The sequence below is a fragment of the Promicromonospora iranensis genome, from assembly GCF_028994805.1.
Classification (GTDB): Bacteria; Actinomycetota; Actinomycetes; order Actinomycetales; family Cellulomonadaceae; genus Promicromonospora; species Promicromonospora iranensis.
In genome coordinates, this window is the sequence record NZ_JAJQQP010000021.1 from 1 (window position 1) to 55,773 (window position 55,773).

A 55,773-nucleotide genomic window follows, 5' to 3' on the forward strand; every position below is an offset into this window, starting at 1 on the left:
TGGAACACGAACCCGACCCGGTCCCGACGCAACCGCGTCAACGCCTTGTCGTTCAGACCAGTGATCTCCGTGCCACCAAGGAACGCCTGCCCCCCCGGACGCCGAGTCCAGACCAGCCAACAGATGCATCAACGTCGACTTACCCGACCCCGACGGCCCCATGATGGCCGTGAACCGACCCTGCTCGAAGTCGACGTCCACGCCATCCAGAGCGCGCACGATCGCCTCGCCCTTGCCATAGGTCTTGGTCAGTGAGCGAGCACGTACGGCGGGTGAGTCCGCGGGGGTATACACGGTGGTGTCCATGGAGGAGACGCTACGGAGAGAAGCCACCGCACGGCGTCAGGCCCCGGGCTGGTTCTGCCGCGGCGTGGTCATACCCTGGTCGTACGGGCTGTCCCCGGTCACCCAGCCGCCCCGGCTCACCCCCGCCCGGACACCAGCGTGACGAGCGACCGGGCCGGCAGGTCCAGCTCCGTGCTCCCACGCACCGAGGTGGCGATCGTGTCGACCCGCTCCAGGTCGTGCTCGTTGTCGGTCAGATAGGTCTTCACGCGGCGGGGCAGGTCGATGTCCGTGCGCACCGGAGCCTCGTTGAGGTTGAGCAGCTGCACCACGCGCGAGCCGTCCGGGTTGCGGTAGGCGGAGACCTTGAGGCCGTCCGTCTCGTGCTCGGCGTCGAACCGGACCGCGCCCGGGTCGATGAACCGGCTGAACGCCGAGAAGACGTAGTACCTCGAGGAGACCCGGTACGTGTCCCCGGCCACGTCGGCCTGGATCAGCGACGCGGAAGCGCCCTGGCTCACGCCGAGCCACCACAGGTAGGCGGTCACCCCCGCCTCCGCCAGCGAGTCGTGCATGTGCTCGGCCATGACGATGCCGTCGGTCGAGACGCCCTGGCCGCCGTCCCAGTTCTCGTTCCACCCGGCCGCCGTGTTCGACGCCGCCCACTCGGACATCCAGACCGGCTTGTCGGTGCCGGCAGGCGTCGCCGACCGGCTGGCGTAGGAGTGCGAGCTGAACACGTCGAGGTGGCGCCACGCCTTCTTGTCGGCCTTGAGCGCATCGAGGTACGGCTTGCCCTGCTCCCAGCCGAACGAGTCGCAGCACACCACGCCGTAGCCGGACTTCTTCGCGACGGGTCCGAGGATGCCGGTGAACTCCGCGGCCTGCTCCGGGGTGAACAGCATCGACTCGTAGCTCGTGTTCCAGTCCGGCTCGTTCGTGAAGGCGATGCTCTCGATGTCGATGCCCTCCTCGGCATAGAAGTCGGCCCACGCCACGAGGTAGTTCGCGTACGCCTCGGTCCAGTCGCCGCTCGCACAGCTCGCATCCGACAGACCGCACAGTGCGCCGCCGCGGACGGCCGAGCCGTTGGTCTTCATGTAGGCCGGGGCGGTCCAGGCGTTGCCGTAGAACCGGTCGACGCCGCGAGCCCTGGCCTCCTGTGCGAACCAGACGGAGCCGTTGTCCCAGCCGTCCCACTGGTACTGCGGCTCGGCGTCGGGACCGCCCGGGTCCTCGGGCTGGATCGACAGCATGACGTCGTAGGTGTCGTGGCTCTGTCCCCCGATCCCGATCCGCAGGATGTCCGGCGCGGCTCCGTCCCGGCCCAGCAGGAGGTCCAGGGCCTCCGAGCGCTGCGGCTCCGAGATCTGGTGCAGCAGCGCGGCCCGCTGGAACGCGCTCGAGAAACCGAAGCCCTCGACGGTCTGGTGTCGGTCCCTCGGCTGGAGGTCGATCGCGGTGCCCGGGTCTCGCCGCTCGGCCGCGACCTGCCCGGCGGCGGCCGGTGCCAGCGCCGCTCCCACGAGGCAGGTGGCGGCCGCGGTGGCCACAGCAACGGAAAGTGCTCGTCTCATGGTGCTCTCCTTTGAGCCCTGGGGGTCGCCTTCCTCACGTGCGACGGTCACGCTATCCCGGAACCGGGCACTGTGAAAACGTTCTCGTCGTGGTTGCGTCCGCAGTCGGCCGGTGCCGACGGCGCAGCGGGCCTGCCCCGTCAGCCGTGTTCCACGAGCGTCTCGACCACGTCGAGGACAAGATCGAGGCCCGGCTCGAACTCGGCGCCGAACGAGTAGCCCGGCTGCAGGACGTGCCCTGCCGCGAACGCCGCCAGGTGGGGATACCGGCCGCCGTCCGGAACCGCCACCATGGCCTCCTCCGGGCCGCCGGCGCCGCTGCTGCCATCCCCGCTGGACGGCACTGCCGCCTCCTGGAGCACGAACCCGTAGACGTACGAGTCCACGAGCGTGTAGGCGCGCGCGGTCATCGGCAGCGACAGCCCGGCACCGAGCAGCACACCCAGCACCACGTCGTGGTGACGGAGCGTCGAGGGTCCCGGCGTCGACCGGGAGTCCAGGACGGCGAGCGCCCAGGGGTGTCGGGCGAGGACGGCGCGTGCGGAGACGGCCCGCGCGCGGAGCGCGGCCCGCCACGGCGACGCCGGGTCGGGCAGGTCGATCTCGGCGAAGACGCGGTCCACCATGCCGTCGAGCACGTCCTCCTTGCCGCGCACGTAGTGATAGAGCGACATCGGCTTGAGGCCGAGCGCCTTCGCGAGCGACCGGATGGTGACGCCCGGCAGCCCGTCCGCGTCGGCGAGTGCGACGGCGGCGTCGAGCACTCGGTCGCGGCTGAGCGGACCGGTGCGGTGCGGGATCTCCTCGGCGGCGTCGTCCGGCACAGCTCATCCCCCTGGTTCCTTGACGGTGCCCTCTCGGCACCTCTACCGTACAAAGTACCCTTACTTAGTACGGTTGGAGCAACCGCATGTCTCACCGTCAGGCCGGCAGATTCGCCGGCGCCCTCTTCCTGGGCGTCTTCCTCCTCTACGGAATGGGCAGTGCGCTCGAGCTCCAGCCGGCCGGGATCACCCTCATGCTCCTCAACTCGGCCGGCGTCGCGGCGATCGGGGTGATCCTGTTCCGGCTGCTGCGCCCGGCGGCGCCCCGGACGGCGCTGCTCTACGTACTCACGCGGCTCACCGAGGCCGTGCTGCTCGCCGTCGGTGTCGTGTTCCTGGCCGGAGGGAACACCTCGGCGAACAACGCCGTGTACGTGGTGGCGATGGTCGTGCTGGGCGTCGGCAGCCTGCCGTTCTGCCTGGCCCTCACCAGGCAGAACGGGACACCCCGCTGGTTCGGCGTGTGGGGTATGGCCGGATACGCCCTGCTCGCGCTCGGCGTGGTGCTGGAGCCCGCCGTCCCCGGCGCGGGTGTCGCGCTGGCGGTCCCCGGCGGCCTCTTCGAGGTCGCCCTGGGCGTGCTGCTGCTCGTCCGCGGCTGGCCGGCGGACACGTCCACGAGCACGCCGCCGGCTGCGGCCGTCCGGTGACGGGCGGGAGGCATCAGATGGCTCAGGCGCCTGAGGCTGCTCAGGTGACGAGATCCTCCGGGCGAGCAGGCGCGGAGTACGAAGCCAGCATCTGGAGCTTGTCGGCCGCGGCGGTGCCCGCGTCCGCGTGATAGACGACGAGCGTCAGGCCAGGCGCGCCGCCGACGGCGAGCTTCTCGCGGTTCAGGGTGAGCGCGCCGACCTCCGGGTGGTCCAGCGTGACGGCAGTGCCCTCCCGCGCCATGACGTCGTGCCGGGCCCAGGCCTCGCGGAAGGTCGGACTGGCGAGGGACAGCTCCCCCACCAGCTCGACCAGCCGGGGGTCGTCCGTCTCGGCGCCCACCAGCTGACGAAAGCCCGCGACCATCTCCGCCGCGACCGCCGCCGGGTCGTAGCCCGCATAGAGCGCCTGCTCGGCAGGATCGAGGAAGACGTCGCGCAGCCGGTTGCGACCGGCCACCAGCCGCGGTGACACCGCCGTGGCCAGGGGGTTGGCCGCGAGCACGTCGAGGTACCGGCCCTCGACGAAGGCTGGCAGCCCGATCGCGCCGAGCAGCTTGAGGGTCCCGGCCGGCACGGTCTCCCGGCGGGCCGGCCGCCGTCGTCGGCGCGGGCGGTCACCGGCCAGACCCAGCAGGTAGGCGGTGCCGGCGTCGTCCAGCTGGAGCACCCGGGCGAGGGACTCCAGGACCTGGACCGACGGGTTGCGGTCGCGCCCCTGCTCGAGCCGCAGGTAGTAGTCGGCGCTGATGCCCGCCAGGAGCGCCACCTCCTCGCGGCGCAGGCCCGGCACGCGGCGCACGCCGCTGCGGGGCAAGCCAACGCGCTCCGGCCCGACACGTTCACGCCGGGCACGGAGGTACTCCCCCAACAGGTTCGGCTCGTCGGTCATCCCCTCCACGGTAGGACGGCCGCGCCGCCGGTGCCTGGTCCTGTCAACCCCAGGATGCGTGGGGTCCTGTCTCCATCCGGGCCCGCGGCGCAGCCTGGGACCAGGAGCCCGGGTCCGCCGGGCCGACAGAAAGGCAGCAGAGATGACCAAGCTCGCACTCGTCACCGGTGCCACGTCGGGGATCGGCCACGCGTTCGCCGACCGGTTCGCGGCGCAGGGACACGACGTGCTCGCGGTCGGCCGCGACGCCGCGCGGCTCGAGGCCCTGGTCGCCGATCACCCCGAGGCCAGGATCCGGACGGTGGTCGCCGACCTGTCGACGGCACAGGGCATCGAGTCGGTGGCGGACGTCGCCGCGGCCGAACCCGTCGACATCCTGGTCAACAACGCGGGCGTGGCGCACTACATGCCGCTCGCGGAGCTGCCCGCCGACAAGGCCGCTGAGCTCGTCCACGTCAAGGTGCTGGCCCCGACGCTGCTCGCCCGCGCCGTGCTCGGCGGCATGCTGGAGCGCGGCAGCGGCGTGATCGTCAATGTCGCCGGGATGATCGCGTTCAGCGGTCCCGCGCCGTCGTCGGTCATGCCGCGCCGAGCCGTCTACGCCGGCGCGCTCGCCGAACTGCTCGCCTTCTCCCAGACCCTGAGCGCCGAGCTGGAGGGCACGGGAGTGCGCGTCCAGGCGCTGCTGCCCGGCGTGGTCGCCACCGAGTTCCATACCCGTCAGGGCCTGGACCTCAGCGGAGTGCCGCGGATGTCGGCGCAGGACGTCGTCACAGCGAGCCTGCGCGGCCTGGAGCTCGGTGAGGTCGCCACCGCGCCGGGCGTCGAGGATGCCGGTCTGCTCGACGCCGTGTTCGCCGCGAACCTCGCCGCGTTCGGCGGCCAGAGCCCGCAGCTCGCGTCCCGCTACTGAGCCCGGCTCGCCGGACCTCCCGGAACCGGGTCAGCCACCGGCCGAGGACTCGCGCCGGTACACGAACCCGGCGAGCGGAGCCTGCACCCGCCAGCCCAACGACTCGTACAGGGCCCTGCCCTCGACGCTCGCGCCGAGCACTGCCGTCGCCGCGCCGCGCTCGGCGGCGATGTTCGCGAGGCGGCGCATCACCAGGCTGCCCAGACCGCGGCGCCGGTGCGCCGGCTCGGTCTCCACCTGGTCGACGACGGCGCACTCGCCGGTCACCACGACCTGACCGCGGGCGGCGAGCACGCCGTCGTCGGCAAGCACCCGGAGGAACGTCACAGCGCCCTCGGTCTCGGTGCGCACCGCATAACCGTCCGGGGTGCGGGTGGCCGAGGAGCGCAGATCCGTCGCCATGAGGAAGGTCAGGGGCCCTTCCGTCCAGCCCGGAGGCAACCAGGAGGCGACGACCTCCGGCTCGACGAACGCCTTGAGCCAGGTGCTCGGCACGGTGACCGACCCGGCGACCCGGCGGACGGTCGCCTCGTCGGCGTCGAGCAGCACGTACCGCGCCACGTGGTGCGGCAGGCCGACGTCGACCCGGAAGCCCTCCAGCAGCTCGACCGGCGGTTCGGTCCCGCGCGAGACCGCCCAGCCGGCCACCCAGGCACGGGCGAGCCGAGACACCATCACGATCCTCCTCCCGCCGCGGCGGGCATGTTGCATGGCCGCTCGATGCTACTGCGCAGAGAGCGTCCGGTCGTGCAGCGAGGGCCGGTCGCGAAACCTACCGGCGCTGCGGTGCGTTGACACGCAGGACGCACCGCACGCACCGCTGGACCGAACCACGCTGGACCGAACCAGGGAGAGACCATGATGGATGTGCTCGTGCACGGCGCCGCCGCAGGCGGAGACGCTACGTGGAGCAGCGTAGGGACCGCGGCCCTCTGGGTGGTCGCCGGCCTGGCGGTGCTGGCGCTCGGCGTGCTCCTGGCACTCGTGCTCGCCATGCGCACCAAGCACCCCCGGGCACTCGCCGTCATCCGGGGTTTCAACCGGCGGTTCAACAACCCTCGGATGCTGCGGGCCGCGGGCAGGGCCGGGTCCAAGCTGGCCGTGGTCAGGCACGTGGGACGGCGCTCCGGGACGTCGTACGCGACGCCCATCGGCGTCTTCCCCCTGGAGGACGACTTCCTCGCCATCCTCTCGTACGGGTCCGACACGGACTGGCTGCGCAACATCCGCGCGGCCGGCTCGGCGGAGCTGGTGTCCGACGGGCAGACGTACCGGGTGGCAGCCGGACAGGTCATCGGTCGGGACGAGGCGCTGCCCTACGTGCCCTCGGGACAGCTGCCGTTCGTGCGCCTCTTCGGAGTCACCGACTTTCTCGTGCTGCAGCGCGTCCCCGTGACCCACCCCGCGGCCTGACGTCGCGGTGAGCTGGCTCAGGCGGCGGGCGGGCGGTCGCCCTCGCCGGTGAGCGTGGCCGCGGCGGGCCGGCTCCGCCGTCCGACGACGAAGCCCACCGCGCCGCCGACAAGGAGCGCTCCGGCGCCCGAGAGCAGCGCCGCCGCGCGCGACGGACGGGGTGTCGAGGACCGTGGTGCTGTCGTGTCGGCCATCGGCCCGGGCCGGGTCGCCGGGTGCAACCGTCGGCCTGGGGGGGCAACCGTCTGCCGGGCGGCAACCGTCAGACCGAGCGCACGGCACCCGCACCGGACAGCGACCAGCTCGCCAGGAGGCTCAGCGCACGCTGCGACGGAGAGCCCGCCTCGGTCGAGTAGACGTACAGGGTCGTGTCCGGGTCACCCGGGAGCAGCAGGGTCTCGTACTCGACCGTGAGGTCTCCGACCACCGGATGGCGCAGCCGCTTGGACCCGTGCGTGCGCTGGTTGACCCGGTGCTCGTCCCACCACCTGCCGAACTCGGCGCTGGACGCGCGCAGCTCCGTGATCAGCTCCGCCGTCGCGCGGTCCGCCGGATCGTTCCCGGCCTCCAGCCGCAAGTTCTCGACGGCGACCCGGGCCTGCTCCTCCCAGTCGACGAACAGCGATCGCGCGCCCTCGTCGAGGAGCAGCCAGCGCGCGTAGTTGCGCTGCGGGGCGGGGAACCGCTCGAAGTCGGTGAAGAGCGCCTTGCCCATCCGGTTCTGCGCGAGCACGTCCGCACGGCGCCCGAGCACCAGCACGGGCACCTCGCCGAGGGCGTCGAGCAGCTGGTACAGCCCCGGGCGGACCCGCTGGACCGGACGCGTCCGTGCCAGCGGAGCTCGGGTGCCGAGGCCGATCAGGTCCGCAAGGTGGGCGCGCCCCGCGTCGTCCAGGCCCAGCGCCCGTCCGACGGCGTCGACCACCGACGGGGACGGCACGATGCGGCGGCCCTGCTCGAGCCGTGCGTAGTAGTCCGTGGAGACGCCGGCCAGGAACGCGACCTCTTCCCGGCGCAGGCCCGGCACCCGGCGCACCCGGCCGTCCGCCGGCAGACCGGCCCGGGACGCGTCGCACTGGCTGCGTGCCCGGCGCAGGAAGTCCGCCAGCTCGGTGTTCTTCTCCGGCATACCTCCATTCTGGCCAGCCGACCGGGCCGGCGCACCCATCAGGGTGGACCGCTCAGTCCTCGGCACGGCAGGTCCAGGACGCACGAGGCCTTCTACGGAGCCCCCGGGCCGACGTCGCGGCGGGAGTCTTGACGTGTCGGCACGCCGTGCCACACCACTCAGCCGACTCGGCCCCCTCAGAAGGAGACCCACCATGGCCTACCCCACCGACCGTCCCGCCACCTGGTTCGTCACCGGCGCCTCGCGCGGCCTCGGACTCGAGCTCGTCCAGCAGCTGCTCCGGCGCGGCGACAACGTCGCGGCGACGACCCGCTCCGCCGAGCGTCTGGCCGGCGCCCTCGAGAACACCGACACGTCCCGGCTGCTCCCCCTGGCGGTCGACCTCACCGACGAGACCCAGGTCGCGCGGGCCGTCGCCGACACCACCGAACACTTCGGCCGCCTGGATGTCGTCGTGAACAACGCCGGCTACGGCTACCTCGCCGCCGTCGAGGAGGTCTCCGACACGGACGCCCGCACGATGTTCGACGTCCAGGTCTTCGGGGCGTGGAACGTGCTGCGCGCCGTGCTGCCGGGCTTCCGCGAGCGCCGCTCCGGCCACGTCATCAACGTGTCCTCCATCGTGGGACTGGTGCCCTTCCCGGGCTGGGGCCTGTACGCGGCCGGCAAGTCCGCCCTGGAGGCGATCTCGGAGTCCCTGGCCGCCGAGGTGGCGGACCACGGCATCAGGGTGAACACCGTCGAGCCCGGCTACCTGCGCACCGACTTCCTGCGCCCGGTCTCGCTCGGCCTGCCCTCGTCGACCAGCGACGCCTACCCGGCCGTCCGCGAGATGGTCGAGCAGCACCTGGGCATGCCCGGGACCCAGCTCGGCGACCCCGCAAAGGCTGCCGCGGCGATCATCACGGTCGCGACCACCGGCGACGCGCCGTTGCACCAGCTGCTCGGCTCGGACTCCGTGTCCCTGGCGGATGCCCGTCTCCAGTCCCTCGCCGACGAGTTCGCGGCCGGCCGTCAGCTCGCCACGACCACGGACATCGTCCCGGGCTGAACGGCACGGACCGCGGCGCCGGAGCGTTCATCGCCGGGCAACACGCGGTTCAGGGCGCCGACACCGGTGGTTGTCAGGGTGGGCCGCGCTTCCGCCCGGATCGGGAGCACACCCCCGAACCCGAGGAGCCCCGCCGTGCCCGAGCCCACCACCGAGCCCACCCCCGCCGCTGCCGCCACCACCACCCCGACCACCCCCGGCCCGCTGCGCGCCTCCCGGCGCGGCTTCCTCCTCGGAGCCGGGGCCGTCGGGGCCGGACTCGTGGCCGCAGGGTCGGGGGCCACCACCGCGAGCGCCGCACCGGACCGCACACCCGCTCGCTCTCGCGCCCGCCAGGGCGGCTATGTCTGGCTCGCCGGGGACCACCACCTGCACAGCCGGTACAGCAACGACGCGATGTACCGGATCGACGACCAGGCGGTCCGTGCGATCGACGGCGGGCTGGACTGGATCGTCATCACGGACCACGGCAACGCGGCGTTCGCGGCCCACAGCATCGCGCCGCAGCGCGAGGACATCCTCGCGGCCAGGGAGCGGCACGGCGAGGACCTGCTCCTCTTCAACGGCCTGGAGTGGAACATCCCGGGCGCCGAGCACACCACGTTCATGATGGCGCCGGGAGCAGGCGAGCCCCGTGCCCTCCAGGAGCTGGTGGACAGGTACGACGCGCTGGTGGTCGACGCGCGTGACGGCACTCCCGAGAACGAGGCGCTGGCGCTCGCCGCACTCAAGCACATCGCCGCCACCGTGCGATCCGGCCGGCTCGCGGACGCGCTGGTGCTGCCCAACCACCCGGCCCGCAAGGGCATCGACTCCCCCGCCGAGCTGCGCGCCTGGCAGGACGCGGCGCCGGACGTCGTCATCGGCTTCGAGGGTGCGCCCGGCCACCAGGCGGCGGGCCTGCCCGCGCCAGGCATGGCGCGCGGCCGCGGCCTCTACGACGGCGGCCCGGGACAGTACTCCTTCCCGGGGTACCCCGCGGAGAGCTACCGCACGTGGGGCGGCTTCGACTGGATGACCGCCACGGTCGGGGGCGTGTGGGACTCCTTGCTGTCCGAGGGCCGCCGGTGGTGGATCACCACCACGTCGGACGGCCACCAGGGTTGCGGCGACTGGGTCAAGAACCCCGTCGACCCGCTCGACCAGACGGGCTACGACAAGATTCCGTACAACGAGGACGGCGACACGTTCCAGACCACCGGCGTCTACCCGCCGCCGGTCGGTGCCGGCCGACCCGTCGCCGAGTACAGCTCCTTCCCGCCCGGTGCGTACAACAAGACCTGGGTCGGGGCCGAGAACTTCAGCCACCGTGCGGTGATGGACGCGATGCGGGCGGGCCGGATGTGGGTCTGCTTCGGCGATCTCGTCGCCGGGCTGGACGTCCAGCTCGGGGTCAAGGGCCGGGGTGGCCACCGCCGTCGCGCGACCCTCGGCGGGGAGCTGGTGGTCGCGACAGGGACGGAGGTCGAGCTGACCGTCACCGTCGACCTGGCGGACGGCGTCAACCACGCCGGGCTCCTGCCCGAGCTGGCCCGCGTCGACCTGATCCGTGGCAGGGTGACCGGCCCGAGCGCCGACCCCGACGCGCTCTACGCGCCGGGCACCAGGGTGGCGCACTCGTGGGACACTTCCGGGCGCTCCGGGTCGGTGACGCTCACCCACTCCTTCGTGGCCGAGCACGACGGCTACGTCCGGCTCCGCGGCACCGACGGCAAGCGCAGCCAGCCCGGTTACCTGGGCGCGGACGTCGACCCGGCGGGGCCGGCGCAGGACGTCCTCGGCGGGGTCAACCCCTGGGACGACCTCTGGTTCTACACGAACCCGATCTTCCTCAGGGTCCGCGGGTAGTCCGCGAAGGGTGCGCCAGTAGCAGCGCCGAGTCGCCGCCGAGCGCCGCCCGACTGAAGTTCGGGTAGGGGAGTCCTTGTTTTCGGACGTCCGAACTTCTAGTCTCACGACATGCCCAGCACGCGTCGCTCCCCCGTCGTCGTCCGCCTCGCTCTGCCCGCCGTCCTGTCCCTCGCCCTGGCCGCGAGCACGCTGTCCGGCTGCACGGCCTCGGCTCAGGGGCAGGGGGCGGACGACCGGCCGGTCGTCCTGACGACGTTCACGGTGCTGGCGGACGTCGCGCAGAACGTGGCCGGTGACCATCTCCGGGTCGAGTCGATCACCAAGGCCGGCGCGGAGATCCACGGGTACGAGCCGACGCCGCGCGACATCGCCAAGGCATCGGAGGCGGACCTCATCCTGGACAACGGGCTGAACCTCGAGTCGTGGTTCGGGCAGTTCGTGGAGTCGGTGGACGTGCCGCACGTGGTGGTGTCGGACGGCGTCGAGCCGCTGGACATCACCGAGGACATCACCGAGGACGCCTCCACGGGCAAGCCGAACCCGCACGCGTGGATGAGCCCGGTCAACGTGCAGGTCTACGTCGACAACATGGTCGAGGCGTTCGGTGACCTCGACCCGGCGCACGCCGACGAGTTCGAGGCCAACGGCGCGGCGTACCAGGCGGAGCTGCAGGAGGTGCAGGACGAGCTGGTCGACGGGCTGTCGGCGCTACCCGAGCACCAGCGGGCGCTCGTGACCTGCGAGGGCGCGTTCTCCTACCTCGCACGCGACGCCGGCCTGACCGAGCGGTACATCTGGCCCGTGAACGCCGAGCAGCAGGCCACGCCGCAGCAGATCACGTCCGCGATCGAGTTCGTCCGGGCCAACGACGTCCCCGCCGTCTTCTGCGAGTCCACGGTCTCGGACAAGCCGATGCGGCAGGTCGTCGACGCGACCGGTGCGGCGTTCGGCGGCACGCTCTACGTCGACTCCCTCTCCGAGCCCGACGGGCCGGTGCCGACCTACCTCGACCTGATCCGGTACGACACCGAGACCATCGTCGGCGCGCTCACCGGGAGCGCCTCGTGACGGCGCCCCCGGCGATCGAGGTGGCCGACGTCGCCGTCCGCTACGGCGAGGTCCTGGCCCTGGACGGCGTGTCCCTGAGCATCGCGCCGGGACGGGTGACCGGGCTGGTCGGGATGAACGGATCGGGCAAGTCGACGCTGTTCAAGGCCATCATGGGCATGGTCCGCCCCGACCGCGGGCACGTCCTGATCGACGGCGCCGCCCCCGTCGCGGCGCGCCGGCGGGGCCTTGTCGGCTACGTGCCGCAGAGCGAGGACGTCGACTGGGCCTTTCCCGTCTCCGTCCGGGACGTGGTCATGATGGGCCGCTACGGCCGGCAGGGCCTCACCCGGCGCGCCCGGCCCGCCGACCACGTCGCCGTCGCCGACGCCCTCGACCGCGTGGAGCTCACCGGCTACGCCGAGCGGCAGATCGGGCAGCTCTCCGGCGGACAGCGCAAGCGCGCGTTCGTCGCCCGCGGCATCGCCCAGGACGCCCGGATCCTGCTGCTGGACGAACCCTTCGCCGGCGTCGACAAGCGCTCGGAGGCCACCATCGTGCGGCTGCTCAGAGAGCTGGCGGACGACGGCCGCACCGTCCTGGTGTCCACCCACGACCTGCACGCCCTCCCGCGGCTCGCGGACGAGGCGGTGCTCCTGCTGCACCGGGTCCTGTTCCACGGCGACGTGTCGGAGGCGCTACGGCCGGACCACCTCGCCCGGGCCTTCGGCCTCGACGTGCTGGACCTGGACCTGGACCGGGACCAGGACCAGGACCTGAACCGGGAGGGACCCGCATGACCGTCCTCGACCTGCTCCTGGAGCCGCTGCAGTTCGACTTCATGGTCCGCGCGCTCGCGACGACCGTCATCGCCGCGATCGTGTGCGCGCTCCTGTCGTGCTGGCTCGTCCTGGTCGGCTGGTCGCTGATGGGCGACGCCGTCTCGCACGCCGTCCTGCCCGGCGTCGTGATCGCCTACGTGCTCGGCGCGCCGTTCGCGCTCGGGGCCCTCGTGTTCGGGTTCCTCGCCGTGGCCCTCATCGGCGCGATCCGCGGCACGAGCCGGATCAAGGAGGATGCCGCGATCGGGATCGTGTTCACCACGCTCTTCGCTCTCGGGCTCGTCCTCATCTCCGTCACGCCGAGCCACACGGACCTGAACCACATCATCTTCGGCAACATCCTCGGCGTCTCCGACCCGGACCTGGTCCAGATCGCGGTCCTGGCCGCCATCGCCTTCGTGATCCTGGTCCTCAAGCGCCGCGACCTGACCCTGTACGCGTTCGACCCCCTGCACGCCCACGCCATCGGGCTCTCGCCGCGGTTCCTCGGGGCGCTGCTGCTCGGTCTCCTCGCCCTGACCGCCGTCGTCGCCCTCCAGGTGGTCGGCGTGATCCTGGTCGTGGCGATGCTGATCATCCCCGGCGCCACCGCGCACCTGCTCACCGACCGGTTCGGTCGCATGCTCGTGATCGCCCCGGTGCTGTCGGCGACCTGCTCCGTGGTGGGCATCTACCTCAGTTACTGGCTCGACGCCGCCTCGGGCGGGCTCGTCGTCCTCGTGCAGGGCGCCGCGTTCCTGCTCGCCTACCTGTTCAGCCCGCGCCACGGTCTGCTCGGCAAGCTCCCCGCGGCCCGACGGCGGACAGCCGTCGCGAACTGAGCACGGGCCGCGGATATCCCCCGTCGCCGTGTCGCCGAGCTGGCGAATTCGGTCCGTTGCACAGCGTGGCTCGTGACTTCGGTCCGTTGCTCTGACTTCGGTCGGTTGATTGACCGATCTCACAGCAACGGACCGAAGTCGCGCAGCGGACGCGCGGCCTGGCGGACCCCCGCTCACCGGCCGGTGAAGACCGGCGCCTCCCGGTTCAGGAACGAGGCGACGGCGGCGGCGTGATCGCTGGTCGCGCCGCACGTGACCTGGCCGAGCGCCTCTGCCTCCAGCGCCTCGTCGAGGCTCAGGCCGGGCGCCCGCCCGATCAGGCGCTTGCTCTGCGCGAACGCGGCGGTCGGTCCCGCGGCGAGCTGCCGGGCGAGGTCGATCGCCCGGGGCAGCACGTCCTCGGCGTCGGATGTCTCCCCGGAGATGCCCCAGGCGATGGCCTCCTCCGGGGTGAAGGTCCGCCCGAACAGGATCAGCTCCTTCGCCCGGGCGTCCCCGACGGCGCGCGGCAGCGTGACGGACAGGCCGGTGTCGAAGGTCAGGCCGATGCCGGTGAACGCGGTCGCCAGCTTGATGCCGGCCGCGAAGACCCGGTGGTCGCAGGCCAGCGCGAGCCCGAGCCCCGCACCGGCACAGGGCCCGCCCACGGCGGCGATCACCGGCTTGGGCATGGTCAGCAGGTTCCGCACGATCGGCGTGTAGTGCTCGCGGACCGTCGCGAACGCCGACTCCGCGCCGTCCCCCAGGGCCGCTGAGTGCTCGCCCAGGTCCTGGCCCAGGCAGAACGCCCTGGCCGACCCGGTGAGCACCACCGCGCGCACCTGCTCGTCGGCGGCGACGTCCGCGACGGCGTCGCGCAGCGCCGCCTTGGACGCGGCCGTCAGTGCGTTGCGGTGCTCGGGGTCGTCCAGCGTGATCGTCGCGAGCGCATCCCTGCGCTCGACGACGACGGGGGTGTCGGTCATCTCAGCTCCTCCAGAGTCCACGGTCGGCCTCGTCGCCGATCGTCGCTACCGTCAGTACACGTCACCACACACGTCACCACACAGGTCACCACAGGTAGAAGCCCTGCCCGGTCTTGCGTCCCAGCTCGCCCGCCGCGACCTTGTCCCGGAGCACCTGCGGCGGCGCGAACCGTGGCCCCAGCTCGCGCTCGAGGTGCTCGGCGATGTCCAGCCGCACGTCGAGCCCGACGATATCGGTGGTGCGCAACGGACCCACCGGGTGCCGGTAGCCCAGGGTCATCGCCGCGTCGATGTCAGCGGCGTCGGCCACGCCCTCCTCCAGCATGCGCATGGCCTCCAGCGCGATGGCCACACCGAGCCGGCTGCTCGCGAAGCCCGGCGAGTCCCGGACGGTGATCGCCGTCCTGCCCAGCCCGGCGACCCAGCGCTGGGCTTCCCCGACCAGGCCGGGCGCGGTCCGCCGTCCGACCACCACCTCGATCAGGTCGCTGACCGGGACGGGATTGAAGAAGTGCAGCCCGACCAGGCGCGACGGGTCGGGCAGCGCGTCGGCCAGGACGTCGATCGACAGGGAGCTCGTGTTGCTGCCGACGGCCGCACCGGGGGCCACGGCGGCGATCCGCCGCAGCACGTCGCGCTTGAGGTCCGCCAGCTCGGGGACCGCCTCGACCACCAGCGCGCAGCCCGCCAGCGCGGCGGCGTCGGTCACCACCTCGAACGTGCCGGTCGCCCGCACGCCTCTGTCCGCTGCCCTGTCCACTGCCCTGGCCGCCTCCTTGGCCGCCTCCTTGGCCGCCGCCTTGGCGAGGCTCGCGGCGATCCGCTCGCGCGCCTCCCCCGCCGACGCCGCGTCGCTCTCGACGACGGTGACGGCGGCGCCCGCGATCACGAAGGCGTGCGCGATGCCGGCGCCCATGCGCCCGCCGCCGTACACCCCCACGTTCTCCGGGACGGTGCGCCCGGTGGTGTGCTCTGTCATGGCCGCCCCTTGCGGCGGTCGAGGAACGCCGTCATCCGGTCGGTCTTGTCCTGGGTCTCGAACAGCACCGCCTGCGCGATGTTGTCGACGAGCGGGTGCGCGTCGCGTGGCGCGTCCAGGACGGACTTGGTGAGCCGCACGGCCAGCGGCGCCTGGGCGGTGATGCGGTCGGCGAGGCGGTGCCCGGCCGGCTCGAGGTCGTCGGCGGCGACCACCTCGTGGAGCAGGCGGACCGCGAGCGCCTCGTCGGCGTCGAGCACGCGCCCCGCCAGCAGGATCTCCTTGGCCAGCGGCTCGCCGACGAGCTCCTTCAGCCGCCAGGCGGCGCCGGCCGCGGCGAGGATGCCCAGGCCCGGCTCCGGGTTGCCGATCCTGGTCGCGGGGGTGCCGATCCGGAAGTCGCACGCGTAGGCGAGCTCCGCGCCGCCTCCGAGGGCGTACCCGTCGACGAGTGCGACGACGGGCATCGGCAGCCGGTGGACCCGGTCGAAGATGCCCGAGTTGATGCCGGCGAGCGCGTCGTCCCGGCGCCGTTCGCGGAGCTGGGCGATGTCCGCCCCCGCCGCGAAGGTGCCGCCGGTGCCGATGAGCAGCGCCACGCGTGGTGCTGCCTCCAACGCGGCGCACGCGTCGTGCAGGGCCTCGACCGTCGCGCTGTCGATGGCGTTGCGGACCTCTGGCCGGTTCAGCCGCAGGACCACCCGGTCGTCGTGCTCCTCGACCAGCAGCGGCGCGCTCATGCGTCGAAGTCCACGGTCACCGCGTCGCCGACCGGGAACGTCTGGCAGGTGAGGACGAAGCCGGCGGCGACCTCCTCCGGCTCGAGGGCGTAATTGCGCACCATGTCGACCGCGCCGTCGCGCACCCGGGCCCGGCAGGTGCCGCACACCCCGCCCTTGCACGCGAAGGGCAGGTCGGCGCGGACCTCCTGCGCGGCGTCGAGGAGCCGTTTGTCCTGCGGCATCGCGCTGGTGGTCGAGCGGCCGTCGAGGATCACCGTCACCTCGCTCGTCGCGCCGTCCACCACCCGGTCCGGATGCCGCAGCTCCGGCGGGGGCTCGTCGACCCAGAAGAGCTCGACGTGCACCCGCTCGGCCGGGACCCCGAGCTCCGCCAGCACCGCCCGGGCCTCGGTCAGCATGCCGAAGGGCCCGCAGAGCCAGACGTGGTCCATGTCGGCGACGGGGACGACGAGGGTCAGCAGGTCACGCAGCCGGTCGCCGTCGAGCCGGCCCGAGAACAGCTCCACGTCACGTGGCTCCCGGGACAGGACGTGGACCAGGTCGAGCTGGTCGTGGTGGGCATCCTTGAGGTCCGCGAGCTCCTCGGCGAACATCACGGAGCTGGTCGTGCGGTTGCCGTAGAGCAGGGTGGCCCGCGCGTCCGGGTTGCCGAGCACCGTGGACATGATCGAGAGCATCGGCGTGATGCCCGAGCCCGCCGCGATGCACAGGTGTCGCCCGCCCTGCGCCGGGTCGGCCCGGAAGCTGCCGCTCGGGGGCAGCACCTCCACGCGGTCCCCGGGCCTGACCTCGCGCACCAGCCAGGACGAGAACAGGCCGTCGGGGATCTCGCGGACGCCGATCCGTGGCGCGCTGCCCGCCGGCGCGCAGATGGAGTAGGTGCGTCGCTGCTCGACGCCGTCGACGACGCGGCGCAGCGTCAGCGACTGGCCGGCGGCGAAGTCGAACACGTCCCGCAGCTCGGCGGGCAGGTCGAAGGTGACGGCGGCCGCGTCGTCGGTGAGCTGCTCGACGTCGGTCACGGTGAGCGTGTGGAACGTGGCGGTCACGTCAGATCTCCTTCACGTGCTCGAACGGCTCCAGGCAGGCCCGGCAGCGGTACAGCGCCTTGCAGGCGGTGGAGCCGAACTCCGAGCCGACCGTCACGTCGTCGGACCCGCACAGCGGGCAGCGCACGGCGCGCCGCGCGGGCGTGAGCCGCAGCAGCACCGGGCCGGAGCGTTGCGGGGCCGGACCCGGCGGGGAGATCCCCGCGGCGGCGAGCGCCGCCCGTCCCGCGGGAGTGATCCAGTCGGTGGTCCAGGCGGGCTCGAGGACGACGCGCACCCGCGCGTCGGCGAACCCTGCGGCGCGCAGCTCGCGCACGAGGTCGTCGCGCATGGCCGCCATCGCGGGGCACCCGGAGTAGGTGGGCGTGATCGCGGCGACGACGGCCCCGTCGTCGTCGACGGTGACGTCGCGCAGCACGCCGAGGTCGGCGAGCGTGAGCATCGGGAGCTCGGGGTCGACGACGGCGGAGGCGGCCTCCCGCGCTCGGGCGAGCATCCGGTCCCGGTCGAGCAGGGCGCTCACCACTGCCCCCCGGGGTGGGCGCGCGCCACGACCTGCATCTCCGCGAGCAGCGCAGTGAGCGCCTCGGTGTGCTCGCCGTCGCGCCCCGTGCGGCCATCGCGCCCGTGGTCCGCCGCGTGCGGGGGCTGGGCAGGCCGCTCGACACCGCTCGCCGCCAGCACCTGGTCGAGGACCGCCTCGACGTCGGCGGCGACATCCGCCGGGTCGACGCCGACGCCCGACCGCGCGGCCGCCCGCTCGACGTCGTGCGTCTCGAAGAGCTCGGTCCAGAACGGCCACAGGGCGTCGAGCCCGGCCACCAGCCGCCGCCGGGACTCGTCGGTGCCGCGGGCCAGCGTCAGGAACCAGCGGCCGGCGAAGTCGCGGTGGTAGGTGAGCTCCTTGACGGCCTTGGCGGCCACCGCGGCGAGGACGGCGTCCCGGCTCTGGTTCAGCCGGTCGAGGAGCGCCAGGCGCCACGACGAGAAGAGCAGGATCCGGACGACGGTCTGCGCGAAGTCGCCGCCCGGCACCTCCGCGAGCCGCACGTTGCGGAACTGCGGGGCGTCGCGGAAGAACGCCAGCCGGTCCTCGTCCGGGACCGGTGAGCTGTCGGGCAGCGTGGGCACCTGCGAGCCGTCCGCGGCCGCCGCGCGGGCGAGCAGCAGGCGCGCCTGCCCGAGCAGGTCGAGCGCGATGTTGGACAGCGCAATGTCCTCCTCGAGGTCGGGCGCGTTGCTGCACCACTCGGCGAGCCGCTGGGACAGCACGAGGGCGTCGTCGCCGAGCATCAGGCAGTAGGTCGCGAGCGTCGCCGGGTCCACGCCGTCGGGCACCGTGGTGTCCACGCCGGCGAGCGGGTCCTCGAAGTCGGTGCCGAAGGCCCAGTGGGCGTCGTTGACGAGCAGTCCGGCGTAGGCGTTGTCGTGGTCGTCGGGCTCGTGCGTCCGGACGTCAGGCATGTGGTGCGCTCCCTCGATGTACTGGCCGTCTACATGTGCGGGACATCTACATGTGCGGGACGTCGGCGGGGATGTCGTAGAACGTGGGGTGCCGGTAGACCTTGTCCCCGCTGGGTGCGAAGAGGGGGTCCTTCTCGTCCGGGCTGGATGCGGTGATGGCGGACGAGCGGACCACCCAGATGCTCACGCCCTCGTTGCGGCGGGTGTAGACGTCACGGGCGTGACGCAGCGCCAGCTGGTCGTCCGGCGCGTGCAGCGACCCGACGTGGACGTGGTTGAGGCCGCGCTTGCCGCGGACGAACACCTCGTAGAGCGGCCACTCGCCGCGGATCTCACTGGTCATGCCGTCCTCGGCCCGTCGCTCGTGTCGCTGCTCGTGTCACTGCTCGTGTCACTGCCGTCGCCGGCCGCGAACGCGAGCGCCGCCTCGCGGACCCACGCGCCGTCGTCCCAGGCCTTCTTGCGGTGCGCGACCCGCTGCGCGTTGCACGGGCCGTTCCCCTTCACGACGTCCCAGAACTCGTCCCAGTCCGGCTGACCGAAGTCGTGCGCGCCGCGCTCCTCGTTCCAGACCAGCTCGGGGTCGGGAAGGGTCACGCCGAGCGCCTTCGCCTGCGGAACCGTCATGTCGACGAAGCGCTGGCGCAGCTCGTCGTTCGTATGCGTCTTGACGCCCCACGCCATGGACCGGGCGGTGTTGGGCGACTCGTCGTCCGGCGGGCCGAACATCATCAGCGACGGCCACCAGAACCGGTCGACGGACTCCTGGACCATGGCCCGCTGCTCGTCGGTCCCGCGCATCATCGTCATCAGCAGCTCGTAGCCCTGCCGCTGGTGGAAGGACTCCTCCTTGCAGATGCGGATCATCGCCCGGCCGTACGGGCCGAACGACGTACGGCACAGGGGCACCTGGTTGCAGATGGCGGCGCCGTCGACCAGCCAGCCGATGGTGCCCACGTCCGCGTACGAGAGCGTCGGGTAGTTGAAGATCGAGGAGTACTTCTGCCGCCCGCTGATCAGCATCTCGGTGAGCTCCTGGCGCGAGACGCCCAGCGTCTCCGCCGCCGAGTACAGGTAGAGGCCGTGCCCCGCCTCGTCCTGGACCTTCGCCAGCAGGATCGCCTTGCGCCGCAGCGACGGCGCGCGGCCGATCCAGGCGCCCTCCGGCTGCATGCCGATGATCTCGGAGTGGGCGTGCTGGGCGACCTGCCGCACCAGCGTCCTGCGGTAGGCGTCGGGCATCCAGTCGCGCGGTTCGACGCGGTCCTTGCGGTTGATCACGGCTTCGAAGCGCGCCTCGAGCTGGGCCTCGCTCTCCTGCTCGGGCTCGGCGACTACCGGCATGGGCACCTCCAGGGCGCGGCTGTGACTATTTACTGACCGATCGTTCTGTACTAGATTGACACAGCCGGAGCGGGTTGCACAACGGCCCGGGGCTGACCGATGCCGATCACGACGATCAACGCCGATCGATGCGAGGGGATGCGCGCAGTGAGCACACAGACAGTGAGCACACAGCTGGAGAGCTACGTCGCGGGCCGCTGGTTCCGCGGGACGGACGGCGGCGAGCCGGTCCTGGACGCCGTGACCGGGCAGGAGGTCACCCGTGTCTCGAGCCACGGCCTCGACTTCGCGGCGCTGGTCACCCACGCGCGCGAGGTGGGCGGACCGGCGGTCCGGCGGCTGACCTTCCACGAGCGGGCGGGCCTGCTCAAGGAGCTGGCCCTGCACCTGGGCCGGCACAAGGACGACTTCTACGCGCTCTCCCTGCGCACGGGCGCCACCCGGCGCGACTCGATGGTCGACATCGACGGCGGCATCGGCACGATGTTCAGCTACGCGAGCAAGGGCAAGCGTGAGCTCCCGAACGACACCGTGGTGCTCGACGGCGCGCTCGAACCGCTCGGCAAGGGCGGCACCTTCGTGGGCCAGCACCTGTACACCTCGCGCCCCGGCGTCGCCGTGCAGATCAACGCCTTCAACTTCCCCGTCTGGGGCATGCTCGAGAAGCTGGCGCCCGCCTTCCTCGCCGGTCTGCCCAGCATCGTCAAGCCGGGCAGCCAGACGGCGTACGTCACCGAGGCGGTGGTCCGGCAGATCATCGCCTCCGGGATCCTGCCCGAGGGCAGCCTGCAGCTGGTCTGCGGCAGCGCCGGCACGCTGCTGGACGAGCTCGGCGAGCAGGACGCCGTGGCCTTCACCGGCTCCGCGCACACCGCCGCGATCCTGCGCGAGCATCCGGCCGTGCTGCACCGCGGCGTCCGTCTGGGAGTCGAGGCCGATTCCCTGAACTGCTCGATCCTCGGGCCCGACGTGACGGCGCAGGACGACGAGCTCGACCTGTTCGTCAAGGGCGTCGTCACCGAGATGACCGTCAAGGCCGGCCAGAAGTGCACGGCGATCCGGCGCGTCATCGTGCCCGAGCCGCTCGCGGACGCCGTGGTCGAGGCGATCAGCGCCCGCCTGGCCCGGATCACCGTCGGCGACCCCGCCGACGAGAGCGTCCGGATGGGCGCGCTCGCAAGCCTCGGCCAGCGCGAGGAGGTGCGCAAGGCCATCGAGGCGCTGCGCACCTCCGCCGACATCGTGTACGGCGACCCTGCCCACGTCGACGTCGTGGGTGCCGACGCCGAGCGCGGGGCGTTCCTCTCCCCGGTCCTCCTGCGGGCCCGCCCCGGCGCCGCCGAGCCCCACGAGGTGGAACCGTTCGGGCCGGTCGCCACCGTGCTCACCTACGGGTCGCTCGAGGAGGCGGTCGACCTCGCCGCCCGGGGAAGAGGCAGCCTGGTGGCGTCACTCGTCACCCACGACCCACAGGTCGCCCGCGACGTGGCCCGCGGGCTCGCCCCCTGGCACGGCCGGCTGCTGATCCTCGATCGCGACGACGCCGCCGAGTCGACGGGGCACGGCAGCCCCCTGCCGATGCTCGTGCACGGCGGCCCGGGCCGTGCCGGTGGCGGCGAGGAGCTGGGCGGCGTCCGCGCCGTGCTGCACCACATGCAGCGCACGGCGATCCAGGGATCCCCCGACATGCTCACCTCGGTCACCGGCCGCTGGACCCCTGGCGCGCGGCGCGCGGTCGACGGCGTGCACCCGTTCCGCAAGTCCCTGGCTGAGCTGCACATCGGCGACACCATCGAGACGGCGACGCGAACGGTCACGCTCGACGACATCAACCACTTCGCGGAGTTCACCGGGGACACGTTCTACGCGCACACGGACCCGGAGGCCGCCGCGGCGAACCCGTTCTTCGGCGGCCTCGTCGCGCACGGCTACCTGGTGGTGTCCCTGGCCGCCGGCCTGTTCGTGGACCCGGCACCAGGTCCGGTGCTGGCCAACTTCGGCGTCGACAACCTCCGGTTCCGCACCCCGGTGAAGGTGGACGACACCATCCGGGTGAGCCTGACCGTCAAGCAGATCACCCCGCGCACCACCGCCGACTACGGCGAGGTCCGCTGGGACGCGACGGTCAGCAACCAGGACGACGAGCCGGTGGCGACGTACGACGTGCTCACCCTCGTCGCCAAGACCGCTGGGGACACTGCCGGGGAGAACTGAGTGCGCAGGAGGCCCCATGGCGGTCGGATGGCGGTCCGGCGGCGGTCCGGCCGCGCCCGTCTGGGACGATCGCGCCCGTCTGGGACGATGAGGCCATGACCACAGACGCGACGTCGACGGGCGCGCCACCTGCCCGCCGCCCCCGCGGAAGGCCGGGCCACGACCGCGAGGCGGTGCTGCGGACGGCGATCGACCTCTTCAACCGGCGCGGGTACGACGCCACGTCGATCAGCGACCTGGCCGCGGAGCTGGGTGTCACCAAGTCGGCGGTCTACCACCACTTCGTCAGCAAGGAGGCGCTGCTGGCCGCTGCCCTGGACGAGGCGCTGGAGGGCCTGAGCTCGGCGGTCGAGGCGGCGTCCGTGGCGACGGACGGCGAGCCCAGCTCCGTGCGTCTGCGGACCACCGTCGAGGCGGCGGTGCGCATCCTCGCCGACAACCTCCCCGCCGTCACGCTCCTGCTGCGCGTCCGAGGGAACAGCGTTCTGGAACGGTCCGCGATGGAACGGCGCAGACACATCGACGAGCGCCTCGCCGTGCTCGTCCGGCAGGCCGCCGCGGAGGGTGACCTGCGCGGCGACGTCGACCCGGACGTCATCAGCCGGCTCATCTTCGGCATGGTCAACTCCCTCACGGACTGGTACCGACCTGGCGGGCCGATGGATGCGGACGCACTGGCCGCCACGATCTCCAGCGTGCTCTTCGAGGGTCTGCGGCCCGTGCCGGACGGCGTCGTACGGTGATCGCATGACCACTGACCGAACCAGTGACCGGACCAGTGACCGGACGGCCGGTGATCGCATGCAGGAGCCGTGGACGATCACCCTGGGCGCCCTCGACGAGAAGCTGGGCATCCAGGTCCTGGAGCAGTCGGCGCAGCGGGTCATGGCCACCATGCCGGTGGCGGGAAACACCCAGTCGCTGGGTCGCCTGCACGGTGGCGCGACCGCTGCGTTCGCCGAGGCGCTCGGCTCCTGGTGCGCACTGATCCACGCGAGCACGCTGGGCAAGGTGTGCGCGGGCGTGGACCTGAACATCACGCATCACCGGGGAGCGACCGACGGGATCCTGACCGGCACGGCGACCCCCGTCCACCTCGGCCGCACCATCACGTCGCACGAGATCGTCGTGACGGACGCACAGGACCGGCGCATCTGTACGGCGCGCATCACCAACCAGCTGATCGAGCCGCGCTGACGCGGTTCGCGTCCCGTCGGCGAAAGACCTGAGCCCGCACCGACCGCGAGTGTCGCGCCCCGACCTGGGCGTGCCCCTCCTGGGCCTCAGCCCGGCCTGAGCGAGCAGTCGGATATCGAGCGCCAGCCGGCCGGCCTGACTGGCGTCGATCAGGGCTGCCGGTCAAGCGACTTCGGGGACGACGACCTCGTGGTCGGTGACCCTGCGGTCGGTGACCCGTAGCCGGGCCTGCTGTCGGCCGGGTTAGGCGGCTTCGGCTTCTGATTGAGGCGGGGCTTCGAGGGCGTCGGGCAGGGTGATGCGGTGTCCGCGGGCGTCGGTGAAGGCCCACCCGGTCTCGATCAGGGCGCCGGGCGCGGTGGCGCTCGACGTGGTGGTGGTTTTGCCGGTCCAGTGCATGGTGATGCCTCGGGTGTCGACGAGCTGGTGGTGGTACCAGCACAACAACGCACTGTTGGACACGGAGGTGTCTCCACCGTGAGCCCAGTGAGTGACCGCGTGGTGCACCTCGCACCTCGATGGCGGCTGATCACACCCCGGGAAGACGCAGTGCTGGTCTCTGGCGATCACCGCTCGCCGCATCTGCCCGGTGACGGTGCGTTGTGCGCGGCCGACGTCCAGGACCGTGCCGTCGGGTCCGAACACGATCCGAGTGACCGCACTGTCACACGCCAAACGGCGCAGCAGTGCTCGTGGGGCGCGGTCACCGGTCTCGGTGAACACGGGGCCACCACCGGACAGCAGGCGGGACACCGTCACGGCGCCTCCAGTTGCTGGGCCTCTAGTTGCTGGGCCGGCGGCTGGCGGGTCTGCGTTCGTCGGAGCCATACCCGTGCTCGCGCCCGGTGCACCTGCACCTGCACCTGTGCTTGTGCCTGCGCTTGAGCCGGGTGCTTCTGCGCCGGGCGCGCGGCCGGGTGTGCGGCCGGGTGTGCGGCCTGGTGTGGTTTGTCCGCAGGTCAGGCACAAGCCTTCGCGGGTGCGGGTGGCCTGAGCGACCAGCTCGGTCCAGGACACCGTGACATTCAGGTGGGGCGGGATCGCCGCACCAGGAGACGCCTGGTTCGTGTCCAGAACCACCCGGGCGACGTCCGCCAGACCCTGTGCCCGGCGCTGCGTCGACGTGCGGGTGTCTTCCGCTGAGGGGGCGCCGAGGATCGCGTTGATCGCTGCGGTGACCAGGAGGCCGTGTTCGTCGGTCAGGAACCCTGCGAGGTGGTAGCCGCCGAAGGTTTTGGCCAGGTCGAGGAACTCGCCCAGAGCGGCCTTGTCGTCATCCACGTCATCCGTGTCGGGGTCGGTGATCGTCGCGAACCGGCGTGCCACGATCCGGAACTGGTCCGCGTTCAACGAACCCGCCTCCCGCAGGACCAGACCCTCACCCGTGACCAGCGTCCCGTCCGTGACCGCGTCCTCCAACACCTGGGTGATGAGCTGACGGGTGTGCTCCCCGTCGGGGTCCTCGGCCGGGTCGGGGAAGTCGACCGGCACGGTCTGCACGAACGCCTCCGGGGTCGTCCGCTCACCCGTACGGGTATCGATCAACCAGGCCAACGCGTCGGTGCGGGTCTCGCTGGTCGGGGCGACCTTGGTCATCACACGAGCATGGTCCGCACCGAGGGTGCCCGCGACCAGGCCTTCCCGGGTCCCAGGCAGCGCCGTGGCCAGGCGGCGGGCCATCGTCATGTCCTTACCCGCCGTCACCGCAGAGATACCTTCCCGGAGCCGTAGCCAGGTGGTGAACGCCCGCGCCATCCCACCTGAGCGCCAGGACCCGTCCGCCTCGATCCTCGACAGCAGGGTGTACCGCACACCGTCGAGGCGGCCGGTCATCCGGCGGATCCGGGTGTGCGCCTCCATCAACCGGCCCACGGTCGGCGGATCCCACCCGTCCAACACCTCCGGATCGGTCAGGACGGCGAGTTCGTCCATCACGTTCTCGAACCGGGCCAGTGTCTCCTCGATCGACTCGGCACTGGGCAGGCCACCGGCTGGCACGCCGTTCGTCGACTGCTCCACCGGACCCCACCCCCATGCCGCTCTAGTACTCGCGTCCTCGCTGCATCTATCGTCTCGAACGTTCGTACGTATCGCACGGCCAGAATCAAATCTGTGGATAACTCTTCGCGGCAGGCCCGTAGACCGCCCGTCCCGCAGGAACCGCAGGTGATCAGGCCGCACCCCCACCCCCATGTTTGGGCGAGCACCGCGAACTGGTGCAACCTGGCGTCAGGACGGTCGCTCGCGATCCCCACGGAGCCCCCCAGCCCACAGGCCAACAACCCCGCGCGGAGAGCGCCCCTGAGCACGCAGATCCGCGCCCCACCGTCAGAGCCGCACGATCGCCGCCAGCGGGTTCTCGATCGCGTCGGCGACGGAACGCATGAAGCCGGCCGCCGTCCCGCCGTCGCAGACCCGGTGGTCGAAGACGAAGGACATCTGCGTGATCTTGCGGGGCACGATCTCCCCGTCGACGACCCACGGCCGGTCGATGATGCGACCGAAGCCCAGGATCGCGACCTGCGGATGGTTGATGATCGCCGCGCTGCCGTCGACCCGGAAGCCGCCGTAGCTGTTCAGCGTGAAGGTCCCCGCCGTGAGCTCCTCCGACGTCGCCTTGCCGACGCGGGCGCGCGCGACCAGGTCACGGAGGGCCGCATCGAGCTCGACGGTGGTCATCTCATCGGCCCCGAGCACCGCCGGGACGACCAGGCCCTGCTCACCCTGGACGGCGATCCCGAGGTTGATGCGGTCGAACTCGACGATCTCGTCACGCTCCACGTCGAGCCGCGCGTTCAGCACCGGGTACTCCTTGAGGCTCGCGACGACGAATCGCGCGAGATGGGCGAGCAGCCCCGGCCCCGTGTCGGCGGGCGTACGGCTCGCCTCGCGCAGGTCCCAGAGCGCCGTCGCGTCGACGTCGACCCAGACGGTCGCCTCCGGGATCTCCGAGCGGCTCCGCGACAGCACCTTGGCCGCCGTCCGCTGGAAACCGCTGAGCGGGATGCGCCGCTCGCCGGGAACGTCGGGAACGCTGGACGCGACCGCGCCCGGCGAGGCGGACGGCGCAGCGGCACCCCGCGCAACGGCACCCCGCGCAACGGCACCCCGATGCGACGCGGGAGCCGCGTGCTCGATCGCCGACCGCACGTCGGACCTGGTGACGACCCCGCCGGCCCCGGAGGCCGCGATCGCGCGCAGGTCCAGCCCCGCCTCCCGGGCGAGCCGCCGGACGATCGGCGAGATCACCTTCACCGGGCGGTCGCCCGCGGTCGCGGCGACGACGGGCGACGTCGGCCGGGAGCCGCGCGGCCGACGCCGGCGACCCGAGCCGGCGTGCTCGGAGGTCCCGTACCCGATGAGCACGTTGCCGGAACCGGCCCGCTCCTCCTCGCGATACGCCTCGGCGGCCTGCTTGTCACCCGACCCACCCTTACCTTCAAGTTCAAGTGGAGGGTCAGACTCAGGGTCGGACTCGGGCCCGACACCCCCAGCACTCACGGTGATCAGCGGCTTGCCCACCTCGAGAAGGTCCCCCTCGGCGGCGTGCAGGGCGGCGACCCGGCCCGCGTACGGGCTGGGCACCTCGACCACCGACTTCGCCGTCTCGACCTCCACCACCGGCTGGTCGACGGCGACGGCGTCGCCCTCGGCGACCAGCCAGCGCACCACCTCAGCCTCGGTGAGGCCCTCGCCCAGGTCGGGCAGGAGAAAGGTCTGCTCCGTCGCCGTCGCGGTCATGCGTCCTCCCACTGGAGGTCGTCGACGGCGTCGAGGATCCGGGCGACCGACGGCAGCTGCACGTGCTCGAGCTTCGGCGGCGGGTACGGGATGTCGAAGCCGGTGACACGTCGCACCGGCGCCGACAGGGAGTGGAAGCAGCGCTCGCTCACCCGCGCCGCGATCTCGGACGCGACGCTCGCGAAGCCTGCCGCCTCCGCGATGACGACGGCGCGGCCCGTCGACTCGACCGCGGCGCAGACCGTCGCGTCGTCGAACGGGACGATCGAGCGCAGGTCGACGACCTGCAGGCTGCGGCCCTCGCGCGCGGCCTCCTCGGCGGCCTCCATCGCGGCAGGCACGGAGGGGCCGTAGGCGATGAGCGTGGCGTCCGTGCCCTGGCGCCGCACGACAGCCGTGCCGATCCCCGGCTCCCGGCGCTCGCCCAGGGCGACCTCACCCTTCGCCCAGTAGAGCTTCTTCGGCTCGAGGAAGACCACCGGGTCCGGCGAGGCGATGGCGGAACGCAGCAGCGAGTAGGCGTCCGACGGGTTCGACGGCGCGACGACGTGCAGGCCCGGCGTGTGGGCGTAGTAGGACTCCGACGAGTCGCAGTGGTGCTCGACCCCGCCGACGCCGCCGGCGTACGGGACCCGGATGACCAGCGGCAGCCCGACGCGGCCACGGGTGCGGTTCCGCATCTTGGCGATGTGACTGACCACCTGCTCGAAGGCGGGGTAGGCGAAGGCGTCGAACTGCATCTCGATCACCGGGCGCATGCCGTTCATGGCGAGGCCGACGGCGAAGCCCGCGATGCCTGCCTCCGCGAGCGGGGTGTCGACGCAGCGGTCCTCGCCGAACGTCGCGGTGAGGCCGTCGGTCACGCGGAAGACGCCGCCGAGCGGGCCGACGTCCTCACCCAGCACCAGTACTGCCGGGTCCTCGGCCATGGCGTCGTGCAGGGCGCGGTTGATCGCCTGCGCGGTGCTGAGCGTCTCGTGCGCCACGGCGGTCGTGGTCATCGGTGGGCCTCCGCTCGGCTCGGCTCGTCCTGGCTGGACTCGTCCCGGCCCAGCTCGTCGTGCACCAGCGCCAGCTGTTCGACGAGTTGCGGGGTCGGCTCGGCGTAGACGTAGCGGAACAGGTCGTCCGGGTCCGGCACGACGTCGTGGTTGATGCCGTCGCGCGTGCGGCGCGCGACCTGCTCGGCGGCGTCGGCGAAGGCGGCGGCGCGGGCATCGTCCAGGATGCCCTCCGCGCGAAGGTAGGCCTCCAGCCGCACCAGCGGGTCCTTGGCCACCCAGGCGGCGACCTCGTCGTCGGGGCGGTAGCGGGTCGCGTCGTCAGCGTTGGTGTGGGCCTGTATCCGGTAGGTGCGCCCCTCGACGAGCTGCGGTCCCTCGCCGGCGCGGGCACGCGCGACCGCCCCGGACAGGACGTCGAGGAGGGCCGCGAGGTCGTTGCCGTCGACCTGCTCCCCCGGGATGCCGTAGCCCACACCCTTGTGCGCCAGCGAGGGGGCGACCGTCTGCCGGGCCAGCGGCACCGAGATCGCGTACTGGTTGTTCTGGACGAAGAAGACGACAGGCGCCCGGAAGACGGCGGCGAAGTTCAGGGCCTCGTGGAAGTCGCCCTCGCTCGTGGCGCCGTCGCCGCACAGGGCGAGCACCACCGTGCTCTCCCCACGCAGCCGCGCCGCGTGCGCCACCCCGACGGCGTGCGGCAGCTGCGTCGCGAGGGGCGTCGTCAGGGGCGCCACACGACGCTCGTAGGGGTCGTACCCCGAGTGCCAGTCGCCCTTGAGCAGGCCGAGCACCTCGACGGGGTCGACGCCGCGCGCGACGGCGGCCGCGGTGTCGCGGTAGGTCGGGAAGAGCCAGTCTCCACCGTCGAGCACCTGTGCCGCGGCGACCTGGCACGCCTCCTGGCCATGGGACGACGGATAGACCGCCAGGCGTCCCTGCCGGACCAGCGCGCCCGCCTGGTCGTTGAAGCGACGGGCCGCGACCATGCCCGCGAGACCCCGGAGCAGCTCTTCGCCCGGGGGCAGGTGCGCCGTGCCGGCGGCTGTCGGACGGCCGTCCGGAGCGAGAAGCATGACCGGCGTCCTCGACGGCAACATGCGATCTACGTCACTTGTCATAGAGATATACTCGTCAAGGTTCTATTCGGAATCCATCAACGGCGAGGATCCGAGAAGCCGTCCAGCAATACGTGGGTAATGCGATCCAAATGTCCAGCAGCGAAGGGGCTGAGGGCATGGCCGCGAGACAAGTGGCACCAGGCCTCGACGACGTCGACCAGCGCATCGTCGACGAGCTGCGTCGCGACGGCCGCATGTCCATGCGATCGCTGGCCGAGAAGCTGCACATCTCGCGGGCGAACGCCTACGCGCGCGTGCAGCGGCTCGAGTCCAGCGGAGTCATCCGCGGCTACAGCGCGGACATCGACCCGGTGCTCGCCGGGCTCGGCACGTCGGCGTACGTCACGGTCAACCTGGAGCAGTCGGAGTGGCGTTCGGTCCGCGAGGAGCTGCGCACCCTGCGGGGCATCGACCACATCGGACTGGTCGGCGGGGAGTTCGACCTCGTCCTGCTCGTCCGCGCGCGGGACAACGCCGACCTGCGGCACCTGATCCTGGACCAGATCCAGGGCATGAAGGGGATCCTGAACACGCACACGCTGCTGGTGTTCGAGGAGCCGATCCCCGCCAGGCCCTGCCTCCCCGAGCATTGACATACATTGCTGCATGTATGTAGGTTCCGCTCACGGCAACTGACCGAAACGGAATCGAGGACCTGATGCAGCTGACGGCGTTTCGAGTCGGTGCGGCGGCGTGGATGCTCACCGGCGTCGCACACACAGTCCTGGAGTTCGCCCTGCCCGGCGACCCGGACCTGGCCACGGCGCTCCGTGCCTCGTCCCTGGAGGTGGGGCCGATCTCGCTCAACGCGTTCCTGTTGATCCGTGGTGTGAGCGTCTCCATGGGCCTGGCGATGGTCGTCGTCGGGCTCCTGTTGTGGATGATCGCTCGTGCTTTCCGGACCGAACCGCACCGGGCGCGTCCGTTCGGGGCAGTGGCACTGATCAGCACCGTCCTGGCGCTCGGCCTGGCCGTCGTGTGGGTACCCGGCCCTCCCGTGGTGACCTTCACGGTGGGGACCGTCGCGTTCGTCGTCGCGCTGGCAGCGAAGGGTGCGCGCCCCAGCGGCCCCCGATGACGACGCCCCAGGACCGGAGCACCAGGACCGGAGCACCAGGGTTCGCGTCCGGCCCGTCGCCGTCGTAGACCGCCGGGTCGGGGAGCGTCGCCTACTGGGGCTCCTCCTGCAGCGCGCGCACCTCGATGCGCGACTGGAGGGCCTTCGAGCAGTGCTCCGCCCACCCGAGCGCGGTCTCCTCGTCGGCGACGTCGATGATCCAGAACCCGCCCACGTAGGCGGGCGCGTCCACGAACGGCCCCGGGATGCGCTTCGGCTCACCATCGGTGGCGTCGACGGTCGTCGCCGTCGACGGCGGCATGAGCCCGCCCGCGGTGACGAACGCTCCGGACTCGTTCAGGGCCGTGTTGAACCCGTCGACGGCGGCGATCATCGCCTCCAGCTCGGCAGGATCCATCTCCTGCATCGACTCCATCGTCGGTTCGTCGGCCGTGTCGTGCGGGATGGTCAGGAAGTACTGGGTCATGGAACTGCTCCGTCCTGTTCGGTCGAGCTGACTCGTGGTGATGCGGACGAGACGAGGCAAGGAAGCTCGTCAGGCCTCGGGGGCGAACTCCTGGATCATCACCGGAGAGGCGTGGATGCACACGATCCGGAGCGTCCCGGAACCGGTGTTGGTGAAGCGGTGCCAGGTGTCGGCGGGGGCCACGGCGGTGTCGCCGGCACGGGCCACGAACGCCTTGTCGCCGACGACGATCGTCGCCTCGCCCTCCAGCACCGACCACGTCTCGTCGTAGGGGTGTCGGTGCAGGCCCGGGCCCTGGCCAGGGTCGGAGGTGACGAGGAAGAACGACACGTTCGACCCGTACGAGGCGCCCTCGAACCGGAGGGTGCGGCTGTCGCCGATGCGGATGCTGTCGGCGGGGATCGCCGCGGGGGCGGCGGCGGAGCTGGTTGCGGCGGAGACAGACATGGTGGGTTTTCCTTTCGAAGGAGGCTGCGTGCTGATGAGCGCTACTCTCCGCCGCCCGCACCCGCGCTGACTACGCTTTCGACGTGGATCGAAAGTTCGTCGAGTTCCGGCTCGGCTCCAGCGACATCTCCGCCGTGCGGTTCGGCATCTCCCCCGGCCACGAGCTGGTGCACGCCGTGCGCACCATCCTGCGCCCGCAGAGCGCACCCCTGCACTGGGGATGGTTCCGCAGCCTTCCGGCGAGGCCGTCGGAGGCCTTCCGCCTGATGGCCGTCATCAGCGGCGCGGAGGGCTACATGCCCGACTTCCTCACCGCCACCCCGTCGGGCGACATGACCCCCCAGGAGGAGGCCGGACGGCTGCGCGAGGTCCCCGACGAACGGCTCCAGTTCGACCTGCAGAAGATGGTGCTCCGCTCCACCGGCGCCCGGCAGCAGGAGATCCGCGACCTGATCGCCGCTCCGGAGCACGCCCGGAAGGTGATCGTCGAGGCCTGGCAGGAGGTCTGGGACGCGCTGCTCGCGCCCGTCTGGCCCCAGATGCTCCGCCTGCTGCGGGCCGACATCTCCGTCCGCGCACGCCGCAGCAGCGACACCGGGCTGGCGGAGATGGCCTCCACCCTGCACTCCACGGTGACCTGGGCAGACGAGATCGTGCGCGTCGAGATGCGCCGCCACGAGGAGGTGGTCGACTGCGGCGGCACCGGCCTCGTGCTCGTCCCCTCGGTCATGATGGCCACCCGCGGCTGCGCCGTGCTCACCGAGCGCCCCGCACAGCCGACGATCTTCTACCCCGCCCACGGCGTGTCCGAGACCTGGCACCGCGACGGCGCCGACGCGCTCGCCGCACTCACGGCCCTGCTGGGGGCGACCCGCGCCCGACTCGTCCTCGAGCTCCAGCAGCCGCTCTCGACCTCCGAGTGCGCCGCCCTGACCGACCTCGCGGTCTCCACCGCGTCCCACCACCTGACGGTGCTGCGCGACGCCGGGCTGATCGACAGCCGCCGCAACGGCGTCCGTGTGCTCCACACCCGCACGCCGCTGGGCGAGGCGCTCGCCGGCGTCGGGTAGCCGCGCCGCGCGTCGGCGCCCGGCTGCGGGCGGACCAGGCGGCCTCGTCGGTGATCCGTCGCGCTTGGCACACTTTTCTTGCGAGGGCTGGGCACGAGGGCCCGACATGAGGAAGCACGTCATCGCCGGTAACGTCGCTCGGGCAGCGCACGACGCGGCGAGCGGACGAGCGGCTGAGGAACGCGTCGCGGACCGGCACGCACGCCGGTCCGCGGACCAACCGACCGAGGCAGGCCAGGAGGCGCACCACATGACAAATGTCGCCGAGACGATGGTCGAGATCATCAAGGACGCCGGCGTCGAGCGGGTCTACGGCCTGCCCGGTGACTCGCTGAACGGGTTCACCGACGCCATCCGCACCAGCGACGGCGTCACCTGGCAGCTCGTGCGGCACGAGGAGGCGGCCGCGTTCGCCGCGGCCGCCGAGTCCGCGCTGACCGGCGAGCTCACCGTCTGCGCGGGCAGCTGCGGACCGGGCAACCTGCACCTGATCAACGGCCTCTTCGACGCCCAGCGCAGCCGGGTGCCCGTGCTCGCGATCGCCGCACAGATCCCCGGACCGGAGATCGGCAGCAACTACTTCCAGGAGACGCACCCCCAGGACCTGTTCCGGGAGTGCAGCGTCTACACCGAGCTGGTGAGCATGCCCGAGCAGCTGCCGCGCGTGCTCGAGATCGCGATGCGTACCGCGGTCGAGAAGCGGGGCGTCGCCGTCGTCGTCGTCCCGGGCGAGATCTTCCTGGCCGAGACCGCGGGCCGCAAGAAGTCGGCGCCGATCCGGGCGACGCGGAGCGTGGTCCGCCCCGGTGACGACGAGCTCAGGCAGGCGGCCGAGATCCTCAACTCGGCGAAGAAGGTGACCATCCTGGGCGGCGCGGGCACCGAGGGTGCCCACGAGCGTGTGCTCGCGATCGCCGGGCGGCTCAAGGCGCCGGTCGTGCACGCGCTGCGCGGCAAGGAGTTCCTCGAGTACGACAACCCGTACGACGTCGGCATGACCGGGCTGCTGGGCTTCTCGTCGGGCTACCGCGCCATGGAGAGCTGCGACGCGCTGCTCATGCTCGGCACCGACTTCCCGTACCCGCAGTTCTACCCGTCGAAGGCGAAGATCGTGCAGGTCGACCTCCGGGGCGAGCAGCTCGGGCGGCGGACGCCGATCGACCTCGGGCTCGTGGGCGACGTCGGTGACACGATCGACGCCCTGCTGCCCCTGCTCGACGACCACACCGACCGCAAGCACCTCGACACCTCGCTCAAGCACTACACCAAGGCGCGGAAGGACCTCGACGACCTCGCCGACAACGACCGCAACCGCGAGCCGATCCACCCCCAGTACGTCGCGCGGCTGGTGAGCGAGCTGGCCAGCGACGACGCCGTGTTCATCCCCGACGTCGGCTCCCCCGTCGTCTGGGCGTCCCGCTACCTGGAGATGAACGGCAGGCGCCGGCTGATCGGGTCGTTCAGCCACGGGACGATGGCGAACGCCGTGCCGCACGCCATCGGCGCGCAGTCGGCGTTCCCCGCGCGGCAGGTGATCGCCCTGTCCGGGGACGGCGGGCTCAGCATGCTGCTCGGCGAGCTCCTGACGGTCCGGCAGAGCAAGCTGCCCGTGAAGGTCGTGGTGTTCAACAACTCGTCGCTGAACTTCGTCGAGGTGGAGATGAAGGCCGCCGGGTTCGTGAACTACGGCACGCAGCTCGACAACCCGAGCTTCGCCGACGTCGCGAACGCCATGGGCATCCACGGCCAGCGGGTCGAGCAGCCCGACGACCTGGAGGGCGCCCTGCGTGCGGCGTTCGACCACGACGGCCCGGCGCTGGTCGACGTCGTCACCGCCCAGCAGGAGCTGTCCATCCCGCCGGCGATCACCGCTGAGCAGGTCAAGGGCTTCACGCTCTACGCGATCCGCACGATCTTGTCCGGGCGAGGCGACGAGCTCGTCGACCTGGCCGACACGAACGTGTTCCGGCGGCTGTTCGACTGACCGCTCAGTGGTCGCCGTGCGGCAGCTCGGCCTCGCCCTCGGCGCTCATGCCCGAGTGCAGCGGCAGGAACGCGTGCAGGTGACCGCGGTCCGCCTCGACGTACTGCAGGTCGAGCTGGACCGCGGCCACCGCCCAGGCGTCCACGGCCCGCGTGCGCAGGCCGCCCGCGACGTCGTGGAGCCGCGCCGGGTCCTCCCCCGCGTCTTCCCCGCCGTCCGTACCTGCTGCCAGCTCGAGCACGTCGAGCGTGTCACCCAGCAGCCCGGTGGAGAGCATGAGCCCGTTGCGGACGATGTTGTGCTCGGACGAACCGGTGGGCAGCGCCTCCACGTCCGCAGCGACGTCGTCGACGACGTCGCGCCACTCCCCCAGCTCCGCCGACGTCGGTTCACCCTTCGCCACCTCGCCCTCCGGCGGCAGCGCCTCGTACAGCCCGTCCATCACGGGCAGCAGGCGCTCCTGCGCCGACACGGCGAGCTCGCCCGCCGCCGTCAGGTTCTCGACCGCCCGCTCCGCCTCCGCGGCCTCCAGCTCCGCCACCCGCGCGGGGTCGACGTCGAAGCCGCTCGACGACGGCGCCTCCCCCTCCCACGGGCGCACCACCAGCAGTACCACCGTCAGTACCAGGGCCACGGTGGCAACCGCCAGCGCGGCTGCCACCACGGCCCCCCGCCCCGGCCGCCGGCGCCCCACGGGCACCGGCGACCGGGTTCCGGGGCGGCCGGCACCGCCCCGGCTCGACGGACGTGCCGCAGCGCTCGGCCCGCGCCGCGGTGCGTTCCGCGGCCTGCTCCTCGTCTTCGGCACGTCCTTGCTCCTCTCTGTCAGGTGTCGCTGTCAGGTGTCGCTGTCAGGTGTCGCTGTCAGGTGTCGCTGTCAGGTGTCGGATCGCCCCTTCCGAGCCGCTGCCGCTAGCGGCAGCGCACGGCGTCGTAGGGCTCCTCGACCACCACCTCGTGCGGACCGTTCGTCGCGGTGACCGTGGCGGTCCCGGCGGCGACGGCCCGAGCTCGCGTCGCGAACTGGCGGGAGACGGTCTCCCCGGGCAGCACCTCACGGAACGTCTTGCTCCCGTGCGGGGTGCTGAGCACGAGCCGCGCCGGGTCGGCGCCGGTGTTGGTCGCGCTCACCGCCACCCGTGCCTGCGGGCCGGTGCACCGGGGCGCCGCCGTGACCTCGACCCGTGGCGGGTCGGGCTGGTCGTCGAACGTGAAGTCCTGGAACTCCACGGCACTCCGGTTCGACGCGCTGTGCGCGGTGACGAACAGCCCGACGTCCTGCAGGTCGGCAGCGCCCGGCAGGGCCTCCGGCTCGCCGATCTGCGTGAACGTCTCGCCGTCGGAACTCCGGTACGCCGTGTACCGGTCGCCGTCACGCACGAGCCGCACCCAGGCCGGGTACGCCGTCGAGCCGCCGCCCGACGACGTGACGAGCTGACCGGCGGCGTTGCCGCGCAACCACTCGAACCCGCCGCTCGGCCGGAGACCGAGCGCCGCGTAGCCCGGCGACGAGCCTGGCTGCGTGACGTCGTTGCGCACGATGATCCCCGCCTTGGCGGACCCGTGGGAGTTGCCCTGGCTGTTGATCCGCACGGTCGCCGTCCAGTGCCGGTCGGAGCCCTCGCGGAAGATCGTCGAGTACTCGTCGGTGCCCTGCCACATGTTGGCGCCGCCGGAGTCGATGACGTACCGCCCCGCGGCGAGCTGCTCGAACTCGCCGTCCGCGTTGCTGAAGGTGCGCATCCCGCCGAACACGTCCCCGACCTGCGCGACGACGATCCGTGAGGTGGTGGTCAGGCCGCGATCGTTGGTGGCCACGGCCGTCAGCTCGTACCGGCCGTCGGCGGCGACGTCCCACGACGCCGTGTACGGCGCTGTCTCGTCGACACCGATCGACGTCCCGTCGGCGAAGAACTCCACCTGGCTGACGGCGTTCTCCGCGTCGGTCGCCTCGGCGGCGACCTCCACCTGGCCGGGCTCGAGCTCCACACCACCCTCCGGCGACGTGATCGCCACCTCGGGCCGGGTCGTCTCGGCGGCGCCCTTCCCGACGGCCTCCACGAAGTTGAGCCGCCGCTCGCCCGGCCCGGGGAAGACCACGTAGAGCGTGAAGCTCTCCCCGGGGTCGTCGACGTCCACGCGGACGTCGGTGAAGTCGCGGACGCTGGTGCCCGCCACCTCGGCGGTACCGAGCAGCTCGCCGTCCGGCGCGCCCTGCCGCAGCTCGACCGTGCCGGCCGCGGCCGAGGCCACCCGCAACGTGAGGGCGTCCACACCCCGCAGGTTCACGGGGTCGTAGGACGCCCACGCCCCGTCGGCGCCGACGACGACCGACCCGCCACCCTCGACGTCCCGGCTGGGTGCCGTGGTCGTGCCCTCCGAGTCCGTGTGGAACTCGGCCTGGCGCTGCTTCGGGAACACGAGGGTCGTGTCCGAGCCGGTGAGCGACGGGACGTCCCCGGCGCCGCCGTCGTCCTCGTAGCGTGCGTCGAGCACGTAGAAGAGGTTGGTGTCCGCGCCGTGCCCGCCGCCGAGCGACGTCGTGACCGAACCCGTGCGGCCGTGGAGCGGCTCGGAGGGGTGCGAGTGCGCGTCGTGCCCCAGGGCGGGCTGGATGACCACGCGCTGGTCGTCGATCGCCGACCCGTCGGACGAGTCCTCGGCGTCGGTCACCGAGACGTCCCAGGGGATCGTGTCGCCGAACTCGAAGAACGAGCCCGTCGGCGGCAGCCCGAACTCGACCTCCGGCCGCGTGTTGCCCACGGTGATCGGCACCGTCGCCGTCCCGTCCTTGCCCGCCGGGTCGGTGACGGTGAGCCGGGCGTCGTAGACACCGTCCTCCGTGTAGGTGTGCGACGCCGTCGGCTCGGTCGAGTCGGTGGTGCCGTCCCCGTCGAAGTCCCACGCGTAGATGAGGTCCTCGCCCTCGGGGTCGGTGCTGTCCGTCCCGTCGAACGTCACCTCCAGCGGCGCGGTCCCGGAGTCCGGCGTCGCCCGAGGTACCGACTCGGGCGAGCGGGAGCCCGAGACGTAGTCGACCCGGTGCAGCCCGGAGCTCGGGTTGTCCCGGCCGAAGCCGCCGCCCCAGTCGAGCACGTACATCGCGCCGTCGGGCCCGAACTTCGCGTCGATCGGCGCGAGGAAGTCCTCGTCCGGCAGGAACCGGTTGACCTTCTCGACGTCGGTGGCGCCCGGCGCCGCCTCAGGATCGGTCGGTTCGACCGTGAACACCTGGTTGCGCGACCACTCGTAGAAGAACGCCTTGCCCTCGTAGTACGCGGGGAACTTGGTGTCCGACTCGAGCTCGGGGTCGTAGTCGTAGAACGGGCCGCCCATCGGCGCCAGGCCCCCGCCCTGGTTGATCCCGCCGGGCACCGAGGACCGCTGGTACCCATACCACAGGTCCGCCGGCTGGGCCGGGGGCAGCTCGGTCAGACCCGTGTTCCGGACCGAGTCGTTGACCGGCGCGTCGCAGTCGAAGAACTCGCCGACCGTGACCGGGCTGGTGCGGTAGTCGACGTCCCGGAAGGGCTCGTTGTTCCCCATGCACAGGGGCCAGCCGAAGAAGCCTGGCTCCTTGATGAGGTTCCACTCGGCGATGCCGGCCGGGCCGCGCTGGGCCAGGTTGTCGGTGTTGCTGTCGGGCGAGTAGTCGGCCACGCCGAGGTTGCCCGTGGCCGGGTCGATGGCGAACCGGAACGGGTTGCGGAAGCCCATCGCGTAGATCTCGGGCAGCGTCTGGTCGGCGGTGTCCTCGGACTCCGGGAACAGGTTGCCCTCCGGGACCGTGTACGTGCCGTCGTCCTCGGGGTGGATCCGCAGGACCTTGCCCCGCAGGTCGTTGGTGTTGGCGGACGTCGCCCGCGCGTCGTGGAACGTGCCGTCCCGCTCGGAGATCGGCGCGTACCCGCCCGACGGCTCCGAGTGGGGGTTCACGTCGTCGCCGACGCCGAGGTACAGGTCACCGGTCCGGTGGTCGATGATCAGCCCGCCGCCCGTGTGCCCGGGCTCGTCGGGCAGCCGTCGGGCCGGTACCTCCAGCAGCACCTTCTCGGACTCCGGGTCGATCACCGTCGACCCGGCGGCGCCGGTGGTGACGGTGAACCGGGAGAGCCGGTTGAAGAAGCTCTCCGGATCGGTGTCGTCCTCGGTCGCGGGCGACCAGTACTGGTACAGGTAGCCGTTCTCGGCGAAGTCCTCGTCGAGGGCGATGCCGAGCAGCCCGTCCTCGCCGCCCGAGTACACCGGGAGCGTCACGGCGGTGGACGTGGTCTGCGTCTCCGGGTCGAACACCCGGATCTGCCCGCGCACCAGCTCGGTGAAGAAGACCCTGCCGTCCGGCGCGACGTCGATCCCGAACGGCGCGCTCGTGTTGGTGTCCAGCGCGACCTTCTCGAACTGCCCCCAGTCGGTCCCGCCGCAGTCGCCCTCGGCCAGCCCCGCGGCCCACTGCACGCCGCCGACGATGTGCTGCACCAGGTCGGGCTCGTCCGTGTAGTGCGCGCCGAAGTGGCCCATGCCGGTCATCCACGCGCGACCGCCGTCGTAGTACTTGCACCACGAGATCGGGTGGTCGTAGCCCATCGCGTTGCTGCCCGGGTCGTACGTCGACTCGTCCATGGTGGCCAGCACGTGGGCGTCGCCCCGCACGTTCGTCGAGAAGTTGTACCACTCGTCCGCGCGGTCCCAGCGCTGCGGCAGGTGCTTCGTGGAGGGGTGCGTGCGGTCCTCGACACGGACCGTGCCCGGCAGGCCGGGACTCGATCCGGTGGCGGCATGACCCGGCATCAGCGAGCCGATCATCTCGTCCCACCAGGCATAGCTGCCGCGCATGTCGGTGGCGTTGTGGATGGCGACGATGCCACCACCCGCCTGCTGGTACCGCTCCATCGCGGCCTTCTGCTCCGCGTTCCACGGGTCGCCGGACGCCTGGAACATGACCAGGGCGTCGTACTGCGCCAGGTCGGAATCGTTGAAGACGGTCGGGTCCTCCGTGTGGTCGGACTCGATGCCCGCCTCGGCGAACGCCGCCTCGAGCACCGGGGTGCCCTGGGTGATCGCCTCGGCGTGCCGGTACTGCGTGGTGGCGGTGAAGATGAGGACCCGGCCCTCCTGCTGGGCCTCGGCAGCGGCGTGCGGTCCGTCGGCGGCCGTGGCCGGGACGGAGGCGAGCGTGAGCGCCAGTGCTCCGGCGGCGAGAGCCGCCGTGGATCTCCCCCAGCGGGGACGTCGTGGTGCGGTCATCGGGTTGCCTCCTGGGCAGATCGACGTGCGGACCCGTCGGGGGTGCCCCCGGCGGAGCGTGTTTCGTTGACCAGCCCGGCGTGCCGGCGCCGAGCACACGTGGCAAGTTCAGACTTCGGCGTGTGCGGGTCGGACCTGTGTCAGGGCATCAGTCCTCTCAGGTGGGCGAGGCCCTCGAGGGCGAGGGCGTCCTGGCTGGCGGCGAGCGGCCGCCAGATCGAGGCAGCGGTCGCGATGGTGGCGTTCTCGCCCGTGAACGACTCGATGACGAGCGGGCCGTCGTACCCGGCCTGCTCCAGCGCCGCGAGCAGCGCCGGCCAGCCGATGCCGTCGCCGCCGGGCGCTCCGCGGTCGTTCCCGCAGACCTGCACCGCGGCGATGCGCGCCCCGGCGCGCTCGACCGCGGCGGGCAGGTCCCGCTCCTCGATGTTCATGTGGTAGACGTCGAGCATCAGCCCGATCCCCTCGGCGGGCAGAGGGGTGACGATCGCGAGCGCCTGGTCCACCGTGTTGACCAGGCTCGTCTCGTAGCGGTTCAGCGGTTCGAGACCGACGACGACGCCCGCTGCGATCGCGTGCTCGACGACGGGCGCGAGGTTCTCGACGAGCTCGGCGCAGGCGTCGGCCCGCTCCTGCGCCGTCGTCCGCCAGGTGCGTCCCACCGACGCGTACGCCGGGCCGCCGATCACCCGCGCGCCCACCGTGTGCGCGGCGTCGACGACCGCGCGCAGGTAGTCCTGCGTCGCCCGCACGGTGCCCCCGTCCGTGGCGACCAGCTCGCGGCCCTCGCCCATGACGAGGGACACGCTCGCAGCCAGGCCGTGGTCGGCGAGCAGCCGCGCCGCGCGCTGCGGGTCCCAGTCGCCCAGGCGCTCCACGGGGAGCTCCAGGACGTCGAACCCCCAGCCCGCGACGCGCGGTGCGATCTCGGCGAGCGAGCGGTCGGTGAGCGGCGACGTCCACACCCAGGTGTTGACGCCGACCGGCCAGGTGGTCGCGGTCCCTGCCGGCACGGTCCTCGACGGCACGGTCCTCGACGGCACGGCTCTCGACGGCACGCCCATCTAGCGGTCCGTCCAGGCTTCGGGGTACCCGGGCAGGTCCTCGCCGCCGAACTTCGCGTAGTGCAGGGACGGCATGTCGGCGTTGGCCTCGAGGAACTCCGCGAGGTCGTCCTGCACCACCGGCTCCTGGGGCAGCACCCACTCGGACGGCACCTCCTCGCCGGCCCAGATCTTCTGCGCGGCGAGGATCGGGGTGCGCCACTGGAAGTTCGAGTAGACGTTGCCGATCGCCGTCATCCCCGTCTCGTCCCACTTGCGCAGGAAGCTCATCTCGTCCTCGCCGACGAAGACCGGGTACGGCTGGCCGGCGTCCTCGAACGCCTCGACCGCCGCGACGGCGCCGTCACCGGCGTCCATCCAGATGCCGTCGATCTCGCCGCGCTGGAGGTGCTGGGTGACGAGGTCCTTGATCTTGGCGCCGTCGCCGCCGGTGAACTCGACGCCGACCACGTCGATGTCGGACTCGGAGAAGACCTTGTCGGCCGCGGCCCACCGGTGCTCCAGCACGTCCACGCCGGGCAGGATGCGCAGCGCGAGGACCGTCGAGCCCGGGTCGAGGTTCTCGACCAGGAACTCGGCGCCCACGGCGCCGTAGGCGTAGCCGCCGATCGGGTGGATGAACGTGACCATGCAGTCGGTGTTCACGCCGCGGTCGAACACGATGACCGGCTTGCCGCTCTCGCAGGCCGCCTCCACGGCCGGGGTGAGCGTCGCGGTGGTGGACGGCGAGACGATGATCGCGTCGCAGTCGCCCGCCTCGACGAACGCCTGGATGTCGGAGATCTGCTTGTTGTCGTCGTCGGCCGCGTCCGACACCCGGAACTCGCCGATCACGCCCTCCTCCTTGAGCACCTCCACCTGCTGCTGCATGGTGATCCAGCCGGTCACCCGCCACGGGTTGGAGACGGAGGCGTTGGAGAAGCAGAGCGTCTTGTCGCCCCCCTCGCTCGCCAGGTCCGCGGTGTCCACGTACTCCGGCTCGATGGCTTGGAGCCACGGCTGGTCCGCCGGGCCCTCCGGCTCGACGTCACGCTGGGCCAGCTCCCGGTCGTAGTCCTCCTGGACGAACCACTCGCTCTCGGCGCCGGACTCGGCCGGCTCCTCCTCGGTCGCGCTCGTCTCGGCGGCCGGCGGCTGCTCGGTAGGGGCGTCGGTGGTGCAGGCCGTGAGCAGGAGCAGTCCTGCCGTAGCCGTGCCCGCCAGCAGTGCTCGGATCGGTCGCATGTCCATCCCCTTTGATGAGTGCGGGTCCAACGGTTGGGTTCGAGCGGTGTCGTGAGCTAGGTGCGACGCCGACGTGCCGCGTAGGCGACGGCGACGATGATGATCACGCCCTGCACGGCCGGCCGGATGGTCGACGGCAGGGCAAGCTGGTTGAACAGCGTGAAGAGGGCCTCGAGCGCGAGCGCCCCGACCATCGCGGCGACCACGGTCCCGCGCCCGCCCCCGAGGGCGACGCCACCCAGCACGACGGCGGTGATCGCCATGAACTCCAGCCCTTGGCCCACCTGGGCGGTGACCCCGGCGAACCCGCCGATGAGCACCGCGGCGACGGTGGCGAGGAGCGAGGACAGGAGGAAGGCCCGCGTGCGCAGCCACCACACGGGGGCGCCGCTGTACGCGGTGGCCACCGCGTTGTCGCCGGCGGCGACCAGCGACCTGCCGAACGGACGACGCATCAGCAGCACGGCGAACCCGACGACGACGAGCGCCACCAGCAGCGCGTACGGGACCTGGAACTGGCCGGGCACGTCCGGGAAGCCCTTGCGGCCCAGCACCCGGAAGCTCTCGCTCAGCGCGCCGGTGGGGGCCCCGCCGGTCCACAGTCGGATCGCGCCGAAGAGCACGAGCATCATGCCGAGCGTGGTGATGAAGGACGGGACACGCAGCAGCGTCGTCACCAGTCCGTTGACGAGCCCGACCAGGAGCCCGAACACGAGCATCAGCGCCAGCACGGGCCAGGTCAGTGCCTCGTCGCCGTCCATCAGCCGGGCCGCGATGACCACCTGGGCGCCGACGAGCGAGCCCACCGACAGGTCGAACTCGCCCGAGACGATCACGAAGTACTGCCCCACGGCGAGCACCACCAGCGGTGCCGCCTTCTTCGCGAACGCCATGAGCGACACCGGCTCCGCGAACGACGGGTTGATCACGACGATCACGACGAGGACCACCACGAGCAGCGCGAGCACCGTCCAGCTGCCGCCGGACAGCAGCCGCTCCCGCCACTGCCGCGCGGTGCCTCGTGCGGTTCCCTGTGCCGTCTCCTGGGACAGGCCGGTGGTCATGCGACGTCACCTCCTCGTGAAGCCGAGCCCTTGGCGCCGAACCGGACGCGCCGGCTCGCCGGGTCGATCTGCCGCCGCGCGTACAGCGCCACGGCGGCGATGATGATCACGCCGCGCAGCACGTCCTTGAAGAACGGGTTGACGTCGAGCACGTTGAACGCGGTGTCGAGCACCGCGAGGATCGCCACCCCGCCGACGGTGCCGATTACCGAGCCTCGGCCGCCGAACAGGAGCGTGCCGCCCAGCACCACCGCTGCTATCGAGTCCAGGTCGAGGCCGTAGGAGTAGACCAGCGCGTTCCCGGTGCCGAACCGGGCGGCGATGAGGAGCCCTGCCACGCCGGCGCACAGGGAGCACAGCACGTGCGCCAGGACGAGGGTCCGGCCGGTGCGCACGCCGGAGAGCCGGGCGACGTCCAGGTTCCCGCCCACCGCGAACATGTGATAGCCCGCGCGCGTCCTGGTGAGCAGCACGAACGCCGCGGCCGCGACGAGCAGCATGACGATCGTGGAGACCGGCACCGGGCCGATGCGCGTGTAGCCGAAGGTCTGGAAGGCGAAGGGCACCTCACCCTCGGGCCCCTTGAAGCGCGTGTCGAGGAAGCCCTTGACGATCAGGCCCATGCCGAGCGTGGCGATGAAGGCGTTGACCCGCAGCGCCGAGATGATCAGGCCGTTCACGAGGCCGACGCCGGCCGCGACCGCCAGCGCGGCCACCACCCCGAGCCACACGCGTGACGGGTCGCCCGCCATCGTCGTGGCTCCGATCAGCGAGCACAGCGCGACGACGTACCCGACGGACAGGTCGAGCGAACGACACAGGACCACCAGCGTCTGCCCGACGGCGACGAACCCGAGCAGGCTGGTCTGCGTGAGCATGTAGCTGACGTTGCCCTGCGCGAAGAGGTTGCCGCCGCGGACCGCCACGAGGACGCCCGCGACGACCAGGATGCCGACGAGCGCCAGGTAGACGATCTCGGTCGAGCCGAGGTGATAGCGGCGTGCTCCGGTGCCGGCCGTCATGCCGCACCCGTGGCCAGGGCCATGATGGTCTCCTCGTCGCTGCCGCCCGGCAGCTCGCCGGCGACCCGGCCGTCGCGCAGCACGAGGACGCGGTCGGCCATCGCCACCACCTCCGGCAGCTCCGACGAGATGAGCAGCACCGCCGTCCCCTCGGCGGTCAGCGTGCGCATGAGGTCGTAGACGGCGCGCTTGGCGCCGACGTCGATGCCGCGCGTCGGCTCGTCGAGGACGATGACCCGTGGCTCGGTCACGAGCCACTTCGCGAGGACCACCTTCTGCTGGTTGCCGCCGGACAGGTACTGCACCTCCACGTCCCGCGCGGACGCCACCGTGCTCGCGGGTACGGCGAGGGAGCGGAGCACGCCCGGGACGCCCCGCGCCCGGCGGTCCGACGCGCGCGGCAGGACGGCGTCGAGCACGAGCCGCGCGTTCGCCAGCACCGACTGCCCCAGGGCGAGGCCCTCGGACTTCCGGTCCTCGGTGACGAGCGCGAGGCGGTGGCGTACGCCCTGCCGGGGCGTCCGCACGCGGACCGGCTGTCCGTCGACGGTCATCCGGCCGCGTGTGAACGGCGCGATGCCGAACACGCCGTGCGCGATCTCGGTACGGCCCGAACCCTGCAGGCCGGCGAGCGCGACGATCTCCCCGGCCCGCACCTCCAGGTCGATGCCGTCCACCATCGAGTTGCCGGCACCCTCCAGCGCCAGCCGCACCTCGCCGGGCACCTCCCCGGCCACCTCACCAGACAACTCGCCAGACAACTCGCCAGACAACTCACCAGACACCGTGTCGGCGGGCTTGTCCGGGAAGAAGCCGGCGAAGTCGCGGCCCACCATGGTCCGCACCAGCCGGTCCGGGCTCACCTCGGCCGCCGGCGCCGTGAGCATGTGGTTGCCGTCCTTGAGCACGGTGATCGTGTCGGCCAGGTCGTAGATCTCCTGGAGCCGGTGCGAGACGTACAGGATCGCGACGCCGCGGTCCCGCAGCCGCCCGACCAGCTCGTAGAGCAGCGCCACCTCCTGCTCGGCGAGCGCTGCGGTCGGCTCGTCCATCGAGATGATCCGGGCGTCGTACGAGACGGCCTTGACGATCTCGACCACCTGCTGCTGCGCCACGGACAGCGACCCCACCCGCGTCCAGGGCGTGATGCTCGTCAGTCCCAGGTCGTCGAGGAGGCGGCTCGTGTCGGCGTGCAGCCGGCGGCGGTCGACCATGCCGCGCCGGAGCGGTTCGCGGCCGAGGTACACGTTCTCGGCGACCGACCGGTCCGGTAGCAGGTTGAACTCCTGGAAGACCGTGGCGACGCCGGCGCGCTGGGCGTCGAGCGGGGTAGCGAAGGAGACCGGAGCTCCGTCGAGCTCGATGGTGCCGGTGTCCGGACGGTGCACCCCGGCGACGACCTTCATCAGCGTCGACTTGCCGGCCCCGTTCTCGCCCACCAGGGCGTGGACCTGGCCGGGAAAAAGGGTCAGGTCGATCTCTCGCAGCACCGAGGTGCCGAAGAACTCCTTGCCGACGCCACGAAGGCGCAGGACCGGGTCAGGTACGGGAGTGTGCGCGTCGTCATCGGCTCGCATGTCCACCAATGTAGGGATCTTTTGGTTGAAGTCAAGCAAAAGATGCTTGTCGTTTACGCGGCTTCTGCGGCTCCTGGCTCATATGGGCTATCTTTTGCCGATACGCAGCCATAAGTTCACCCGGGAGGCGGTTGCCCATGCTCATCGAGGACCCCCCGCGAGGGGTGCCCCTGTCCCTGGGCACAGGCGAGTTCTTCCAGCTGCTGCGCGACCGCGAACCGCGCACGCGCGCCGACCTGGTGGCCATCACCGGCCAGGCCAGGTCGACCATCGCGACACGGATCGACGCACTCATGAGCACGGGGCTCATCGGTCCCGCCGGCATGGCGGGCTCCACCGGCGGCAGGCGGCCGGCGACCTTCGCCTTCCAGCCGGGCGCCAGGGTGGTCCTCGCGGTCGACCTCGGCGCCACGCACGCCCGCCTGGCCGTCACCGACCTCGCTTCCACCGTGCTCGCGGCGAGCGACGAGCCCTTCTCGATCGCCGCCGGCCCGGACGTCGTCCTGCCCTGGGTGGCCCGGGCCGGCCGGGACCTGCTCGCCGCCGCGGGCCGGGACGCCGGCGACCTGGCCGGCATCGGCATCGGGCTGCCGGGGCCCGTCGAGCACTCGACCGGGCGGCCGATCAACCCGCCGATCATGCCCGGCTGGGACGACGCCGACGTCCCGGGCGTCCTCGGCGCCGAGTTCGGGGTCGCCGTGCTCGTCGACAACGACGTCAACATCATGGCGCTCGGCGAGCACCGGACCGCCTGGCCTGACGTCTCCGACCTGCTGCTCGTCAAGATCTCCACCGGCATCGGGGCCGGCATCATCGCCGACGGGGCCCTCCGCCGTGGCGCGCAGGGCGCGGCGGGCGACGTCGGGCACATGTCCGTCCCGGGCGCCGACCACGTGCCCTGCCGCTGCGGCAACACCGGCTGCCTGGAGGCGGTCGCGAGCGGCCAGGCCGTCGCGGCGGCCCTCACGGCCCAGGGGCTCGACGCCACCGACGGCGCCGGCGTCGTCGCACTGGTCCGAGCCCGGGGCTCCGCGGCGAGCCAGGCGGTCCGCCAGGCCGGCCGCGACATCGGCGGCGTCCTGGCCTCGTGCGTGAGCATGCTCAACCCGTCGGTCATCGTGATCGGCGGGGTGGTCGCCGATGCCGGCGAGCACCTGATCGCGGGCATCCGCGAGGCCGTCTACCGCAGGTCCCTGCCGCTGGCCACCCAGCACCTGCGCATCGTCACCTCCCGCGCGCGCGACGGCGCCGGCGTGCTGGGCGCGAGCGCCATGGCCGTCGACCACGTGCTGTCCCCCGCGGCGATCGACGCGCTGACCGCCTGACCGCCTGACCGCCTGACCGGATGTCCGGCTGCCCCGCCGAGCGTGCGCCCATACGCTGTGGTGCACGGCATTCCTGCGCTGAGTAACCGGCCACCAGTCCCCGACCGCAAAGGAAACCAGCACCCGTGACCAGCAATCCCCACGCTCACCAGCCCCTCACGGACGACGCCACCTGGTGGCGGCAGGCGACCGTCTACCAGATCTACCCGCGCAGCTTCGCGGACGCGAACGGTGACGGCCTCGGTGACCTGCGCGGCATCATCTCCCGGGTCCCGTACCTCCAGGGGCTCGGCGTCGACGCGGTGTGGCTCAGCCCTTTCTACCCCTCGGCGCTGGCCGACGGCGGGTACGACGTCGCCGACTACCGCGACGTCGACCCGAGGATCGGCACGCTCGACGAGTTCGACGAGATGGTCGAGGCCCTGCACGCCGCGGGCATCCGCGTCATCGTCGACATCGTGCCGAACCACTCGTCGGACGAGTACGTCTGGTTCCAGGAGGCGCTGGCCGCGGGGCCCGGCAGCCCGGAGCGGGCGCGCTACATCTTCCGGGACGGGCTCGGGCCGGACGGCGCCGAGCCGCCGGCCGACTGGAAGAGCGTGTTCGGCGGACCCGCCTGGACGCGGGTGCCCGACGGCCAGTGGTACCTGCACCTCTTCGCCAAGGAGCAGCCGGACTTCAACTGGGACAACGAGGAGGTCCGGGAGGACTTCCGGAAGACCCTGCGCTTCTGGTCGGACCGGGGCGTCGACGGGTTCCGTATCGACGTCGCGCACGCCCTCACCAAGGAGCTCGGCGAGTCCCTGCCGACGCAGGCCGAGATGGACGCCCTTACCGAGCCCGGCGCACACCCGCTCTGGGACCGCGACGAGGTCCACGAGATCTACGCCGACTGGCGCAAGGTCTTCGACGAGTACAGCCCGCCGCGCATCGCGGTGGCGGAGGCCTGGGTCTCGACCCCCCGGCGCCCCCGGTACGCGAGCGCCGAAGGACTCGGCCAGGCGTTCAACTTCGACCTGCTGGAGGCCGACTTCGACGCCGAGCAGTTCCGGACGATCATCACGGACAACCTGGCGCTCTCCGCGGCGTCCGGCTCGTCGACGACGTGGGTGTTCTCGAACCACGACGTCGTGCGCCACGCGACCCGCTACGCGCTGCCGCCCCGCAACGGGAGCACCGTGAAGCAGGGGCGCGAGTGGCTGCTCTCGGGTGGTACGGAGCCGGCCGCCGACGCCGCCGTGGGCCTGCGCCGCGCCCGCGCGGCGACGCTGCTCATGCTCGGCCTTCCGGGCAGCGCCTACCTCTACCAGGGCGAGGAGCTGGGGCTCCCGGAGGTCTCCGACATCCCCGCGGCCGAACGCCAGGACCCGGCGTTCTTCCGCAACCCGGGAGTCGACGTCGGGCGGGACGGCTGCCGCGTGCCGCTGCCCTGGACCCGCGAGGGCACGTCCTTCGGCTTCGGCGACAACGGCGCGCACCTGCCCCAGCCCGCGAGCTTCGGCGAGCTGTCGGTGGAGGCCCAGGACGGCACACCCGGGTCGACGCTGGAGCTGTACCGTGCGGCGCTCGCGCTGCGGCGCGAGCTGCAGACCGACGAGACGCTGGAGTGGATCCCCGCACCGGCCGACGTCGTGCACTTCGCGCGCCCGAACGGCTGGCACGTCGTGACCAACTTCGGCCCCGACGCGGTGTCGCTGCCCGACGGCGAGGTGCTGCTCGCGAGCGAACCGCTCCCCGGGGGTCTGCTCCCCGGCTCGACGACGGCCTGGGTGCGCGCGCACTGAGCGCCGGGCGAGGCGCGGCCGGCCCGCGCCCGGTACCGACCGGTACCGGGCGCGGGCCGTCGGCCTTCTCCTCCGGTTGCGCCTCCGGCTACTCCTTGACCGAGCCTGCCGTGAGGCCCTCGACGATCCAGCGGCTGGCCAGGGCGAACAGCACCATGGTCGGCAGGATCGTGAGTACCGCGGCAGCCGACATCGGACCCCAGGCGATGTTGAACGTGGAGATGAAGCCGTTGAGGGCGGCCGGGACCGTCCTGTTGGCTTCCGAGTTGATCAGCACGACGGACAGGAACAGCTCGTTCCAGCAGTTCACGAAGTTGAAGATGAACGCAGCGACGATGCCCGGCGCCATCACCGGCACGAGCACCCGGAACAGCGCGCCGAGGCGCGAGCACCCGTCGATCATCGCCGCCTCCTCCAGCGCGTCGGGCATGTTCTCGAAGAACCCCCGCAGCATCACCGTGGAGAACGGGATGCACATCGCGACATAGACGAGGGCGAGCCCCGGCCTCGTGTCGACCAGCCCCAGATCGGCGAGCATCGCGTACAGGGGACCGAGCGCGATGAACGCCGGGATCATCTGCGTCAGCAGGAACGCCCCGAACACCGCGCCCTTGCCCCGGAACTCGAACCGGGCCAGCACATAGGCGCTGAGCAGCGCGATCAGGGTCGCCGTGCCGCCCGCGACGAGCGCCACCACCAGCGAGTTGCCGATGAACGTGCCGAAGCTCGACGTGGCGAACAGGTCCGTGTAGTTGGCGGTGGAGGGTTCGGAGGGCCAGTACTCCAACGGCCACCGGTTGATCGACCCTGGCGACTTGAACGACGTCACCACGATCCAGTAGAGCGGGAACAGCGTGGCGACCAGCCACAGGGCGAGCCCCACGCCCCTGGCCACGCCGCCGGGCGTCACCCGCCGTGCGCCGGGACGTGCCGCCGCAGGTGCTGTCTGTGGTGGGGCCGTGCTCGTGATCGGTGCGAGCGTCGTCATCGCTGGTTCACCCGCCTCATCGCCATCAGGTAGAAGGCGCAGAACACGAGCAGGACCACCATCACGGACAGTCCGATCGCGCTGGCCAGGCCGTAGCTGCCCTGCTGGGTGTACTCGATCATCCAGGTGGTGATGATGTGCGTCCGGCCGGCGGGTCCGCCGGCCGTCATCGCATAGATGATCTCGGGCGAGTTGAACGTCCAGATCGCGCGGAGCAGCACGGTCAGTGCCAGCGTCGTCGAGATGTACGGGATGACGATCGAGAAGAGCCGCCGCACCGTGCCCGCCCCGTCGATGGCGGCGGCCTCCAGCACCTCGTCCGGCACCGACTGGAGGGCAGCGAGGATCATGATCGCGAAGAACGTCACCCCGTACCAGACGTTGGCGATGATCACCGCGGTCATCGCGAGCGCCGGGTCGGCGAGCCAGGGCAGGGGCGCCTCGATGACACCCGCTTTCAGCAGCAGGTCGTTGGCCACGCCGAACTCGGCGTTGAACATCCAGCGGAACAGCATCCCGACGAGGAAGCCCGAGACCGCCCAGGGATAGAACACGAGCGCCTGATAGACCCCACGGAAGCGGAACCGGCGCCACAGCCCCAGCGCGACGAGGAACCCGATGACGAGCTGCGGGACGATCGAGCCGACCACCCACACCACCGTGTTGCGGGCGACCACGGGGAAGACCGGGTCGTTCAGGATCGTGGCGAAGTTCGCCCATCCCACCCAGGGTGTCGACGTGAGGTCCCACAGGTTCCAGTCGCGGAAAGCCATGTGGACGCCCTGCAGCATCGGGTAGTACGTGAACCAGCAGACGAAGACGATGGCGGGTGACAAGAACGCCAGGATCGTCAGCGCGTGCCTGCGCCCGAAGCGCGTGCGGCGGACCGGCGGGCGCTGCTCCTGCCGCCGCGCCGGACGGATGGCGGTAGCCGTCACGTCACTGCTCCGCCGCGTACTTCTCGGTCCAGAAGGTGTCCCACTCCGCGAGCAGCTCGGTCGTCGTCATGCTGCCCAGCAGCACCGCCTGCAGGTCCTGGTCGGCCTTCTGCTCCCACTGGGTCCACCAGCTCACGCCGCGCGGCTGCACCACGTTGACGTACGTCTCCGGGTCCTCGGTCATGGCGACGTAGCTCGACCACGGCCCCTCCTTGTAGAAGGGGTCCTCGCCCGCGCCGTCGATGATCGGCACCAGGCTGTTCTCCTGGGCGAACCGGGTGGCCGGCTCCGCGCCCGAGAGGAACTCGACGAGATCGACCGCCGCCTCCTTGTTCTCGCTCGCCTCCGCGACTCCCCATCCGGCGGTCGCGAGCGGCTGTGCCGCCCTGCCCGTGGGGCCGGTCAGCAGCGGTGCCGTGGACCACTGGCTCTCGTCGATGGTCGTCGACTGCGCCACGGTGGCGATGACCTCCGGGTCCTGCAGCAGGAACGCCGTCGACCCGTTGGTGAAGCCCTCCACCATCTCGGGGTAGCCCCACGAGACGGCCGACGGCGGTGACGCCTGCTCGAACAGGGAGAAGTACGTGTCGACGGCGTCCTGCGCCTCGGGCGCCGCGAAGATCGTCGACCCGTCCTCGAGCCGGTAGGCGTCCTCCACGTCGAGGTCGTCGATCGTGTATGCCTCGATGGCGGCCACGACGTTGGCGAAGCCGTTCTGGCCGCCGCGGAACGCGTAGCCATAGGTGTTCTGTGCCGGGTCCTGGATCGCTGTGGCCTGCTCGAGCAGGTCCTCCCACGACTTCGGTGGCCCGTCGAACCCGGCCTCCTCGACGAGGTCGGTGCGGTAGAACAGCGACAGACCGTAGAAGCCGTACGGCACGAAGTAGCGGGAGCCGTCCGCCTCGGTGACCGCCTGGGCGTTGTCGGTGAGGTCTTCCCAGCCGGCCCAGCCGGTCACGTCGTCGGACAGGTCGTACAGCCAGCCGTTGTTGCTGAACGCGCCGACCGTGCTGTCCCGCACCTCCAGGACGTCGACGCCGCGACCCGACTGCAGCATCTGCTGGAGCTTCTGGTCGGCCTGGTCGGTCGGGGGCGAGACGAGGTCGACCGTGACGCCGGGGTTCTGCGCCTCGAACTCGTCCAGCAGCTCACGGACGACCTCCGTCCGGGCCGGGTTGGTCAGGCTCTCGACCATCTGCAGGCGGACCGTGCCGTCGGCGGCGGCCCCTCCCGGGGTGCACGCGGTGAGCGCGAGCAGGCCGACGGTGGCCAGGCTCGCGGTGAGGCCAGTGCGGGTGCGGTTCATGTCCACACCTCTCCTTCTTCTCGTTCGGGTGATGGCGGGTGAGGCGCCGGGGCGGCGCTGGTCACCCGCCGCGGCGTTCCTCGGCGAACGCCAGGATCTGGGGAACCGCGCGGTCGACGAACGCGTCGAAGTCGCGCTGCTCGGTGTACAGGTGCACGGACAGGCGCAGGTAGCCGACGCCGCCGATGCTCGTGAATGCCGACTCGATGCCGGCGAGGTCGAGCAGCCGCAGCCGCAGCTCGTCGGCGTCCCGGCGGTCCCGTCCCAGCCCGTCGGGCAGGCGCAGCAGCCGCATCGACACCACGGGCATGCCGACGTCGGTGGCCACCGGTGCGTCCACGAAGGGCTGGAGGGCCGCGCCGATGACGGCGGCGCCGTGGTCCGCGAGCGCCGTCATGGTCTCGCGCGTCCGTGCCCAGCCGTACTCCCGCTCGACGAAGTCGATGGCCAGGGGCGAGGCGAGGTAGCTCGTCGCGTCGATCGTCCCCTGGGTGTCGAACCGCTCGGGATAGCTCTCCTCGGCGCCCCACGAGTCGATGAGCGGCCACAGCTCGTCCCGGTCGGCGGCCTCGGTGACGAGCAGGGCGGCGCCGCGTGGGGCGCAGGGCCACTTGTGCAGGTTGCCGAACCACCAGTCCCCGCCGGCGCCGGTGGCTGCGTGCTCCACGAGACCGGGCGCGTGTGCGCCGTCCACGAGGACACGAGCCCCGCGCTCGTGGGCCAGCTCGGTGATCCGCGCCGTCGGGAGCAGGCGTGCGGTCGGCGAGGTGATCTGGTCGACGACGACCAGGCGCACGGCGTCGGTCAGCTCCGCCCGGAACCGTTCGACGACCTCGTCGGCGTCGGCGGCCAGCGGCACGGTGACCGCCCGCACCCGGGCGCCGAAGCGCCGGGCCAGGCGGCGGGCCCCCATCGTGACCGCGCCGTAGCCGTGGTCGCTGACGAGGATCTCGTCGCCGGGATCCAGGTGCAGGGCGTTGAAGACGATGGTCGCGGCAGCCGACGCGTTCGGCACGAAGACGGTGTCCTCCGCTCGTGCGCCGACGAACGGTGCGACCTCACGGCGCGCCGCGGCGATGAGCTCGGGGAGCCGGGGGAACCACGCGACAGGGCTCAGGTCCCCCTGCCGGCGCAGCTCCTGCTGGTGACGCACCACCTCGGTGGGCACGGCTCCGTACGACCCGTGGTTGAGGTGGGCGATCGCCCCGTCCAGCGGCCAGGCGTCGCGCGCAGGTCCGCCGGACGCGAGGCGTACCGGCGCAGGTGCTGGAGCGGTCCGTACCGAGTCCATCGATGCCCCCTTTGGCTGTTGTCGGACAACCATGGCAGCCACTCACCGAAAACGCTAGACCGCGGCGGAAATTAGGGACGATCTGTAGGACAGGTTCGACGGACGCGAAATATCCGCAGCGTCCGCGGGAACCTGACATCCTGAGGGCATGCACGACGTGAGCGCAGTCGACACGGCCCTCCACGGGTTGCGCACCCTGATCGCGGACGGTTCGCTCCAGCCCGGCGACCGGCTGCCCAGCGAGGGCGTGCTGAGCGAGCGGCTCGGCGTCTCGCGCGGCTCCATCCGGGAGGCGATCCGCACCCTCTCGGCCCTCGGTGTCGTCGAGACCCGGCGCGGGGCGGGGACCTTCGTCGGCGAGCTGCGCGCCGCCGACATGATCCGCACCCTCGCCCTCACGGTCGGTCTGCTCCCGCTGGAGTCGATCCTCGAGCTCTTCGAGCTGCGCCGGGTCCTGGAGGCGCACGCCGCCTCGCTCGCTGCCGCACGCTGCGACGACGCCTCGGTGGCCGGGCTGAACGAGATCCTCGACCGGCTGGAGACGACCGACGACGTCGACGAGCAGTCAGCGCTCGACCACGAGTTCCACATGACGATCGCGCAGCTCGGCGGCAACGAGTCGCTCGGGGCGATGGTGGCGGTGCTCCGGTCCCGGTCGCGTGCCTACCCGGTCCCCCTCGGCCCCGAGACCAAGCGGATCTCGGACGCCGGTCACCGGTCGATCCTGCAGGCCGTGACGTCGCACGACCCGGTCGCGGCCTCGGTCGCGGCAGCCGCGCACGTCGCGCAGAGCGAGGTGTGGCTGCGCGAGCACCGCCCGGCGCCGGAGATCATCGACTGAGCGGGGAGTGCCCGCCCCGGCTCAGGAGCCGAACGTCTCCAGCAGGGTGGAGCGCTCGGCGTCGGTGAGGTTGGTGGCGATGAGCGTGCCGTGCAGGCCGTTGAAGCGCTCGCCGACGCGGTCCGTGTCGCCGTCCTGGGTCACGGCGAACAGGGCGGACGTCCCGGACGTGACCTGTTCGCGGATCGTCTCGAGCTGGGTGCGGCTGATGCCGACGGCCTCGGTGTGCTTGGCGAGGGCCCCGACCGCCGCGCCGGCCGCCGCGCCGACGACCGGCAGGAGGAACAGCCCGCCCAGCAGCAGACCCCAGAAGGCACCCCATCCGCTCCCGCGGAGCTCGTCGTCGTGCGCGTGCTTCGTGGTCGGTCTGGCCTGACCGACGGGCCACGACACCACGGCGTGGTCGACCACGGTGATCAGCCCGTCCGACGCGGCGCTCTTGAGGATCGAGGCGGCCTCTGCCGCACCCTCGGGGCTGTCGAACTTCCAGACGGTGAACATGGTCATCGTGGTCTCGTCCTCCCGGGGCGTTCGAGCGTGCTCACTCGATGGTGGCACCCCGCCTCGCGCTCCGCGCGTCGAGGCGGACGGGCAGCTCGGGGAGGCGCTCGGACAGGCGCTCAGGAGGCGTTCGAGCAGGTGATCAGACGGGCGGCGACGGGACCCGCCGCTCGGCGGCACGTGACGGCGGCGCGTCGACGGCCCACGCCGCGGTGCGCGAGCGGAGCGCGGTGCCCAGGGCGGCGACGACGGCCGACGTCACCCCCGACCCGTCGAGCGAGCCGTGCCAGTAGCGCACGAGGAGCGTGGTGCGCGCGGAGTCCGCGGCGACGTGCAGCGCGTCGGGTGCGGGCGCTGCATGGACGCCGGGTGCGGCCGAGACGGCGGGCAGCAGGACGCCGTCGATCTCGTCGTCGCGCAGGTGCGCGAGCCGGACCTCGACGACGCTGCGACGTGCCCCGATACCCGTACCGTTCACGAGCGGCTCGGAGATGACCGCCGAGTTGGGCACGTGCACGCGGACGCCGTCGTAGGTCTCGAGGACCACCGCACGGCTGTTCAGGGCGGTGACGACGCCGGTCCAGTCGCCGAACACCAGCTCCTCGCCGACCTTGACCGGCATCCTGGTCTGCAGCAGGATGCCGGCGCCGAAGTTGTCGGCCAGACCGCGCATGGTCAGGACGACCACGATGCCGACCACGACGACGACGGTGAGGATCGGCTGAGTCTGCGCCCCGAGGAACGTGAGCGCGAGACCGATCCCCGCGAGCAGGACGAGATAGTTGACGGTGCCCAGCACCAGGTCCTGGACCTGGGGCGTGAGGCCCTTGATCCGAGCCGTCGCGGCGAGCACCGCCCGCCGGGCGTACCGCGCGGCAAGCCAGGTGCCGAGCAGGGTCAGCGCGGCGAAGAGCACGTCCCAGCCGTCGAGGTCGTCCGTCGAGAAGAAGCGGGCGAGCGCGTCGACCACGGGTGCCTCCCTTCCGGCCGCTACGGCCACGCCACCGTGTGCGACGCTCGGCACCCCTCGTCGTCGGAGCCGGCACTGCCTCCGAGGGTACGTTCGGGCGGGACGCGCCGCGCGCCGATCAGCCGCCGGTGGCCGAGGGCTTCGGCGTGCCGGTCGGCGTGGGCGACGCGCTGGGGCTCACCGTCGGCCCCGGGGTCGGCCCGCCCGTCGCCGTCGCGGTCGGGTCGGGGGTCGGCCTCGAGGTGGGTCCGTCAGTCGGGTCCGATGTCGGGGACGGCGTGCCGGCCGTCGGCCCTGTCCCGCCCCCGCCGCCCGGGCCGCCGCCGTCCCCGCTGTCGCCTCCACCGCCGGAGCCGCCGCCGGCGCCACCCGCACCGGACCCGCCCGCCGTCCCGTCCGGGGTCCCGCCCGAGGTCCCGTCCGAGCCTGGTGCGGCAGCTCCCGAACCGCCTTCGCTCACGCCGTCCGGGTCCGGC

At 72.0% G+C, this 55,773-nt stretch carries 52 protein-coding genes and 1 pseudogene (1 of these 53 only partly in view); 18 read left to right on the forward strand and 35 right to left on the reverse strand.

Annotated features, from left to right (window positions below):
- The 3 genes and pseudogenes from LUM46_RS25785 to LUM46_RS25795 form a co-directional block, all read right to left on the reverse strand.
- Positions 1-306 (reverse strand): annotated as a pseudogene (locus LUM46_RS25785) (ATP-binding cassette domain-containing protein); the annotation flags it as partial.
- A 116-nt stretch (positions 307-422) separates the two neighbouring features.
- Positions 423-1,862 carry a glycoside hydrolase family 30 protein gene (locus tag LUM46_RS25790; RefSeq protein WP_274998106.1) on the reverse strand — a complete coding sequence of 480 codons (1,440 nt, stop codon included), beginning with the start codon at positions 1,860-1,862 and terminating at the stop codon, positions 423-425.
- Positions 1,863-2,002: 140 nt separating this feature from the next.
- The gene (locus LUM46_RS25795; RefSeq protein ID WP_274998107.1) at positions 2,003-2,686 is read right to left on the reverse strand and encodes a TetR/AcrR family transcriptional regulator; all 684 of its coding nucleotides are present in this window, start codon (positions 2,684-2,686) and stop codon (positions 2,003-2,005) included.
- 86 nt (positions 2,687-2,772) lie between these two features.
- On the opposite strand from LUM46_RS25795, the gene LUM46_RS25800 reads away from it, so the two are divergent.
- Positions 2,773-3,336: a DUF4386 domain-containing protein gene (locus tag LUM46_RS25800; RefSeq protein WP_274998108.1), complete on the forward strand. Its 564-nt coding sequence runs from the start codon at positions 2,773-2,775 to the stop codon at positions 3,334-3,336.
- A 40-nt stretch (positions 3,337-3,376) separates the two neighbouring features.
- Here the strand turns inward: LUM46_RS25800 and LUM46_RS25805 are convergent, their stop codons facing one another.
- A complete protein-coding gene (locus LUM46_RS25805; protein ID WP_274998109.1) occupies positions 3,377-4,228 on the reverse strand; it encodes a helix-turn-helix domain-containing protein in 852 nt (283 codons plus the stop codon).
- Positions 4,229-4,370: 142 nt separating this feature from the next.
- Between LUM46_RS25805 and LUM46_RS25810 the strand changes: the two genes are divergently transcribed.
- Complete coding sequence (locus LUM46_RS25810; protein WP_274998110.1) at positions 4,371-5,141, forward strand: SDR family NAD(P)-dependent oxidoreductase; 771 nt, start codon at positions 4,371-4,373, stop codon at positions 5,139-5,141.
- 30 nt (positions 5,142-5,171) lie between these two features.
- Here the strand turns inward: LUM46_RS25810 and LUM46_RS25815 are convergent, their stop codons facing one another.
- The gene (locus LUM46_RS25815; RefSeq protein ID WP_274998111.1) at positions 5,172-5,816 is read right to left on the reverse strand and encodes a GNAT family N-acetyltransferase; all 645 of its coding nucleotides are present in this window, start codon (positions 5,814-5,816) and stop codon (positions 5,172-5,174) included.
- Between the two features lie 183 nt (positions 5,817-5,999).
- Here LUM46_RS25815 and LUM46_RS25820 point away from each other — a divergent pair, with 183 nt between their 5' ends.
- Positions 6,000-6,554 carry a nitroreductase family deazaflavin-dependent oxidoreductase gene (locus LUM46_RS25820; protein ID WP_274998113.1) on the forward strand — a complete coding sequence of 185 codons (555 nt, stop codon included), beginning with the start codon at positions 6,000-6,002 and terminating at the stop codon, positions 6,552-6,554.
- Positions 6,555-6,571: 17 nt separating this feature from the next.
- On the opposite strand, the gene LUM46_RS25825 is transcribed toward LUM46_RS25820, so the two are convergent.
- Complete coding sequence (locus LUM46_RS25825; RefSeq protein ID WP_274998114.1) at positions 6,572-6,748, reverse strand: hypothetical protein; 177 nt, start codon at positions 6,746-6,748, stop codon at positions 6,572-6,574.
- Positions 6,749-6,816: 68 nt separating this feature from the next.
- Positions 6,817-7,683 (reverse strand): helix-turn-helix transcriptional regulator, encoded by an 867-nt coding sequence (locus tag LUM46_RS25830; protein ID WP_274998115.1) that lies wholly within the window; start codon positions 7,681-7,683, stop codon positions 6,817-6,819.
- 193 nt (positions 7,684-7,876) lie between these two features.
- Here LUM46_RS25830 and LUM46_RS25835 point away from each other — a divergent pair, with 193 nt between their 5' ends.
- The 5 genes from LUM46_RS25835 (at position 7,877) to LUM46_RS25855 (ending at position 13,295) form a co-directional block, all read left to right on the forward strand.
- The gene (locus LUM46_RS25835) at positions 7,877-8,734 is read left to right on the forward strand and encodes an SDR family NAD(P)-dependent oxidoreductase (protein WP_274998116.1); all 858 of its coding nucleotides are present in this window, start codon (positions 7,877-7,879) and stop codon (positions 8,732-8,734) included.
- A 135-nt stretch (positions 8,735-8,869) separates the two neighbouring features.
- A complete protein-coding gene (locus LUM46_RS25840) occupies positions 8,870-10,582 on the forward strand; it encodes a PHP domain-containing protein (protein WP_274998117.1) in 1,713 nt (570 codons plus the stop codon).
- A 111-nt stretch (positions 10,583-10,693) separates the two neighbouring features.
- On the forward strand, positions 10,694-11,653 hold the full coding sequence (locus tag LUM46_RS25845; protein ID WP_274998118.1) for a metal ABC transporter substrate-binding protein: 960 nt from the start codon (positions 10,694-10,696) through the stop codon (positions 11,651-11,653).
- On the forward strand, positions 11,650-12,432 hold the full coding sequence (locus LUM46_RS25850; protein ID WP_274998119.1) for a metal ABC transporter ATP-binding protein: 783 nt from the start codon (positions 11,650-11,652) through the stop codon (positions 12,430-12,432). Before LUM46_RS25845 ends, LUM46_RS25850 begins: the two co-directional genes overlap by 4 nt.
- Positions 12,429-13,295 (forward strand): metal ABC transporter permease, encoded by an 867-nt coding sequence (locus LUM46_RS25855; protein ID WP_274998120.1) that lies wholly within the window; start codon positions 12,429-12,431, stop codon positions 13,293-13,295. The genes LUM46_RS25850 and LUM46_RS25855 overlap by 4 nt, the downstream gene beginning before the upstream one ends.
- Before the next feature lie 173 nt (positions 13,296-13,468).
- On the opposite strand, the gene LUM46_RS25860 is transcribed toward LUM46_RS25855, so the two are convergent.
- The 8 genes from LUM46_RS25860 to paaA form a co-directional block, all read right to left on the reverse strand.
- A complete protein-coding gene (locus LUM46_RS25860; protein WP_274998121.1) occupies positions 13,469-14,260 on the reverse strand; it encodes an enoyl-CoA hydratase/isomerase family protein in 792 nt (263 codons plus the stop codon).
- 85 nt (positions 14,261-14,345) lie between these two features.
- Positions 14,346-15,239, reverse strand: a complete 894-nt coding sequence (locus tag LUM46_RS25865) for a 3-hydroxyacyl-CoA dehydrogenase family protein (protein WP_274998122.1) — start codon at positions 15,237-15,239, stop codon at positions 14,346-14,348.
- Positions 15,236-15,979: an enoyl-CoA hydratase/isomerase family protein gene (locus LUM46_RS25870; protein WP_274998123.1), complete on the reverse strand. Its 744-nt coding sequence runs from the start codon at positions 15,977-15,979 to the stop codon at positions 15,236-15,238. The genes LUM46_RS25865 and LUM46_RS25870 overlap by 4 nt, the downstream gene beginning before the upstream one ends.
- Positions 15,976-17,031: a 1,2-phenylacetyl-CoA epoxidase subunit PaaE gene (paaE, locus tag LUM46_RS25875; RefSeq protein WP_274998124.1), complete on the reverse strand. Its 1,056-nt coding sequence runs from the start codon at positions 17,029-17,031 to the stop codon at positions 15,976-15,978. Before paaE ends, LUM46_RS25870 begins: the two co-directional genes overlap by 4 nt.
- Before the next feature lies 1 nt (position 17,032).
- Positions 17,033-17,527 carry a 1,2-phenylacetyl-CoA epoxidase subunit PaaD gene (paaD, locus tag LUM46_RS25880; RefSeq protein WP_274998171.1) on the reverse strand — a complete coding sequence of 165 codons (495 nt, stop codon included), beginning with the start codon at positions 17,525-17,527 and terminating at the stop codon, positions 17,033-17,035.
- A gap of 23 nt (positions 17,528-17,550) precedes the next feature.
- On the reverse strand, positions 17,551-18,495 hold the full coding sequence (gene paaC, locus LUM46_RS25885; protein WP_274998126.1) for a 1,2-phenylacetyl-CoA epoxidase subunit PaaC: 945 nt from the start codon (positions 18,493-18,495) through the stop codon (positions 17,551-17,553).
- A gap of 46 nt (positions 18,496-18,541) precedes the next feature.
- Positions 18,542-18,838 carry a 1,2-phenylacetyl-CoA epoxidase subunit PaaB gene (paaB, locus tag LUM46_RS25890; RefSeq protein ID WP_274998127.1) on the reverse strand — a complete coding sequence of 99 codons (297 nt, stop codon included), beginning with the start codon at positions 18,836-18,838 and terminating at the stop codon, positions 18,542-18,544.
- Positions 18,835-19,839, reverse strand: coding sequence for a 1,2-phenylacetyl-CoA epoxidase subunit PaaA (paaA, locus tag LUM46_RS25895; protein WP_274998128.1), 1,005 nt, complete (start codon positions 19,837-19,839; stop codon positions 18,835-18,837). Before paaA ends, paaB begins: the two co-directional genes overlap by 4 nt.
- Before the next feature lie 138 nt (positions 19,840-19,977).
- On the opposite strand from paaA, the gene paaZ reads away from it, so the two are divergent.
- From paaZ to LUM46_RS25910, 3 genes are all read left to right on the forward strand, one after another.
- Positions 19,978-22,053 (forward strand): phenylacetic acid degradation bifunctional protein PaaZ, encoded by a 2,076-nt coding sequence (gene paaZ, locus LUM46_RS25900; protein WP_374727030.1) that lies wholly within the window; start codon positions 19,978-19,980, stop codon positions 22,051-22,053.
- Positions 22,054-22,148: 95 nt separating this feature from the next.
- Positions 22,149-22,796 carry a TetR/AcrR family transcriptional regulator gene (locus LUM46_RS25905; protein ID WP_274998131.1) on the forward strand — a complete coding sequence of 216 codons (648 nt, stop codon included), beginning with the start codon at positions 22,149-22,151 and terminating at the stop codon, positions 22,794-22,796.
- Positions 22,797-22,800: 4 nt separating this feature from the next.
- Positions 22,801-23,250, forward strand: a complete 450-nt coding sequence (locus LUM46_RS25910; protein ID WP_274998133.1) for a PaaI family thioesterase — start codon at positions 22,801-22,803, stop codon at positions 23,248-23,250.
- A 243-nt stretch (positions 23,251-23,493) separates the two neighbouring features.
- Here the strand turns inward: LUM46_RS25910 and LUM46_RS25915 are convergent, their stop codons facing one another.
- From LUM46_RS25915 to LUM46_RS25930, 4 genes are all read right to left on the reverse strand, one after another.
- Positions 23,494-25,269 carry an HNH endonuclease signature motif containing protein gene (locus tag LUM46_RS25915; protein ID WP_274998135.1) on the reverse strand — a complete coding sequence of 592 codons (1,776 nt, stop codon included), beginning with the start codon at positions 25,267-25,269 and terminating at the stop codon, positions 23,494-23,496.
- Positions 25,270-25,578: 309 nt separating this feature from the next.
- Entirely contained in the window at positions 25,579-26,991 is a 1,413-nt protein-coding gene (locus LUM46_RS25920) for a dihydrolipoamide acetyltransferase family protein (RefSeq protein ID WP_274998136.1), read from the reverse strand.
- A complete protein-coding gene (locus LUM46_RS25925; RefSeq protein WP_274998137.1) occupies positions 26,988-27,992 on the reverse strand; it encodes an alpha-ketoacid dehydrogenase subunit beta in 1,005 nt (334 codons plus the stop codon). The genes LUM46_RS25920 and LUM46_RS25925 overlap by 4 nt, the downstream gene beginning before the upstream one ends.
- The gene (locus tag LUM46_RS25930) at positions 27,989-29,068 is read right to left on the reverse strand and encodes a thiamine pyrophosphate-dependent dehydrogenase E1 component subunit alpha (protein WP_310243137.1); all 1,080 of its coding nucleotides are present in this window, start codon (positions 29,066-29,068) and stop codon (positions 27,989-27,991) included. The genes LUM46_RS25925 and LUM46_RS25930 overlap by 4 nt, the downstream gene beginning before the upstream one ends.
- Before the next feature lie 161 nt (positions 29,069-29,229).
- On the opposite strand from LUM46_RS25930, the gene LUM46_RS25935 reads away from it, so the two are divergent.
- On the forward strand, positions 29,230-29,706 hold the full coding sequence (locus LUM46_RS25935) for an Lrp/AsnC family transcriptional regulator (RefSeq protein WP_274998140.1): 477 nt from the start codon (positions 29,230-29,232) through the stop codon (positions 29,704-29,706).
- Between the two features lie 65 nt (positions 29,707-29,771).
- Positions 29,772-30,191, forward strand: coding sequence for an LIC_13387 family protein (locus LUM46_RS25940; protein ID WP_274998142.1), 420 nt, complete (start codon positions 29,772-29,774; stop codon positions 30,189-30,191).
- Positions 30,192-30,282: 91 nt separating this feature from the next.
- On the opposite strand, the gene LUM46_RS25945 is transcribed toward LUM46_RS25940, so the two are convergent.
- Complete coding sequence (locus LUM46_RS25945; protein ID WP_274998143.1) at positions 30,283-30,657, reverse strand: YciI family protein; 375 nt, start codon at positions 30,655-30,657, stop codon at positions 30,283-30,285.
- 69 nt (positions 30,658-30,726) lie between these two features.
- Positions 30,727-31,104 (reverse strand): cupin domain-containing protein, encoded by a 378-nt coding sequence (locus LUM46_RS25950; RefSeq protein WP_274998144.1) that lies wholly within the window; start codon positions 31,102-31,104, stop codon positions 30,727-30,729.
- An 83-nt stretch (positions 31,105-31,187) separates the two neighbouring features.
- Between LUM46_RS25950 and LUM46_RS25955 the strand changes: the two genes are divergently transcribed.
- Complete coding sequence (locus LUM46_RS25955; protein ID WP_274998145.1) at positions 31,188-32,174, forward strand: ArsR/SmtB family transcription factor; 987 nt, start codon at positions 31,188-31,190, stop codon at positions 32,172-32,174.
- A 250-nt stretch (positions 32,175-32,424) separates the two neighbouring features.
- Positions 32,425-34,158, forward strand: coding sequence for a ubiquinone-dependent pyruvate dehydrogenase (poxB, locus tag LUM46_RS25960; RefSeq protein ID WP_274998172.1), 1,734 nt, complete (start codon positions 32,425-32,427; stop codon positions 34,156-34,158).
- Between the two features lie 4 nt (positions 34,159-34,162).
- Here poxB and LUM46_RS25965 read toward each other — a convergent pair whose 3' ends face one another.
- The 7 genes from LUM46_RS25965 to LUM46_RS25995 all read right to left on the reverse strand — a co-directional run bounded on the left by LUM46_RS25965 (position 34,163) and on the right by LUM46_RS25995 (position 45,353).
- Positions 34,163-34,792 (reverse strand): hypothetical protein, encoded by a 630-nt coding sequence (locus LUM46_RS25965; protein WP_274998146.1) that lies wholly within the window; start codon positions 34,790-34,792, stop codon positions 34,163-34,165.
- A gap of 278 nt (positions 34,793-35,070) precedes the next feature.
- A complete protein-coding gene (locus LUM46_RS25970) occupies positions 35,071-39,402 on the reverse strand; it encodes a ThuA domain-containing protein (RefSeq protein ID WP_274998148.1) in 4,332 nt (1,443 codons plus the stop codon).
- 140 nt (positions 39,403-39,542) lie between these two features.
- Entirely contained in the window at positions 39,543-40,415 is an 873-nt protein-coding gene (locus LUM46_RS25975) for a sugar phosphate isomerase/epimerase family protein (RefSeq protein ID WP_274998149.1), read from the reverse strand.
- A 51-nt stretch (positions 40,416-40,466) separates the two neighbouring features.
- Positions 40,467-41,690, reverse strand: a complete 1,224-nt coding sequence (locus LUM46_RS25980) for a substrate-binding domain-containing protein (RefSeq protein WP_274998150.1) — start codon at positions 41,688-41,690, stop codon at positions 40,467-40,469.
- 56 nt (positions 41,691-41,746) lie between these two features.
- A complete protein-coding gene (locus LUM46_RS25985; protein WP_274998151.1) occupies positions 41,747-42,754 on the reverse strand; it encodes an ABC transporter permease in 1,008 nt (335 codons plus the stop codon).
- Positions 42,751-43,776, reverse strand: a complete 1,026-nt coding sequence (locus tag LUM46_RS25990; RefSeq protein ID WP_274998152.1) for an ABC transporter permease — start codon at positions 43,774-43,776, stop codon at positions 42,751-42,753. The genes LUM46_RS25985 and LUM46_RS25990 overlap by 4 nt, the downstream gene beginning before the upstream one ends.
- Positions 43,773-45,353, reverse strand: a complete 1,581-nt coding sequence (locus LUM46_RS25995) for a sugar ABC transporter ATP-binding protein (protein ID WP_274998154.1) — start codon at positions 45,351-45,353, stop codon at positions 43,773-43,775. The genes LUM46_RS25990 and LUM46_RS25995 overlap by 4 nt, the downstream gene beginning before the upstream one ends.
- Before the next feature lie 137 nt (positions 45,354-45,490).
- On the opposite strand from LUM46_RS25995, the gene LUM46_RS26000 reads away from it, so the two are divergent.
- Both LUM46_RS26000 and LUM46_RS26005 read left to right on the forward strand, forming a co-directional pair.
- Positions 45,491-46,678, forward strand: a complete 1,188-nt coding sequence (locus LUM46_RS26000; RefSeq protein WP_274998156.1) for an ROK family protein — start codon at positions 45,491-45,493, stop codon at positions 46,676-46,678.
- Between the two features lie 125 nt (positions 46,679-46,803).
- Positions 46,804-48,462 (forward strand): glycoside hydrolase family 13 protein, encoded by a 1,659-nt coding sequence (locus tag LUM46_RS26005; protein ID WP_274998157.1) that lies wholly within the window; start codon positions 46,804-46,806, stop codon positions 48,460-48,462.
- Positions 48,463-48,550: 88 nt separating this feature from the next.
- Here LUM46_RS26005 and LUM46_RS26010 read toward each other — a convergent pair whose 3' ends face one another.
- The 4 genes from LUM46_RS26010 to LUM46_RS26025 form a co-directional block, all read right to left on the reverse strand.
- The gene (locus LUM46_RS26010) at positions 48,551-49,450 is read right to left on the reverse strand and encodes a carbohydrate ABC transporter permease (protein ID WP_274998158.1); all 900 of its coding nucleotides are present in this window, start codon (positions 49,448-49,450) and stop codon (positions 48,551-48,553) included.
- On the reverse strand, positions 49,447-50,388 hold the full coding sequence (locus LUM46_RS26015; RefSeq protein ID WP_274998159.1) for a carbohydrate ABC transporter permease: 942 nt from the start codon (positions 50,386-50,388) through the stop codon (positions 49,447-49,449). Before LUM46_RS26015 ends, LUM46_RS26010 begins: the two co-directional genes overlap by 4 nt.
- A 1-nt stretch (position 50,389) precedes the next feature.
- Positions 50,390-51,694: an ABC transporter substrate-binding protein gene (locus LUM46_RS26020; protein WP_274998160.1), complete on the reverse strand. Its 1,305-nt coding sequence runs from the start codon at positions 51,692-51,694 to the stop codon at positions 50,390-50,392.
- Between the two features lie 61 nt (positions 51,695-51,755).
- Positions 51,756-52,985 (reverse strand): aminotransferase class V-fold PLP-dependent enzyme, encoded by a 1,230-nt coding sequence (locus LUM46_RS26025; protein ID WP_274998161.1) that lies wholly within the window; start codon positions 52,983-52,985, stop codon positions 51,756-51,758.
- A 148-nt stretch (positions 52,986-53,133) separates the two neighbouring features.
- On the opposite strand from LUM46_RS26025, the gene LUM46_RS26030 reads away from it, so the two are divergent.
- On the forward strand, positions 53,134-53,826 hold the full coding sequence (locus LUM46_RS26030; RefSeq protein ID WP_274998162.1) for a FadR/GntR family transcriptional regulator: 693 nt from the start codon (positions 53,134-53,136) through the stop codon (positions 53,824-53,826).
- A gap of 21 nt (positions 53,827-53,847) precedes the next feature.
- Here LUM46_RS26030 and LUM46_RS26035 read toward each other — a convergent pair whose 3' ends face one another.
- From LUM46_RS26035 to LUM46_RS26045, 3 genes are all read right to left on the reverse strand, one after another.
- Entirely contained in the window at positions 53,848-54,333 is a 486-nt protein-coding gene (locus LUM46_RS26035; protein ID WP_274998163.1) for a DUF1269 domain-containing protein, read from the reverse strand.
- A 136-nt stretch (positions 54,334-54,469) separates the two neighbouring features.
- The gene (locus LUM46_RS26040; RefSeq protein ID WP_274998164.1) at positions 54,470-55,297 is read right to left on the reverse strand and encodes a mechanosensitive ion channel family protein; all 828 of its coding nucleotides are present in this window, start codon (positions 55,295-55,297) and stop codon (positions 54,470-54,472) included.
- Between the two features lie 118 nt (positions 55,298-55,415).
- On the reverse strand, positions 55,416-55,773 hold the 3' portion of the coding sequence (locus LUM46_RS26045; RefSeq protein ID WP_274998167.1) for a hypothetical protein. It continues 296 nt past the right edge of the window; the window shows 358 of its 654 coding nt (coding positions 297-654); its start codon lies off the right edge, out of view; the stop codon is at positions 55,416-55,418.

Excerpts from the sequence above, each read along its gene's own strand:
- paaA (WP_274998128.1), bottom strand. The coding sequence starts at position 19,839 with ATGCCGGTAGTCGCCGAGCCCGAGCAGGAGAGCGAGGCCCAGCTCGAG.
- LUM46_RS25905 (WP_274998131.1), top strand. The coding sequence starts at position 22,149 with ATGACCACAGACGCGACGTCGACGGGCGCGCCACCTGCCCGCCGCCCC.
- LUM46_RS25830 (WP_274998115.1), bottom strand. The coding sequence starts at position 7,683 with ATGCCGGAGAAGAACACCGAGCTGGCGGACTTCCTGCGCCGGGCACGC.
- LUM46_RS25790 (WP_274998106.1), bottom strand. The coding sequence starts at position 1,862 with ATGAGACGAGCACTTTCCGTTGCTGTGGCCACCGCGGCCGCCACCTGC.
- LUM46_RS25950 (WP_274998144.1), bottom strand. The coding sequence starts at position 31,104 with ATGTCTGTCTCCGCCGCAACCAGCTCCGCCGCCGCCCCCGCGGCGATC.
- poxB (WP_274998172.1), top strand. The coding sequence starts at position 32,425 with ATGACAAATGTCGCCGAGACGATGGTCGAGATCATCAAGGACGCCGGC.
- LUM46_RS25815 (WP_274998111.1), bottom strand. The coding sequence starts at position 5,816 with ATGGTGTCTCGGCTCGCCCGTGCCTGGGTGGCCGGCTGGGCGGTCTCG.
- paaD (WP_274998171.1), bottom strand. The coding sequence starts at position 17,527 with ATGCTCGCCCGAGCGCGGGAGGCCGCCTCCGCCGTCGTCGACCCCGAG.
- LUM46_RS25835 (WP_274998116.1), top strand. The coding sequence starts at position 7,877 with ATGGCCTACCCCACCGACCGTCCCGCCACCTGGTTCGTCACCGGCGCC.
- LUM46_RS26035 (WP_274998163.1), bottom strand. The coding sequence starts at position 54,333 with ATGACCATGTTCACCGTCTGGAAGTTCGACAGCCCCGAGGGTGCGGCA.
- LUM46_RS25930 (WP_310243137.1), bottom strand. The coding sequence starts at position 29,068 with ATGCTTCTCGCTCCGGACGGCCGTCCGACAGCCGCCGGCACGGCGCAC.
- LUM46_RS26020 (WP_274998160.1), bottom strand. The coding sequence starts at position 51,694 with ATGAACCGCACCCGCACTGGCCTCACCGCGAGCCTGGCCACCGTCGGC.
- paaZ (WP_374727030.1), top strand. The coding sequence starts at position 19,978 with ATGCGCGCAGTGAGCACACAGACAGTGAGCACACAGCTGGAGAGCTAC.
- paaB (WP_274998127.1), bottom strand. The coding sequence starts at position 18,838 with ATGACCAGTGAGATCCGCGGCGAGTGGCCGCTCTACGAGGTGTTCGTC.
- LUM46_RS26010 (WP_274998158.1), bottom strand. The coding sequence starts at position 49,450 with ATGACGACGCTCGCACCGATCACGAGCACGGCCCCACCACAGACAGCA.
- LUM46_RS26000 (WP_274998156.1), top strand. The coding sequence starts at position 45,491 with ATGCTCATCGAGGACCCCCCGCGAGGGGTGCCCCTGTCCCTGGGCACA.
- LUM46_RS25910 (WP_274998133.1), top strand. The coding sequence starts at position 22,801 with ATGACCACTGACCGAACCAGTGACCGGACCAGTGACCGGACGGCCGGT.
- LUM46_RS25870 (WP_274998123.1), bottom strand. The coding sequence starts at position 15,979 with ATGAGCGCGCCGCTGCTGGTCGAGGAGCACGACGACCGGGTGGTCCTG.
- LUM46_RS25970 (WP_274998148.1), bottom strand. The coding sequence starts at position 39,402 with ATGACCGCACCACGACGTCCCCGCTGGGGGAGATCCACGGCGGCTCTC.
- LUM46_RS25985 (WP_274998151.1), bottom strand. The coding sequence starts at position 42,754 with ATGACCACCGGCCTGTCCCAGGAGACGGCACAGGGAACCGCACGAGGC.
- LUM46_RS25810 (WP_274998110.1), top strand. The coding sequence starts at position 4,371 with ATGACCAAGCTCGCACTCGTCACCGGTGCCACGTCGGGGATCGGCCAC.
- paaC (WP_274998126.1), bottom strand. The coding sequence starts at position 18,495 with ATGCCTGACGTCCGGACGCACGAGCCCGACGACCACGACAACGCCTAC.
- LUM46_RS25860 (WP_274998121.1), bottom strand. The coding sequence starts at position 14,260 with ATGACCGACACCCCCGTCGTCGTCGAGCGCAGGGATGCGCTCGCGACG.
- LUM46_RS25825 (WP_274998114.1), bottom strand. The coding sequence starts at position 6,748 with ATGGCCGACACGACAGCACCACGGTCCTCGACACCCCGTCCGTCGCGC.
- LUM46_RS25980 (WP_274998150.1), bottom strand. The coding sequence starts at position 41,690 with ATGCGACCGATCCGAGCACTGCTGGCGGGCACGGCTACGGCAGGACTG.
- LUM46_RS25995 (WP_274998154.1), bottom strand. The coding sequence starts at position 45,353 with ATGCGAGCCGATGACGACGCGCACACTCCCGTACCTGACCCGGTCCTG.
- LUM46_RS25935 (WP_274998140.1), top strand. The coding sequence starts at position 29,230 with ATGGCCGCGAGACAAGTGGCACCAGGCCTCGACGACGTCGACCAGCGC.
- LUM46_RS25800 (WP_274998108.1), top strand. The coding sequence starts at position 2,773 with ATGTCTCACCGTCAGGCCGGCAGATTCGCCGGCGCCCTCTTCCTGGGC.
- LUM46_RS25990 (WP_274998152.1), bottom strand. The coding sequence starts at position 43,776 with ATGACGGCCGGCACCGGAGCACGCCGCTATCACCTCGGCTCGACCGAG.
- LUM46_RS25925 (WP_274998137.1), bottom strand. The coding sequence starts at position 27,992 with ATGACCACGACCGCCGTGGCGCACGAGACGCTCAGCACCGCGCAGGCG.
- LUM46_RS25820 (WP_274998113.1), top strand. The coding sequence starts at position 6,000 with ATGATGGATGTGCTCGTGCACGGCGCCGCCGCAGGCGGAGACGCTACG.
- LUM46_RS25920 (WP_274998136.1), bottom strand. The coding sequence starts at position 26,991 with ATGACCGCGACGGCGACGGAGCAGACCTTTCTCCTGCCCGACCTGGGC.
- LUM46_RS25855 (WP_274998120.1), top strand. The coding sequence starts at position 12,429 with ATGACCGTCCTCGACCTGCTCCTGGAGCCGCTGCAGTTCGACTTCATG.
- LUM46_RS26025 (WP_274998161.1), bottom strand. The coding sequence starts at position 52,985 with ATGGACTCGGTACGGACCGCTCCAGCACCTGCGCCGGTACGCCTCGCG.
- LUM46_RS25845 (WP_274998118.1), top strand. The coding sequence starts at position 10,694 with ATGCCCAGCACGCGTCGCTCCCCCGTCGTCGTCCGCCTCGCTCTGCCC.
- LUM46_RS25805 (WP_274998109.1), bottom strand. The coding sequence starts at position 4,228 with ATGACCGACGAGCCGAACCTGTTGGGGGAGTACCTCCGTGCCCGGCGT.
- LUM46_RS25945 (WP_274998143.1), bottom strand. The coding sequence starts at position 30,657 with ATGACCCAGTACTTCCTGACCATCCCGCACGACACGGCCGACGAACCG.
- LUM46_RS26030 (WP_274998162.1), top strand. The coding sequence starts at position 53,134 with ATGCACGACGTGAGCGCAGTCGACACGGCCCTCCACGGGTTGCGCACC.
- LUM46_RS25940 (WP_274998142.1), top strand. The coding sequence starts at position 29,772 with ATGCAGCTGACGGCGTTTCGAGTCGGTGCGGCGGCGTGGATGCTCACC.
- LUM46_RS25865 (WP_274998122.1), bottom strand. The coding sequence starts at position 15,239 with ATGACAGAGCACACCACCGGGCGCACCGTCCCGGAGAACGTGGGGGTG.